The sequence below is a fragment of the Parahoeflea olei genome, from assembly GCF_001703635.1.
GTDB lineage: Bacteria > Pseudomonadota > Alphaproteobacteria > Rhizobiales > Rhizobiaceae > Hoeflea > Hoeflea olei.
Genome location: NZ_LQZT01000042.1, coordinates 295,599 through 351,130, shown reverse-complemented (window position 1 = coordinate 351,130; position 55,532 = coordinate 295,599). Strand labels below are relative to the sequence as shown.

Annotated in this window: 51 protein-coding genes, 1 tRNA gene and 1 pseudogene; 35 read left to right on the top strand and 18 right to left on the bottom strand. The window is 66.1% G+C overall.

All coding sequences use genetic code 11. The annotated features are described in order from the left end of the window. Positions 1-63: 63 nt before the first annotated feature. The 3 genes from AWJ14_RS18450 to AWJ14_RS18440 all read right to left on the bottom strand — a co-directional run bounded on the left by AWJ14_RS18450 (position 64) and on the right by AWJ14_RS18440 (position 2,841). Positions 64-459, bottom strand: a complete 396-nt coding sequence (locus AWJ14_RS18450) for a (R)-mandelonitrile lyase (RefSeq protein WP_066182694.1) — start codon at positions 457-459, stop codon at positions 64-66. Positions 460-697: 238 nt separating this feature from the next. Then, positions 698-2,230 (bottom strand): acyl-CoA carboxylase subunit beta, encoded by a 1,533-nt coding sequence (locus AWJ14_RS18445; RefSeq protein ID WP_066182691.1) that lies wholly within the window; start codon positions 2,228-2,230, stop codon positions 698-700. Beyond that, positions 2,230-2,841, bottom strand: coding sequence for a biotin transporter BioY (locus AWJ14_RS18440; protein WP_245304358.1), 612 nt, complete (start codon positions 2,839-2,841; stop codon positions 2,230-2,232). The genes AWJ14_RS18445 and AWJ14_RS18440 overlap by 1 nt, the downstream gene beginning before the upstream one ends. Positions 2,842-2,980: 139 nt before the next feature. On the opposite strand from AWJ14_RS18440, the gene AWJ14_RS18435 reads away from it, so the two are divergent. From AWJ14_RS18435 to AWJ14_RS18395, 9 genes are all read left to right on the top strand, one after another. Next, positions 2,981-4,432 carry a helix-turn-helix domain-containing protein gene (locus AWJ14_RS18435; RefSeq protein ID WP_066182819.1) on the top strand — a complete coding sequence of 484 codons (1,452 nt, stop codon included), beginning with the start codon at positions 2,981-2,983 and terminating at the stop codon, positions 4,430-4,432. A gap of 102 nt (positions 4,433-4,534) precedes the next feature. Then, positions 4,535-4,978, top strand: a complete 444-nt coding sequence (gene aroQ / locus AWJ14_RS18430; protein WP_066182682.1) for a type II 3-dehydroquinate dehydratase — start codon at positions 4,535-4,537, stop codon at positions 4,976-4,978. A 75-nt stretch (positions 4,979-5,053) separates the two neighbouring features. Continuing rightward, positions 5,054-6,199, top strand: a complete 1,146-nt coding sequence (locus AWJ14_RS18425) for a benzoate/H(+) symporter BenE family transporter (protein WP_066182674.1) — start codon at positions 5,054-5,056, stop codon at positions 6,197-6,199. 106 nt (positions 6,200-6,305) lie between these two features. Continuing rightward, positions 6,306-7,412: a polyphosphate kinase 2 gene (gene ppk2, locus AWJ14_RS18420; RefSeq protein ID WP_245304357.1), complete on the top strand. Its 1,107-nt coding sequence runs from the start codon at positions 6,306-6,308 to the stop codon at positions 7,410-7,412. Between the two features lie 189 nt (positions 7,413-7,601). Then, positions 7,602-8,033 (top strand): YeeE/YedE family protein, encoded by a 432-nt coding sequence (locus AWJ14_RS18415; RefSeq protein ID WP_066182671.1) that lies wholly within the window; start codon positions 7,602-7,604, stop codon positions 8,031-8,033. Continuing rightward, entirely contained in the window at positions 8,030-8,470 is a 441-nt protein-coding gene (locus AWJ14_RS18410) for a DUF6691 family protein (protein WP_066182670.1), read from the top strand. Before AWJ14_RS18415 ends, AWJ14_RS18410 begins: the two co-directional genes overlap by 4 nt. A 74-nt stretch (positions 8,471-8,544) precedes the next feature. After that, positions 8,545-9,429, top strand: a complete 885-nt coding sequence (locus AWJ14_RS18405; protein ID WP_066182664.1) for an MBL fold metallo-hydrolase — start codon at positions 8,545-8,547, stop codon at positions 9,427-9,429. Positions 9,430-9,553: 124 nt separating this feature from the next. Beyond that, the gene (locus tag AWJ14_RS18400; protein WP_066182661.1) at positions 9,554-11,341 is read left to right on the top strand and encodes a SulP family inorganic anion transporter; all 1,788 of its coding nucleotides are present in this window, start codon (positions 9,554-9,556) and stop codon (positions 11,339-11,341) included. Continuing rightward, positions 11,338-11,967, top strand: a complete 630-nt coding sequence (locus AWJ14_RS18395; RefSeq protein ID WP_066182659.1) for a peroxiredoxin — start codon at positions 11,338-11,340, stop codon at positions 11,965-11,967. Before AWJ14_RS18400 ends, AWJ14_RS18395 begins: the two co-directional genes overlap by 4 nt. A 76-nt stretch (positions 11,968-12,043) precedes the next feature. Here AWJ14_RS18395 and AWJ14_RS18390 read toward each other — a convergent pair whose 3' ends face one another. Further along, positions 12,044-13,477 carry a hypothetical protein gene (locus AWJ14_RS18390; protein WP_066182657.1) on the bottom strand — a complete coding sequence of 478 codons (1,434 nt, stop codon included), beginning with the start codon at positions 13,475-13,477 and terminating at the stop codon, positions 12,044-12,046. 457 nt (positions 13,478-13,934) lie between these two features. On the opposite strand from AWJ14_RS18390, the gene AWJ14_RS18385 reads away from it, so the two are divergent. From AWJ14_RS18385 to AWJ14_RS18370, 4 genes are all read left to right on the top strand, one after another. Further along, positions 13,935-14,894, top strand: a complete 960-nt coding sequence (locus AWJ14_RS18385) for an NAD(P)H-dependent flavin oxidoreductase (protein WP_066182654.1) — start codon at positions 13,935-13,937, stop codon at positions 14,892-14,894. Between the two features lie 179 nt (positions 14,895-15,073). Then, positions 15,074-15,149, top strand: a tRNA-Thr gene (locus AWJ14_RS18380). A gap of 337 nt (positions 15,150-15,486) precedes the next feature. After that, positions 15,487-16,599: a cache domain-containing protein gene (locus AWJ14_RS18375; protein WP_066182651.1), complete on the top strand. Its 1,113-nt coding sequence runs from the start codon at positions 15,487-15,489 to the stop codon at positions 16,597-16,599. Continuing rightward, entirely contained in the window at positions 16,599-17,663 is a 1,065-nt protein-coding gene (locus AWJ14_RS18370) for a ligand-gated ion channel (protein WP_066182648.1), read from the top strand. The genes AWJ14_RS18375 and AWJ14_RS18370 overlap by 1 nt, the downstream gene beginning before the upstream one ends. Positions 17,664-17,673: 10 nt before the next feature. Here AWJ14_RS18370 and AWJ14_RS18365 read toward each other — a convergent pair whose 3' ends face one another. Continuing rightward, positions 17,674-18,639: a hypothetical protein gene (locus AWJ14_RS18365; RefSeq protein ID WP_066182645.1), complete on the bottom strand. Its 966-nt coding sequence runs from the start codon at positions 18,637-18,639 to the stop codon at positions 17,674-17,676. A gap of 236 nt (positions 18,640-18,875) precedes the next feature. Here AWJ14_RS18365 and AWJ14_RS18360 point away from each other — a divergent pair, with 236 nt between their 5' ends. Then, positions 18,876-19,220: a DUF423 domain-containing protein gene (locus AWJ14_RS18360; protein WP_066182642.1), complete on the top strand. Its 345-nt coding sequence runs from the start codon at positions 18,876-18,878 to the stop codon at positions 19,218-19,220. A 124-nt stretch (positions 19,221-19,344) separates the two neighbouring features. Here AWJ14_RS18360 and AWJ14_RS18355 read toward each other — a convergent pair whose 3' ends face one another. Continuing rightward, positions 19,345-20,715, bottom strand: a complete 1,371-nt coding sequence (locus tag AWJ14_RS18355) for an aspartate aminotransferase family protein (protein ID WP_066182640.1) — start codon at positions 20,713-20,715, stop codon at positions 19,345-19,347. A gap of 254 nt (positions 20,716-20,969) precedes the next feature. After that, positions 20,970-21,470, bottom strand: a complete 501-nt coding sequence (locus AWJ14_RS18350) for an Lrp/AsnC family transcriptional regulator (RefSeq protein WP_066182637.1) — start codon at positions 21,468-21,470, stop codon at positions 20,970-20,972. A 181-nt stretch (positions 21,471-21,651) separates the two neighbouring features. Between AWJ14_RS18350 and eutB the strand changes: the two genes are divergently transcribed. From eutB to doeB, 4 genes are read left to right on the top strand one after another with little or no spacing between them, the layout of a single operon-like run. Then, entirely contained in the window at positions 21,652-22,650 is a 999-nt protein-coding gene (eutB, locus tag AWJ14_RS18345; protein ID WP_139112693.1) for a hydroxyectoine utilization dehydratase EutB, read from the top strand. A gap of 1 nt (position 22,651) precedes the next feature. After that, complete coding sequence (gene eutC, locus AWJ14_RS18340) at positions 22,652-23,644, top strand: ectoine utilization protein EutC (RefSeq protein WP_066182634.1); 993 nt, start codon at positions 22,652-22,654, stop codon at positions 23,642-23,644. Positions 23,645-23,686: 42 nt separating this feature from the next. Then, entirely contained in the window at positions 23,687-24,874 is a 1,188-nt protein-coding gene (gene doeA, locus AWJ14_RS18335) for an ectoine hydrolase DoeA (RefSeq protein WP_066182631.1), read from the top strand. A gap of 7 nt (positions 24,875-24,881) precedes the next feature. Beyond that, positions 24,882-25,871 (top strand): N(2)-acetyl-L-2,4-diaminobutanoate deacetylase DoeB, encoded by a 990-nt coding sequence (gene doeB / locus AWJ14_RS18330; protein ID WP_066182628.1) that lies wholly within the window; start codon positions 24,882-24,884, stop codon positions 25,869-25,871. Positions 25,872-25,883: 12 nt separating this feature from the next. On the opposite strand, the gene AWJ14_RS18325 is transcribed toward doeB, so the two are convergent. Then, positions 25,884-26,768 carry a DMT family transporter gene (locus AWJ14_RS18325; RefSeq protein ID WP_066182625.1) on the bottom strand — a complete coding sequence of 295 codons (885 nt, stop codon included), beginning with the start codon at positions 26,766-26,768 and terminating at the stop codon, positions 25,884-25,886. 227 nt (positions 26,769-26,995) lie between these two features. On the opposite strand from AWJ14_RS18325, the gene denD reads away from it, so the two are divergent. Further along, positions 26,996-27,979: a D-erythronate dehydrogenase gene (gene denD / locus AWJ14_RS18320; protein ID WP_066182622.1), complete on the top strand. Its 984-nt coding sequence runs from the start codon at positions 26,996-26,998 to the stop codon at positions 27,977-27,979. A gap of 17 nt (positions 27,980-27,996) precedes the next feature. Here the strand turns inward: denD and AWJ14_RS18315 are convergent, their stop codons facing one another. Beyond that, a complete protein-coding gene (locus tag AWJ14_RS18315) occupies positions 27,997-28,380 on the bottom strand; it encodes a RidA family protein (RefSeq protein ID WP_066182619.1) in 384 nt (127 codons plus the stop codon). A gap of 73 nt (positions 28,381-28,453) precedes the next feature. Next, positions 28,454-29,320, bottom strand: a complete 867-nt coding sequence (locus AWJ14_RS18310) for a branched-chain amino acid aminotransferase (RefSeq protein WP_066182809.1) — start codon at positions 29,318-29,320, stop codon at positions 28,454-28,456. Between the two features lie 231 nt (positions 29,321-29,551). Between AWJ14_RS18310 and AWJ14_RS18305 the strand changes: the two genes are divergently transcribed. Continuing rightward, positions 29,552-30,205, top strand: coding sequence for a haloacid dehalogenase type II (locus tag AWJ14_RS18305; protein ID WP_066182616.1), 654 nt, complete (start codon positions 29,552-29,554; stop codon positions 30,203-30,205). A gap of 190 nt (positions 30,206-30,395) precedes the next feature. Then, positions 30,396-31,163: a L,D-transpeptidase gene (locus AWJ14_RS18300; protein WP_083220349.1), complete on the top strand. Its 768-nt coding sequence runs from the start codon at positions 30,396-30,398 to the stop codon at positions 31,161-31,163. Positions 31,164-31,317: 154 nt separating this feature from the next. On the opposite strand, the gene AWJ14_RS18295 is transcribed toward AWJ14_RS18300, so the two are convergent. After that, positions 31,318-32,889, bottom strand: a complete 1,572-nt coding sequence (locus AWJ14_RS18295) for a helicase HerA-like C-terminal domain-containing protein (RefSeq protein WP_066182612.1) — start codon at positions 32,887-32,889, stop codon at positions 31,318-31,320. 315 nt (positions 32,890-33,204) lie between these two features. Between AWJ14_RS18295 and rfbF the strand changes: the two genes are divergently transcribed. From rfbF to AWJ14_RS18280, 3 genes are all read left to right on the top strand, one after another. Then, positions 33,205-33,975: a glucose-1-phosphate cytidylyltransferase gene (rfbF, locus tag AWJ14_RS18290; RefSeq protein WP_066182608.1), complete on the top strand. Its 771-nt coding sequence runs from the start codon at positions 33,205-33,207 to the stop codon at positions 33,973-33,975. Positions 33,976-34,129: 154 nt separating this feature from the next. Then, entirely contained in the window at positions 34,130-34,699 is a 570-nt protein-coding gene (locus tag AWJ14_RS18285) for a dTDP-4-dehydrorhamnose 3,5-epimerase family protein (protein WP_245304356.1), read from the top strand. Continuing rightward, positions 34,699-35,928 (top strand): class I SAM-dependent methyltransferase, encoded by a 1,230-nt coding sequence (locus AWJ14_RS18280; protein WP_066182802.1) that lies wholly within the window; start codon positions 34,699-34,701, stop codon positions 35,926-35,928. Before AWJ14_RS18285 ends, AWJ14_RS18280 begins: the two co-directional genes overlap by 1 nt. 117 nt (positions 35,929-36,045) lie before the next feature. On the opposite strand, the gene AWJ14_RS18275 is transcribed toward AWJ14_RS18280, so the two are convergent. Beyond that, complete coding sequence (locus tag AWJ14_RS18275; RefSeq protein WP_066182604.1) at positions 36,046-37,155, bottom strand: DegT/DnrJ/EryC1/StrS family aminotransferase; 1,110 nt, start codon at positions 37,153-37,155, stop codon at positions 36,046-36,048. 133 nt (positions 37,156-37,288) lie between these two features. Between AWJ14_RS18275 and AWJ14_RS18270 the strand changes: the two genes are divergently transcribed. Then, the gene (locus tag AWJ14_RS18270; RefSeq protein WP_066182600.1) at positions 37,289-38,143 is read left to right on the top strand and encodes a D-amino-acid transaminase; all 855 of its coding nucleotides are present in this window, start codon (positions 37,289-37,291) and stop codon (positions 38,141-38,143) included. Positions 38,144-38,189: 46 nt separating this feature from the next. Here AWJ14_RS18270 and AWJ14_RS18265 read toward each other — a convergent pair whose 3' ends face one another. Continuing rightward, the gene (locus AWJ14_RS18265) at positions 38,190-38,978 is read right to left on the bottom strand and encodes an SDR family oxidoreductase (RefSeq protein WP_066182596.1); all 789 of its coding nucleotides are present in this window, start codon (positions 38,976-38,978) and stop codon (positions 38,190-38,192) included. Between the two features lie 115 nt (positions 38,979-39,093). Between AWJ14_RS18265 and pyrC the strand changes: the two genes are divergently transcribed. The 3 genes from pyrC (at position 39,094) to AWJ14_RS18250 (ending at position 41,889) form a co-directional block, all read left to right on the top strand. After that, positions 39,094-40,131: a dihydroorotase gene (gene pyrC / locus AWJ14_RS18260; protein WP_066182593.1), complete on the top strand. Its 1,038-nt coding sequence runs from the start codon at positions 39,094-39,096 to the stop codon at positions 40,129-40,131. Between the two features lie 96 nt (positions 40,132-40,227). Continuing rightward, positions 40,228-40,923, top strand: a complete 696-nt coding sequence (locus AWJ14_RS18255) for an orotate phosphoribosyltransferase (protein ID WP_066182590.1) — start codon at positions 40,228-40,230, stop codon at positions 40,921-40,923. Positions 40,924-40,965: 42 nt separating this feature from the next. Continuing rightward, the gene (locus AWJ14_RS18250) at positions 40,966-41,889 is read left to right on the top strand and encodes a carbohydrate kinase family protein (protein ID WP_066182586.1); all 924 of its coding nucleotides are present in this window, start codon (positions 40,966-40,968) and stop codon (positions 41,887-41,889) included. Positions 41,890-41,895: 6 nt separating this feature from the next. Here the strand turns inward: AWJ14_RS18250 and pgi are convergent, their stop codons facing one another. The 3 genes from pgi to ppk2 (AWJ14_RS18235) form a co-directional block, all read right to left on the bottom strand. After that, the gene (pgi, locus tag AWJ14_RS18245; RefSeq protein ID WP_083220348.1) at positions 41,896-43,536 is read right to left on the bottom strand and encodes a glucose-6-phosphate isomerase; all 1,641 of its coding nucleotides are present in this window, start codon (positions 43,534-43,536) and stop codon (positions 41,896-41,898) included. Positions 43,537-43,650: 114 nt separating this feature from the next. Beyond that, the gene (locus AWJ14_RS18240; protein ID WP_066182583.1) at positions 43,651-45,339 is read right to left on the bottom strand and encodes a long-chain fatty acid--CoA ligase; all 1,689 of its coding nucleotides are present in this window, start codon (positions 45,337-45,339) and stop codon (positions 43,651-43,653) included. Between the two features lie 221 nt (positions 45,340-45,560). Beyond that, positions 45,561-46,445, bottom strand: a complete 885-nt coding sequence (gene ppk2 / locus AWJ14_RS18235) for a polyphosphate kinase 2 (protein WP_066182580.1) — start codon at positions 46,443-46,445, stop codon at positions 45,561-45,563. A 125-nt stretch (positions 46,446-46,570) separates the two neighbouring features. On the opposite strand from ppk2 (AWJ14_RS18235), the gene AWJ14_RS18230 reads away from it, so the two are divergent. The 7 genes and pseudogenes from AWJ14_RS18230 to phoB all read left to right on the top strand — a co-directional run bounded on the left by AWJ14_RS18230 (position 46,571) and on the right by phoB (position 54,317). Continuing rightward, a complete protein-coding gene (locus tag AWJ14_RS18230; RefSeq protein WP_066182577.1) occupies positions 46,571-47,881 on the top strand; it encodes an ATP-binding protein in 1,311 nt (436 codons plus the stop codon). A gap of 146 nt (positions 47,882-48,027) precedes the next feature. Further along, positions 48,028-49,056 carry a substrate-binding domain-containing protein gene (locus AWJ14_RS18225; protein ID WP_066182574.1) on the top strand — a complete coding sequence of 343 codons (1,029 nt, stop codon included), beginning with the start codon at positions 48,028-48,030 and terminating at the stop codon, positions 49,054-49,056. A gap of 106 nt (positions 49,057-49,162) precedes the next feature. Continuing rightward, positions 49,163-50,623, top strand: coding sequence for a phosphate ABC transporter permease subunit PstC (pstC, locus tag AWJ14_RS18220; RefSeq protein ID WP_066182571.1), 1,461 nt, complete (start codon positions 49,163-49,165; stop codon positions 50,621-50,623). After that, positions 50,620-51,956: pseudogene (gene pstA, locus AWJ14_RS18215) on the top strand (phosphate ABC transporter permease PstA). Before pstC ends, pstA begins: the two are co-directional and overlap by 4 nt. 64 nt (positions 51,957-52,020) lie before the next feature. Beyond that, complete coding sequence (gene pstB, locus AWJ14_RS18210) at positions 52,021-52,836, top strand: phosphate ABC transporter ATP-binding protein PstB (RefSeq protein ID WP_066182568.1); 816 nt, start codon at positions 52,021-52,023, stop codon at positions 52,834-52,836. A gap of 46 nt (positions 52,837-52,882) precedes the next feature. Next, positions 52,883-53,605: a phosphate signaling complex protein PhoU gene (gene phoU, locus AWJ14_RS18205; protein ID WP_066182565.1), complete on the top strand. Its 723-nt coding sequence runs from the start codon at positions 52,883-52,885 to the stop codon at positions 53,603-53,605. A 28-nt stretch (positions 53,606-53,633) separates the two neighbouring features. Next, positions 53,634-54,317, top strand: a complete 684-nt coding sequence (gene phoB / locus AWJ14_RS18200; protein ID WP_066182562.1) for a phosphate regulon transcriptional regulator PhoB — start codon at positions 53,634-53,636, stop codon at positions 54,315-54,317. A gap of 54 nt (positions 54,318-54,371) precedes the next feature. Here the strand turns inward: phoB and AWJ14_RS18195 are convergent, their stop codons facing one another. Both AWJ14_RS18195 and AWJ14_RS18190 read right to left on the bottom strand, forming a co-directional pair. After that, complete coding sequence (locus AWJ14_RS18195) at positions 54,372-54,689, bottom strand: hypothetical protein (RefSeq protein ID WP_066182560.1); 318 nt, start codon at positions 54,687-54,689, stop codon at positions 54,372-54,374. A 98-nt stretch (positions 54,690-54,787) separates the two neighbouring features. Further along, positions 54,788-55,315 carry a GcrA family cell cycle regulator gene (locus AWJ14_RS18190; protein WP_066182557.1) on the bottom strand — a complete coding sequence of 176 codons (528 nt, stop codon included), beginning with the start codon at positions 55,313-55,315 and terminating at the stop codon, positions 54,788-54,790. Between the last annotated feature and the right edge of the window lie 217 nt (positions 55,316-55,532).

The following is a 55,532-nucleotide window of genomic DNA, read 5'->3' as shown; positions in this document are numbered from 1 at the left end:
TGTCGCCGATAACCCCCACCCGGTTCTGTCGCGCTTTCCGCGCCAGTCGCCGCCCTCCTCACCTCAGCCCGCATAGTCACTGTCGCTCACCTTCTCGAGCCAGGTGACCGCCACGCCATCGAGCGCCTCCTGGATGGCGATATGGGTCATGGCCACCTCGGGCGCGGCGCCATGCCAGTGTTTCTCGCCGGGTTCGAACCAGACCACGTCGCCGGGCCGGATCTCCTCCACCGGCCCGCCTTCGCGCTGCGCCCGGCCGAGCCCGGAGGTGACGATGATCGTCTGCCCCAGCGGATGCGTGTGCCAGGCGGTGCGCGCCCCCGGCTCGAACGTCACCGACGCGCCCTGCACCCGGCCCGGCGCCTCGGCCGCGAACAGCTTGTCGAGCCGGACCGTCCCGGTGAACCAGTCTTCCGGCCCCTTGGCCGAAGGCGTCGATCCTGCTCGGGTGATCTTCATGGCGTGGTCCTTCGGCTTGCGAGGGATCGAACCTCCCCCTTGAGGGGAGGTCGGAGAGCCAAGCGCAGCGCCGGCGATCCGGGTGGGGGTATGAGGCCAAGGCGGTCCCGATTGACCCCCACCCGGCTCTGTCGCGCTGCGCGCGCCAATCGCCGACCTCCCCTCAAGGGGGAGGTGGGGTGCCAGCCGGCAGGTCCTCGTGTTTTGTCAGTCACCGCCATCTTCCCCTTGAGGCCCCTCACAACGGAATGTTGTCGTGCTTGCGAAGCGGTTGCGTCACCTTCTTGGTCTTGAGCATCTCGAAGGCGCGGAGCACGCGGCGGCGGGTGGAGTGGGGCAGGATCACCTCGTCGATGAAGCCGCGCTGGGAAGCGACGAAGGGGTTGGCGAAGCGGTCCTCGTATTCCTTGGTGCGGGCGGCGATCTTGTCGGGGTCGCCGAGTTCGGAACGGTAGAGGATTTCGGTCGCGCCCTTGGCCCCCATCACCGCGATCTGCGCGGTTGGCCAGGCATAGTTGACGTCGGCGCGGATATGCTTGGATGACATCACGTCATAGGCCCCGCCATAGGCCTTGCGGGTGATCACCGTGACCTTCGGTACGGTGGCTTCGGCATAGGCGAACAAGAGCTTCGCGCCGTGCTTGATGATGCCGCCATATTCCTGGCTCACGCCCGGCAGGAAGCCCGGCACGTCGACCAGCGTCAGGATCGGGATGTTGAAGGCGTCGCAGAAGCGCACGAAGCGCGCGGCCTTCTTGGACGAATCGATGTCGAGGCAGCCAGCCAGCACCATCGGCTGGTTGGCGACCACGCCGATGGTCGAGCCGTTCATGCGGATGAAGCCGCACAGGATGTTCTTGGCGTGATCGGCCTGGATCTCGAAGAAATCGCCCTCGTCGGCGACGCGGGCAATCACCTCGCGCATGTCGTAGGGCTTGTTCGGATTGTCCGGGATCAGCGTGTCGAGCGCGTCATCGGTGCGGTCGGGCGCGTCCGCGGTCGGCATCACCGGCGGCGCCTCGCGGCTCGACAGCGGCAGGAAGTCGAACATCCGGCGGATCTCGATCAGCGCTTCGATGTCGTTGTCATAGGCGCCGTCGGCAACGGAGGATTTCTTCGTGTGGGTGGAGGCGCCGCCGAGTTCTTCCGCCGTGACGATCTCGTTGGTCACGGTCTTGACCACGTCGGGGCCGGTTACGAACATGTAGGAGGTGTCGCGCACCATGAAGATGAAGTCGGTCATGGCCGGCGAATAGACCGCGCCGCCGGCGCAGGGGCCCATGATCACCGAAATCTGCGGGATCACGCCCGAAGCCTGGACGTTGCGCCAGAACACTTCCGCATAACCGCCGAGCGAGGCCACGCCCTCCTGGATGCGCGCGCCGCCGGAATCGTTCAACCCGATCAGGGGCGCGCCGTTCTGGACGGCCAGATCCATCACCTTGCAGATCTTCTCCGCATGCGTCTCCGACAGCGAGCCGCCGAACACGGTGAAATCCTGGCTGAAGACATAGACCGGACGGCCGTTGATGGTGCCCCAGCCGGTGATCACGCCGTCACCGGGATATTGCTGCTGCTCCATGCCGAAATCGGTGCAGCGATGGGTCTTGTACATGTCGTATTCCTCGAACGAGCCCTCGTCGAGGAGCACGTCGAGACGTTCGCGGGCGGTGAGCTTGCCCTTGGCATGCTGGGCGTCGATGCGCCGCTGGCCGCCGCCAAGCCGCGCCTCGGCACGTTTCTGTTCGAGCTGTTCGAGAATATCGCGCATCAAAGGCCTCCTTTTCGCCCGATCATGGCCCATGCCGCGGGAAACACAAGTGCGGCCAGCGCCGCCTTGGCGAGGTCGCCGGGGAGGAAGGGCGTGAGCCCCCAGGCGAGGATCGGCTGGTCCCAACCGAACAGCGCGCCGAGCCAGAGCAGCCCCGGGACATAAATCAGCGCGCCGGCGACGAGCGCGGCGATGAACGCGCGCCCCGGCGTCCGGTCCATGCCGCGTTCGGCGAGAAAGCCCGCCGCGAAGGCCGCGAGCGCATAGCCGATCAGATAGCCGCCGGTCGGCCCCATCATGTAGGCGAGGCCAAGACCTTTCTCCGGCGTGCCGGCGAACACCGGCAGGCCGAGCGCGCCCTGGATCAGAAACAGCGCCACCGCAGCCGTCCCGAGCCGTGCGCCGAGTGCCAGGCCCAGTCTGATGGCGACGAAGGTCGTCATGGTCAGTGGCACCGGATAGAACGGGATGGCGACCTTGGACGACAGGGCCATCAGCGCAGAGCCGGCAATCACCGTGAGCGCCGAGGCGGCCAGGCGGCGGGAAACGGCAGGTCCCGAACCCGGGGCGGCAGAACCGGCCGGCGCGGCGAGGGCGGCATAAAGGGTCAAGGCGTCTCTCCAGTCTCGCGAGGGGAACACTGAAGCCGGTTGGTAGCGTGAATGCGGGGCCGCCGACAGGGTTGAAAAGGTAAGCATGTTGCACTAGCAATATTTGCAATTCAAATTTTGCAAACTTGCGAAACTCCCGATGCGCGCACGCAAACTCTTCATCGGCGGAAAGGTCCGCGCCATTCGCGCCGAGCACGGGCTGACCCAGGCGGCGTTCGCGACGCGGCTCGGGATTTCCACGAGCTATCTGAACCAGATCGAGAACAACCAGCGCCATGTCAGCGCCTCGGTGCTGCTGGCGCTGGCCGAAGCCTTTTCGGTCGACATCACCACGCTCTCGGACCAGGACACCGACCGGCTGCTCGCCGACGTGTCGGAAGCGCTCGCCGATCCGGTCTCGGGCGGGACGCAGCCGTCGCTCGCCGACATCAAGCTCGTGGTGCAGAACGCGCCGTCCTTCGCCCGCGCCTTCCTGTCGCTGCACCAGGCGATGCGGCGCTCGGGCGACCAGCTGGCCGAGCTCGACCAGACGCTGGAGCGGTCGGGCGCGCTGACCGAGCCCACACCCTATGAGGAGGTGCGGGACTTCTTTCACTATGTCGACAACTACATCCACGAACTCGACATTGCCGGCGAAAGGCTGAGTCAGGAGCTGGCCCGCAGCCGCGGCGTCAGCCTCAAGGCGCTGGCCGATCACATCGAGCGCCGCCACCGGGTGCGCGTCGCCATCGGACCAGGCGCGGGGCAGGGCAGCGGCCCGGGTGAGGCGGCGGACTCCGGCGCAGCCGGCCTGCGCCGTTTCGATCCGGTCAGCCGCGTGCTCTGGCTCAACCCGCGCACGCCGGTCGCCACGCAAGCCTTCCAGATCGCCTGCCAGATCGCGCTGATCGAGCATGAGGCGACAATGACGCGGATCATTTCCGAGGCGAAGTTCCGCTCGGCCGACGCCGCCGGCATCTGTCGCATCGGGCTTGCCAATTATTTCGCGGGCGCGACCATTCTCCCCTATGGCGCTTTTTCCGCGGCTGCGCGCGAGCTGCGCCACGACCTGGTGCTCCTGGCCGACCGGTTTTCGACCAGCCTCGAGCAGGTCGCCCACCGGCTCTCGACGCTGCAGCGGCCGGGGCAGAAGGGCGTGCCCTTCTTCTTCGCCCGCGTCGACAAGGCCGGCAACATCACCAAGCGGCATTCGGCCACCAAGCTGCAATTCGCCCGCTTCGGCTCGGCCTGCCCGCTGTGGAACGCCCATGGCGCCTTCGAAACGCCGAACCGGATCATCCGCCAGCTCGCGGAAACCCCCGACGGGGTGCGTTATCTGTGCCTCGCCACGGCGGTCTCCAAGCCCTCCGGCGGCTGGCACGATCCGGTGCAGACCTATGCGCTGGCGCTCGGCTGCGAGGTCGCCCATGCCGGCGAACTGGTCTATGCCGACGATCTCGATATCGCCCGCGCCGAAGCCTTCGAGCCGATCGGTGTGTCCTGCCGGATCTGCGAGCGCCGCGATTGCCACCAGCGCGCGGTGCCGCCGCTCAAGCGCCGGCTGGTGGTCGACCCGAACACCCGCAAGGCGGTGCCCTATGATGTCGAGTGACGGCCGGCGCCTCGGCGTGGCGGGCGGAGGCTTGCCTCCCGTGCTGGCGGCGATGTAGGACAAATCTCCCGTCCATGCGCGCGCAAGCGAAAGGCCAGACCAGTGACCGCCACGATCTACGTTCTCAACGGACCCAATCTCAATCTTCTGGGCAAACGACAGCCGGAGATCTACGGCCATGAAACCATGGCCGATGTGGAGGCCGCCTGCCGCGCCACTGCCGAAGGCCATGGCCTCCAGATCCGATATCTGCAGTCGAACGCCGAGCACCAGCTGATCGACTGGATCCACGAGGCGCGCGAGGACGCCGCGGCGATCGTCATCAATCCCGGCGCCTATACCCATACCTCCATTGCGATCCTCGATGCGCTCAACGCCTTCGAGCGGCCGGTGATGGAAGTCCACATCTCCAATGTGCACAAGCGCGAGGAGTTTCGGCGGCATTCCTATGTGTCGCTCCGCGCCGATGGCGTCATCGCCGGCTGCGGCACGCAGGGCTATCTGCTGGCGATCGAGCGCGTCGCCCGGCTGATTGCCGCTGCCTGAACGTCCGCTGCGGGGTGCTCCGCAGCACCGCCCGCCTGACGCCGCCCTTTCCCTTCGCTTTCCCGGAGCCTCCGCGTGCCTGTTTCGATGATTTCCGCCGCGCTGGTCGCAGCCCTTGTCGGATACGGCTCGACGATCGCGCTGGTGCTCGCGGCCGCCGCCGCGGTGGGGGCCGATGCCGGCCAGACCGCCTCCTGGGTGGCGGCGATCTGCTTTTCCAAGGCAATCGGGTCGGCACTGCTGAGCACCTGGAAGAAGGTGCCGGTGGTGCTCGCCTGGTCGACACCGGGCGCGGCGCTGATCGCGGCCTCCACCGGCATCGACATCCACCAGGCGGTCGGCGCCTTCGTCTTTGCCGGTGCGCTGATCGCCCTCACCGCGGCGATCCGCCCGCTCAACCGTGCGGTCAATGCGATTCCCACCGGCGTCGCCTCGGGCATGCTCGCGGGCGTGCTGCTGCCCTTCAGCATGGCGGTCGCGCGGCATGCGGCCAGCGAGCCGGCGCTGGTGCTGCCATTGATCGCGGTGTTCCTGATCGTGCGGCTGGTCAACCCGTTGATGGCGGTTCTGGCAACGCTGATCGCCGGGCTCGCGATCGCCTTCGGTTTCGCCGGCGTTCCGTTGCCCTCGCTCGATGTCGACTTGATGTCGCTCACCTTCATCCGGCCGGATTTCGATCCCGCCGTGCTTCTGGGGCTTGGCGTGCCGCTCTATCTCGTCACCATGGCGTCGCAGAACCTGCCCGGCTTTGCCGTGATGCGCGCCAACGGCTATGAGCCGCCGGTCACCGAGGCGCTCGGCGTGACCGGCCTGCTCTCCGCATTCTTCGCCCTGTTCGGGGCTCACACCGTCAACATGGCCGCGATCACCGCCGCCATCTGTCTCGGAGACGATGTCCATCGCGACCGGAACCAGCGGTGGAAGGTGGGGGTGATCTACGCGCTGGTCTGGGTCACGCTCGGGCTCAGCGGTCCGGTGATCGTGCCGGCGATCCTGGCCATGCCGCCGGAAATCATCGCCGTCGTCGCCGGTCTCGCGCTGATCCCGCCGCTGATCGGTGCGCTGGTGTCCGCCTTCGACCTGCCGGCGACGCGGTTTGCCGCAGCCGCCACATTTGCCGTGACCGCGTCCGGCGTGGCCGCCTTCGGCATCGGCGCGGCCTTCTGGGGATTGCTCGCGGGTCTGCTGGTGCATCTTTCGGATCACCTCAAGCCGCGCTGACCGGACCCGCGGCGCGCAGCGGTTCATTTGCGGCGATTTGACACGGGTCAAGGGCCGTGGAACTGGTTCGCTGTCTAATTTCCGCCAGATCAACCGGGAGCAGGGCATGACAGAAACCGAGAAGCAGCCGGATGCCAGCCCCGTCGAGGGGGCCGCGACCGATCCGTTGAGGAAACCTGCGGCGCTGCCGGACGGGAGCGAAAGTCCCGCTGCGGCGGCTGCGGGTCCCGCTGATGCGGCGCCGGCCGTGGCGGTGGAGCCGACCGGAAAATTGCCCGCGGATCAGGATGGAACGGCCGGGTCGGAGATGGCGGCACCGGCGCGCCTGAACGCCGCCGAGATCCGCAAGGACGACGCGGCCATCGCGCAGCTGTTCGAGCAGGGCGTCTATCCCTACAAGACGCGCATGCGCCGCAGCGCCTACGAGCACGAGAAGGCGCTGTTGCAGGTCGAGCTTCTCAAGGCCCAGCGCTGGATCGAGGAGACCGGCCAGAAGGTGATCATGCTGTTCGAGGGGCGCGACGCGGCCGGCAAGGGCGGCACCATCAAGCGCTTCATGGAACATCTCAATCCGCGCATGGCGCGCGTGGTGGCGCTGTCCAAGCCCACCGACCGCGAACGCAGCCAATGGTATTTCCAGCGCTATATCGAGCATCTGCCGGCGGCGGGTGAAATGGTGCTGTTCGACCGGTCCTGGTACAACCGGGCCGGCGTCGAGCGCGTCATGGGATTCTGCACGCCATCGGAATATCTCGAATTCATGCGCGAAGCGCCGGAGATCGAGCGCATGCTCACCCGCTCCGGCATCCTCCTGTTCAAATACTGGTTCTCCGTCACCCAGGGCGAACAGCTCCGCCGCTTCGGGGAGCGCGAGAAGGACCCGCTCAAGCAGTGGAAGCTGTCGCCGATCGACAAGGCCTCGCTCGACAAGTGGGACGACTACACCGAGGCCAAGGAGGCGATGTTCTTCTACACCGATACCGCCGACGCGCCGTGGACCATCGTCAAGTCCGATTGCAAGAAGCGCGCGCGCATCAACTGCATGAAGCATTTTCTCTCGAGCCTGCCCTATCCCAACAAGGATCACACCATCGTCCACCACCCGGACCGGCTGATCGTGGGCACCACCAGCCACGTGATCGGCACGGCCGACCATATTCTCGGCAAGACCTTGCATCCCGACACCCGCAAGCCCAAAAAGCAGGCGACATAGCGGAAGCTGCCCGGCGGATTTCTCCGCCGGGAGCGAAGCGGAGGAGGCGGGCCGTGCGGCGCAGGAGGGCCGCTGGCGCGGCAATACATGATGCGCCTTGAATATGGAGCCTCGCTTATATATATGGGCAGAGGCTGGCAGTGGCGCCTTGCATTGCAGGGCGTGTCGCGGCTGGATGAGGGAGAGCATATGGAAACGAGTTTCACGCCCGTGATGTCGTTTGCGGGCGGTGTCCTGATCGGCCTGGCGGCGGTGCTGCTGATGGCGGTCAACGGACGTATCGCCGGCATGACAGGCATCCTCGCCGGGATCATTCCGCCGCTGTCGAGCGACTGGGCATGGCGCCTTGCCTTCCTTGCGGGAGCTGCGGTGGCGCCGGTCGTGATGATCGCCGCGGGCGGCGTGATCGATTATGCCGTGCCGGTTTCGCTTCCCGTCCTGGCCATTGGCGGGCTGATCGTCGGCATCGGTGTCTATTTCGGCGCCGGCTGCACCTCCGGCCACGGCGTGTGCGGCATCGCCCGGCTGTCGCCCCGCTCGATCGCGGCCACGCTCACCTTCATGCTGACGGCCGGGCTGACGGTCTATGCCGTGCGTCATCTCGCGGGCGGCGCGGCATGAAGAGGATCGTCGTCTCCGGCCTGATCGGCGCGCTGTTCGGGCTCGGCATCGCCATTTCAGGCATGGCCAACCCGGCCAAGGTGCTCAATTTCTTCGACGTCGCGGGCCAGTGGGATCCAAGCCTTCTGCTGGTCATGGGCGGCGCGCTGGCGACCACGGCGTTCGGCTATCGCCTGGTCTTTGCCAGCCGCTCCCGGCCGCTGCTCGACGCGCGTTTTCACCTGCCCTCCAACCGGCAGATCGACGGCCGCCTGATCGGCGGTGCGGCCCTGTTCGGGATCGGCTGGGGCCTGTCCGGCTTCTGCCCCGGGGCGGCAATCCCCGCCATCGGCTTCGGCGGTGTGCCGGTCCTCGTCTTCATCGGTGCGATGATGGCGGGCATCGCGCTCGCCCGGTCGCTCGACGGCCTGAGCCGAAAACAGCTAAAAGCGTTCTGACACCGGCACGCATCCGGAATACTGCCGCGCCTTGCCAAGGCGGCGTCCATGACGAAGCAAGAAGGAGACACAGCATGTCGAACTACCCGGTGGACCTTTCGGTCAAACCCGCTGTGAAGGCGTTCTTCGATCCAGACACCAACACCATCAGCTATGTGGTCCGGGACCCGGCCTCGGATGCCTGCGCGGTCGTCGATTCGGTCATGGACATCGACTACGCCGCCGGCCGCATCACCTATGGCCATGCCGACGAGATCATCGCCTATATCCAGGCCGAGGGCCTGAAGCTCGAATGGATCATCGAGACCCATGTCCATGCCGATCATCTGTCAGCCGCGCCTTACATTCAGGGCAAGCTGGGCGGCAGGATCGGCATCGGCGACAAGATCATGGTGGTGCAGGAGACCTTCGGCAAGGTGTTCAACGAAGGCACCGAGTTCCAGCGCGACGGCTCGCAATTCGATGCCCTGTTCAAGGACGGCGACACCTACATGATCGGCACCATGCAGGCCTTCGCCATCTATACGCCGGGCCATACGCCGGCCTGCATGGTGCATGTGATCGGCGATGCCGCCTTTGTCGGCGACACGCTGTTCATGCCCGACGGTGGTTCCGCGCGCGCCGATTTCCCCGGCGGGGATGCCGGCCAGCTCTATGATTCGATCCAGAAGGTGCTGGCGCTTCCCGACGAGACGCGGCTGTTCATGTGCCACGACTACGGCCCCAATGGCCGCGAGATCCGCTGGGAGACGACGGTCGGCGACGAAAAGGCCCACAACATCCATGTCGGTGGCGGCAAGAGCCGGGAGGAATTCATCCGTTTCCGCACCGAACGCGACGCCCAGCTTGCGATGCCGCGCCTGATCATCCCGTCGCTGCAGGTCAACATGCGCGCGGGCGAGATCCCCACCGACAAGGACGGGCGCGCCATGCTGAAGGTGCCCGTCAACGGTCTCTGACCGGCTTCCAGAAACACATGCCCGCCGGCCGGCCCGCGGATCATGGCTTCCACGTCCTGCCTCGCCGGCGGAGCCATGACCGCCGCACCGCCCCCCGCGCGCCGCGCACAGCAGGACCACACAGATGCCGAACCGTTCAGAGCTTTTTGACCGCCTGGCGCGCGTGATGCCGGTGTTCGACTGGGGCCGCCGCTACGACCGCGCGGCATTCGGCAGCGATCTCGTCGCCGCGGTGATCGTCACCATCATGCTGATCCCGCAATCGCTCGCCTACGCGCTTCTGGCGGGGCTGCCGGCGGAGACCGGCATCTATGCCTCGATCGTGCCGATCGTGCTTTATGCGATCTTCGGCACCAGCCGTGCGCTCGCCGTCGGCCCCGTGGCGGTGGTGTCGCTGATGACGGCGGCGGCGATTGGCAATCTGGCCGAACCGGGCTCGCCCGAACTGCTCGTCGCGGCGATCACGCTTGCCTTCCTGTCGGGCCTGTTCCTGATCGTGCTTGGCGTGCTCAGGCTCGGCTTCCTCGCCAACTTCCTGTCCCATCCGGTGGTGGCGGGTTTCATCACCGCCTCGGGCATCCTGATCGCCATGAGCCAGCTGAGCCATATCCTGGGGATCCGCGCCGGCGGGGCCACGCTGCCCGACCTCGTCTCGTCGCTTTCCACGCACCTGGGCGAGGCGAACCCGGTCACGCTTGCGATCGGCCTGGGCGCCACCGCCTTTCTGGTCTGGGTGCGCAAGGGGCTGATGCCGTTTCTGCTGTCGCTCGGCATGACGCCGCGGCTTGCCGGCGTGCTGGCCAAGGCGGGACCGGTGGGGGCGGTGCTCGTCACCACCTTTGCCGCCTGGGCCTTCGATCTGTCGGGCCGGTTCGGGGTCAAGGTGGTGGGCGAGGTGCCGCAGGGCCTGCCGCCGCTGACCATGCCGTCCTTCTCGCCGAAGCTCTGGAGCGCGCTGGTCGGACCCGCGGTGCTGATCTCCGTCATCGGCTTCGTCGAATCGGTGTCGGTGGCGCAGACGCTGGCCGCGCGCAAGCGCCAGCGGATCGCCCCCGACCGGGAACTGATCGGCCTGGGCGCCGCCAATCTCGGTGCGGCCTTCACCGGCGGCTTTCCGGTCACCGGCGGGTTCTCGCGCTCGGTGGTCAATTTCGACGCCGGCGCGGCAACGCCGGCCGCGGGCGCCTTCACCGCCTTGGGGCTGCTGCTTGCCGCGCTCACGCTCACGCCGCTGATCGAGCACCTGCCAAAGGCGACACTGGCGGCGACCATCGTCGTGGCGGTGCTGTCCCTGGTCGATTTTTCCATCCTCAAGAAGAGCTGGACCTATTCCCGTGCCGATTTCGCCGCCGTCAGCTTGACCATCCTGCTCACCCTGGGCGCGGGCGTCGAAATCGGCGTCACCGCCGGCGTTGTGCTGTCGATCCTGATCCATCTCTACAAGTCGTCGCGTCCGCACATGGCCGTGGTCGGGCGCATGCCCGGCACCGAGCATTTCCGCAATGTCGAGCGTTACAGCGTCGAGACCGATCCGGCGGTGCTGACCGTCCGGGTCGATGAAAGCCTCTATTTCGCCAATGCCCGCTACCTCGAAGACCGCCTCTACGACATGGTCGCCGGGCGTCCCGGCCTCAGGCATGTCGTGCTGATGTGTCCGGCGGTCAACGAGATCGACCTCAGCGCTCTCGAATCGCTGGAGGCGATCAACGAGCGGCTCTCGGCCCTGGGCGTCCGGTTTCACTTGAGCGAGGTGAAGGGTCCCGTTATGGACCGCCTCAAGACCAGCAAGTTTCTGTCGCATCTCAGTGGCAAGGTGTTCCTGAGCCAGCATCAGGCCGCGCTCGAGCTTGCAGGCACCGCATCGTTCACCGGGACACCACCGTCCCACCCGCAGGAAAGGACCGCATCATGACCATCCGCATCGGCGACATAGCGCCCAATTTCAAGGCAGACACCACCGCAGGCCCGATCGACTTTCATGACTGGATCGGCTCGTCCTGGGTGTTCTTCTTCAGCCATCCGGCCGATTTCACCCCGGTCTGCACCACCGAGATGGGCCGCACGGCGCAACTCTCGGACCAGTTCGCCGCCCGCAACGTAAAGCCGCTCGGCCTGTCGACGGATGGCGTCGAGGAGCACATGGCCTGGATCAAGGATGTCAACGACACCCAGAACACCATGCTGACCTTCCCGATCGTGGCCGACAAGGACCTGAAGGTCGCCAATCTCTATGACATGATCCACCCCAATGCCAGCACGACCGCCGCGGTGCGGTCGGTGTTCATCATCGATCCGAACAAGAAGGTCCGCCTCACGCTCACCTACCCGATGAATGTCGGCCGCAATTTCGACGAGATCCTGCGCGTGATCGACGCCCTGCAACTGGCCGACGCCAAGACCGTGGCAACGCCCGCGGACTGGCGTCCCGGCGGCAAGGTGATCATCCCGCCATCGGTCTCGAGCGAAGACGCCAAGGGCCTGTTCCCGCAGGGGTGGGAGGAAATCCGGCCCTATCTGCGCGTGACCAAGATCGACTGACGCGGCTGGAAAGCCCGCTCTCACGTTCCGCCCGGTTCATGCCGGGCGGTTCTGTATGGGGGAGGGCCGCCGGCGGTTAGCCCAGCGGCCGGATCCGCACGGCCAAGAGGTCGATGCCCTTGCCGCCACCCGAGATGTCGGAATTGATGATGAGGTTGCCGCCCTCGTTGGGGGCCAGCGCCCGGTCGTAATCGAGCGTGAACAGCACGTCGGTGGTGTCGTAGCTGACGTCGAAGCGGTGGCGGCCGCATTCGCCCAGCACCGAGAACTGGCATTTCACGTAGATCTGGGTGGTATCGGGCGAGGCGCTGCGCACGGTGAGCGCGAGCATCGACTTGCGCCCGGCCAGCGCCTGCATCACATCCGCGCCGAGCGGGACCAGCACCTCGCCATCGGCGCCGCCATTGCGCGAGACGATGCGCAGCGCGGTACCCTCCGGCTGGTCGACGAGACTGGCTTCGGCGCTGCTGCGCGGCTGCGGCGTGCCATCGCGGCCCGGCGTGAAGACGTTGCTCCAGTCGCCCGAAAACCCGGAGCCGGGATTGAGCTGCCGCGGACCGCCGGCAAAATCGTCGCGGCTGAACGAGGGCGGCGGATTGGGCACCGAGGTGTCGCGTTCGGCCGCGGTCATGAACAGGCCGCTGTCGACCGCCCACCAGATGCCCATGCCCAGGAACGAGACCATCACCGCCGTCGAGAACAGGCCGGCGAAGACGCCACGCGGCTTCTTCCGGTCGCGTCCGCGGCCGGCCTTGGCCGCTTTGGCAGGTTTGGCGGGCTTGGCCGGTTTCGTCGCCCGCACCTGGCCTGCATCGAGCTCCGGGGAGATTTCCGGGCGCCTTTCCGGCTCCCGGCGCTCAGCCGTAAACCCGGGCGCCTTTGCCGGCGGATCGGAGCGGTGCGCGTCCGGGACAAAATCGAGGCTTGCGTCCGGCCCGGCAGCCGCGCGCGGGGAGGCGGGTTGCGCCCCCGGCGCGCCGGAGGGGCCGACGGCGGGGCCGATTTCGGGGGCAGCGGCAGGTCCTGCCGCATGGCTCCAGGATGGCTCTGCCCGCCGATCGCCCATGCCCGGCTCCTGCCGAGTTGTCATCGGACGGCTTGTCGGGGGGCGGCTTGTCATGGGCCGGTCTGCTTCGGGCCAGCCTGTGTCAGGCTGCGGCGCATGGGACCGGGGCGTTTCGGGTTGCGGCGAACGGATCTCCGGGGCCGCAGTGAAGCCCGAAATGGGCGGTTCCGGCCTGGTGATCGCCGGCTCGACCGGCACAGCGGAGACGCCCGGTGCAGCCGTAGACGCCTCGCCGGGCGCAGCCCATTCGGCCTCGATGCTGGCGATCAGCGCTTCCAGACGGTGGCGGTGCTCGTCGATCTGGCCCGGGTCGGTGACGCCCTGGCGCTCGAGGCTGCGGTCGAGCGCGCCGCGCGCCGAATCGTAGATGCGCCTACGCGCCTGCGCGCCGGGAATGCCGGCCTTGTCCAGTGCCCCGCGAATTGCCGCTTCCATGCCGGTCAAATGTCTGTCTCCGTGCCCGCGCGCACCCCGCGCGGCCGTTGCCGGTGCCGCCGGGTCCGGACGGCGGCCTTGCCGCCCGTCCGCCACGATCCGCCGGCTGCGCAGACCGCGAATGTCCTGTGCCTATCCGCTAACCCGGCAAAACTCAAGCATCTACGGCGCCGCGCGCGTGGCTGCGCATCGCCATGCCGGCCGGTGCCACGCCGCTCCCCCCCATGCTGCCAGCCATGTCTGCGCCCATGACGGGGGCCTGTGCCCGCCGCGCAACTTCACGCCCTCGGCCGTTGTCGTCCCGGCGCTTCCCTTCGGGTTCGGACATAGGCCGCGCCGGCCGCGCCGCCGCATGCCGTCCTTTGCTTGCCACGGCGTCCGCGCCGATGGCAGCCTTTTCAGCACCCGCCGGCTCTGCTATGGGGTTTGACGTTTGCGTAAACGTCATTCTGATTTGCGAGGCCCCATGACCCTGCCTGCCATCCTCAAGGACAAGTTCCGTCTGCCCGTCGTGGCCGCGCCGCTGTTCATCATCTCGCATCCGCCGCTGGTGGCGGCCCAGTGCAAGGCCGGGGTGATGGGGTCGTTCCCCGCGCTCAACGCGAGGCCCGAGGCGCAGCTCGACGAGTGGCTCGCCGAAATCACCGAGACGCTCGCCGATCACGACGCGAAGAACCCCGATCGCCCCGCCGCGCCCTTCGCCGTCAACCAGATCGTCCACCGCTCCAACACCCGGCTCGAGCACGACCTGACGATGTGCGTCAAATACAAGGTGCCGGTGGTGATCTCCTCGCTCGGCGCCGTGCCCGAGGTCAATGACGCGATCCATTCCTATGGCGGCATCGTGCTGCACGACATCATCAACAACCGCCATGCCCATTCCGCCATCAACAAGGGCGCCGACGGCCTGATCGCGGTGGCCGCCGGCGCCGGCGGCCATGCCGGTCCGCTCTCGCCCTTTGCGCTGATCCAGGAAATCCGCGAATGGTTCGACGGCCCGCTGCTGCTGTCGGGCTCGATCGCGACCGGCGGAGCCATTCTCGCCGCCCAGGCCATGGGCGCCGACATGGCCTATATCGGTTCGCCCTTCATCGCCACCGACGAGGCCCGTGCGGTCGATGCCTACAAGCAGATGATCGTCGATTCGAGCGCCAAGGACATCGTCTATTCGAACTATTTCACCGGCATCCACGGCAACTACCTCAAGCCCTCGATCGCGGCTGCCGGCATGGACCCGGACAACCTGCCCGTGGCCGACCCAAGCAAGATGAATTTCGACGGCGCTGCCAGCGGCGCCAAGGCCTGGAAGGATATCTGGGGCTGCGGCCAGGGCATCGGGGCGGTCAAGAAGGTCGGCCCGGTGTCCGATCTCATCGACCGGCTGGAGCGCGAATACCGCGACGCCCGCGTCCGGCTGTCGCTGTAGGGCTACGCTGTATCCGGCAATTCCGGGAATCCCGTCCCGGGTGGCATGGGTCGGCACTCGGGTGCGTTGACAAAAAGAACGCCGCGACAGTCTTGCCGGCTTGATCTTGGCGGACAATCACGGTATCTGCCCCCCATTCGCCCACGCGCGCGTTCTCAGGACCCGCGCGTGCCCGGCGCGCCGCTTTAGCTCAGTTGGTAGAGCACATCATTCGTAATGATGGGGTCACGTGTTCGAGTCACGTAAGCGGCACCATTTCTTCTCGTCCAGCTCCCCTTGCGATCGCTCCCCCAGCCCGACACGCGCGGGCTCGATGCCGTGTGCGCAGGTCGTGGACCCGGGATGGCGTGGGTGACTCATTTTTGGGTGCATCGGCGCGCGGATCGCCTCTCTTGTTGATCGGTTCCGGCGGTTGCGCCTATGAGGGATGACTTTCCTGGAGACAGTTGATGGCATCCCCCTGTTGCTGGTCGTGCGCCTGCCGCGTGCAGAGTTCTGCGATGTCCGTGGCCGATCCTGCCCGGGCCTTCGCCTCCGGGCTTGACCGGCGACGCCTTGCAGGCCGGAGCGGTGCCGGCAGGGCGAGGCCAGCGTGAGCCTCGACCGGATCCTCTCCCTGATCTCCGCATCCCTGATCGCCGGCATCCTGCTTGTCGGTGGATTGATGATGCTGGCAAGCGAACGCGCGCTTCTGAGGCAAGCCCAGACCACCCAGATCGAAGACGCCTCCACGGTGCTGTCGACGGTGATGGATCAGGCCGCGACGCTGTCGGCCTCGCATGCCGAAACCATCGCCTCCAATCCCGCGGTTGCGGATCTGCTCGCATCGGGAGACCGCCAGGCCCTTCTCGAACGGATGCTGCCGCTCTACGGCCTTCTTAATGCCTCCGCCGGCATCAATGTGATGCACTTCCACACCGCCGAGATGACCTCGTTCCTGCGGGTGTGGGAACCGGAGAATTTTGGCCAGGACCTGTCGACGTTTCGCCCGATGGTGGTTGCGGTTAACCGCGGCCGGCGAACCCAGAAGGGCCTCGAACTCGGGGTCAAGGGATTGTCGCTGCGCGCGGTGTCGCCGATCGTGACGCCGCAAGGCCTTGCCGGCACGGTGGAGATCGGGGTGGACCTGACCTCGCTGTTGCACCTCGCCAAGGCGGCGACCGGGGCTGATTACGCGCTTTTCCTCGATCCCTCGGTGCGCGTGGGCACAGACGGCAGCAGCCTCGAAGGCAAGGCGGGTCTGGTTCTCGAAACGGCGACGGAGGCCGATTTCTTCACCCGGCTGCAGCAGGCAAGCCCGATCCGGATGTCGCAAGCGCCGCAGCTGAGCCGTTATACCGCCGATGGCGGCAATGTCGCGGTGATGGGCCGACCCTTGCTCGACTATAGCGGCAATCTGATCGGAACGATTGTGATCGCGCGCGACCTGTCGAGCCTTGAAAGCCATCTTTCCCGGGCGCTGGTGACCATTGTGGCTGTCTCCATCTGCGGATTCCTGATCGCCTATCCGGTGTTCATGACCGCGATCCGGGCACTGTTGCTGCGCCCGCTCGCGGAATTGGCGGCCTGTTGCGCCGACGACGCCGACCAGGCTCCCGCGCTGCCGGCCTCAAGCCGGGCGCGGGAATATCTCGAGCTGCGTGCCGGCATCGAGAAACTGCAAACGCAATTGCGGGCCGCGCGCGGCGAAGGGGAGCCCGGGTGATGGGCCGGGTCTGGCTCAGGGCTGTCTGGATCGCATCCCTGCTGCTCGGTCTCTTGTCGGGGGCGCCGGCTGTCGCCGCGGGGGCTGAGCTGCCGCAGTCGATCCCCTTGCCGGTGCGCGTGCATCTGGCCGTGCGCGTCCTCGACGTCTCGGCGGTCGACGAGACCTCCGGCGTCATCTCCGCCGTCGTCGAAATCACCCAGCGCTGGAACGATCCGTCGTTGCGGTTCGACCCGGTGCGGGAAGGCAAGGGCCGCAAGGATTTCGCCGAAGCCGAAGCAGAGCAGAAGCTGCAGGCGATCTGGACCCCTGCCGCGGGCTTCAAGAACCTGATCAACGATGCGCGCGCCGATGCCACCTTCCTGTCGATCTTCGCCAATGGCGACGTCACGCTGATCCGCAGGCTCGACGCCGATTTCCGCACCACCATGGAACTCTCCGCCTTTCCCTTCGACACGCAACGGCTGGTCTTTCCCGTCGCCTCGGAAGCCCACGCCTCCGACGAAGTCATCTTCATCGTCGATGACAGGGACCGCGAACTCTCGTCGCTCGCCCGCAGCCTGACGGAGTCCGACTGGACGCCGCGTCGGCTCGAATTCTCGCTCGAACAGGTCTATGGCTGGAACAGCAAGCCGTTCATGCATGTCAACACCACGGTCGTCCTCAGCCGTGCCTGGCCGCGCTACGTGCTTCGCATCTTCGTTCCCCTGTTTGCGGTGCTGAGCATATCGCTGTTCGTGCTTTGGGCGCCGCGGGGCTTCGTCGGCGACATTCCGGACATCACCTATGCGGCGCTGCTGGCGCTGGCCGCGCTGGGCTTTACCTTCGAGGCGAACTATCCGGGCAGCATGTCGGTGAACTCGCCGGTCGCCTTCATGATCTCGCTGGGCTATCTCTATCTGATCCTCGCCTTGACGGCCGACATGGTGCTGGAGAGCGACCGGTTTCCGGGCAAGGCCGCCTATCCCCATCTGCCGGAGGAAGCCCGCCGCACCATCCGCTATGTCCTGCCGGGCATTTTCCTGGTGGTCAGCGCGGCGACCATCTTTCGGGCGCTGGCGTAACGCTGCGTTATCAGCTTGCGACCCTGTCCGGGGCAATAGCGCCCGCGGCACGGGCCTGCCCGCCGGCATAGCTTTCGGGGTGCAGGCCGCCCCGCGCGCGATCGCAGGCTGCGGCGATCGCCAGAAACTTGCGGGCCTGCCAGGCCGTGTAGTCCCGGATCAGCGCCTGCGAGACGAACAGCTCGCCGCGATTGCCGGACTGGCTCCAGACCAGCAGGCCTTCCGCTCTGGCTCTTGAAAACACCCGCTGCACATGACCGCGCGACAGCGTGTGCCGACGGGAAATCTCGCTGGCGTGCAGCGCCCCCAGGCAGAACGGCCTGTCCTCGCTCGCCGCGCCGGACGGAAGCCGGCAGATCAGGTCGTGCAGAATGTTGCTTCCGGTTTCGGTGCGGACAAACAGGTCGACGCTGGCCGGCGGGTGCACCCAGCCGGGGTCGGACAGGAGGCTGCGCGCCGCAAGCGGCTGCACCATGCCGGTGCGCTGCGGGTCGGCGGCAAGCCATGAGGCGCTGTCACCGCCATCGAGCCGGTCGAGTGCCGACAGATGCGCCGCAAGCCACTGGCCGATCAGCGCCTCGGCCTCGCCGCTCAGGAAGAGCGGCCTCACGCGCCCGTCGCCGTTCCTGCGCTCAGTCACCAGCCCGTAGGCCCGCATTTCCGCCAGATGCGCGATCAGGGTGTTCCGGCTGTACAGGGGACGCTCCGCGAAGAAGCCGACGAGAGAGGTCGCCGTCAGCGGTGGCCGTGCCGGGGCGAGCTTGTGTTCGAAATGCAGCGCGATGATCGTCTGGGTGATCAGCCATTTCTGCATGCTGGCCACGTAACGGACGATCCTGGGCGCCCTGTCATGCATGGCGAGCAGCTTTTCGGCGGCTTCGCGCAGGACGTCGACGAATGCAGGCCCGTCGCACGCCACCAGGCGGTGCGCGCTCGCGCCGGCTTTTGCGGTCTCGGTCTTGTCTGCCGCCATCATGTCGCAAGGTTCCGCCATCCGCTCGTGCGGAGAGGCATGCTGGGGTCTCCACAGTCGAAGGAGCCGTTACCAGACTTCGTCCCCGCCACTCAAGGGGCTTGCCCCGGGCAGGGCTTGGGCTCGATGGCCCGCGTCCCCCAGCTTCCTTCCGGCTCAGGTTCCGGGATGAAAATGCTCGCCTGTCCGGGCATGCGCTGATAGGACTGCGCCCGCATCGAACCGGGAGACTGCGTGCCATGACTCTATCGATCCTTGTTGGTGGCCTGATCGGGGCTGCGGGCGTGGGCCTCTCGGCCTATGGCGCCCATGCGGGCGGCGACACTGTCACGCTCGCGGCCCAGTTCCTGCTGTTCCATGCGCCGCTGTTTGTGGCGCTGGGGCTTGCGGGCACGGCCGGCCGCATGCGCGGCACGGGAGCGGTGCTGGTGGGCCTCGGGCTGATGCTGTTCTGCGGGGACCTGCTCATGCGGCATTTCGCCGACACGCGGCTGTTTCCGATGGCAGCGCCAAGCGGCGGCGTCACCATGATCCTGGGCTGGCTCGTCATCGCGGCCTCCGCCTTCGGCGCCAGAACCCGCTGAGCGGCGCCGTACGGGGCTGGGCTACACCATCCCTTCCCTGACGGATGGCATGAAAAAGGCCGGGACATTTCCATCCCGGCCTCTGTCGTTTTCATCATCCAGCGGTTCCCGCCGAAGCAGGCACTCAGCCGAGCACTTCCTTGACCGAATCCGCCATGGCCGAAACCACCGTGTTGGCTTCTTCGCGGGTGAGGCACAGCGGCGGGGCGAAGCCGATGATATCGCCCTGTGGCATGGCGCGGGCGATCACGCCGCGCTTTAGGAGCGCTGCCGCCAGCGACGGGCCGATCTTCTTGGTCGGGTCGAAGAAGACGCGGTCGTCGCGGTCCTCGACCAGTTCGACCGCGCAGAGCATGCCTTCGCCGCGCACGTCACCGACATGGGCATGACCGCCGACGGCGTCGCGCATCGCCGCATTGAAATAGGCGCCGGTCTCGCCGGCATTGGCGACCAGGTTCAGGCTGTCGATCAGCTTGAGATTGGCCACGCCCGCCGCGGCCCCGATCGGGTGGGCGGAATAGGTCCAGCCATGGCCGATCGCGCCATACTCGTCCGTGCCCTGTTCGAGCACCTTCCAGACCTTGTCCGACAGGATCGAGCCTGACAGCGGCGCATAGGCCGAGGTCAGCCCCTTGGCGATGGTGATGATGTCGGGCTCGATGCCGTAATGGGTCGAGCCCATCATCGTCCCCAGACGCCCGAAGCCGGTGACCACCTCGTCGGCGATCAGCAGGATATCGTGCTTCCTGAGCACGTTCTGGATCGCCGCCCAGTAGCCCTGAGGCGGCGGCACGATGCCGCCGGTGCCGAGCACCGGCTCGCCGATGAAGGCGGCAATGGTGTCCGCACCCTCGCGCTCGATCAGCGCCTCGAGTTCGCTCGCGCAATGGGCGACGAACGCCTCCTCCGACATCGAAAGGTCGGGACGGCGGAAGTAGTAGGGCGCCTCGGTGTGCACGACCTGGCTCAGCGGCAGGTCGAACTTCTTGTGAAACAGCTCAAGCCCTGTGAGCGAACCTGTCATCAGCCCTGAGCCGTGATAGCCGCGCCAGCGCGAGATGATCTTCTTCTTTTCCGGTCGGCCGAGAATGTTGTTGTAGTACCAGACGAGCTTGACGTTGGTCTCGTTGGCGTCCGAGCCCGACAGACCGAAATAAACCCGGCTCATGTTTTCGGGCGCGCGGTCGATCACCATCTTGGCGAGCGTGACCGAGGCTTCGGTGCCGTGGCCGACATAGGAATGGTAATAGGCGAGCTCCTTGGCCTGCGCGGCGATCGCGTCGGCCACTTCCTGGCGGCCATAGCCGATATTGACGCAGTAGAGCCCGGCAAAGGCGTCGAGCAGCCGGTTGCCCTCGCGGTCGGTGATGTGCACGCCCTCGCCGCCGGTGACGATCCGGTTCTTGAGCTCGCCGCGGGCGAACTGGGCGAGATGGGTCGAGGGATGGAAGAAGTGGTCGTGATCCCACTGGTCCAGCTGGTCGTTGCGCAACATATGAGTTTCCTTGTTCGGCGGCTCATCCCCGGGACGCGGCAGACGGAACCGGGGTCGTGCGGTACGCGCTCTCCGAGCGCTCGGCCAACGTGCCAAGGCCCGGGGCGAGCCGGCATCCGGCCGTGACGGACCGGGGCCTCGAGCAGCGCCGCGGGGCGGTCATCAGCGGCGATGCTAGCGGCTCGCAGCCAGAGGATTCCTCTGATCTGTCGACACCTGCCAGACGCTTCCTCCAAATTCGCGGCGCCCCGGCGTCAGTCCGCCCCCGGGGCCAGGCCCATCAGCGTGGCGAGCGGCGGGCTTGCGGAGTGCTTTACCGGCTTGGTGACGATATAGGTAAAGTAGCGCGCCAGCCCGGCGCCGCGGCCCAGCAGGTCGTCGATCAGTCGCTGATAGCTGTCGATGTCGCGGGTGACGACCTGAAGGAGATAGTCAAAGCCGCCGCCGAGCGCCCAGCAGGAGAGAATTTCGTCATAAGCTTCAACGGCTTGCTCGAATGCTTGGAAGGTCGCCGCGCGGTGGTTTTCGAGCTCCGCCATCACGAATACGGTGACCTGCGGGGTGACGGAGCGGAGCTCGATCTCGGCCCTGTAGCCGGAAATGACGCCGGCCTTTTCCAGCCGGCTGAGCCGTTCCCAGCAGGGCGTGGCGCTCAGATTGACCCGCTTGGCGAGCTCGGATTTGGAGATCCGGCCCTCCCGCGACAGGATTGCCAAGATCTTGATATCGCGGTCATCGAGCTTGAGCGGCGCCATGACACCGACTTTTGGGCCAGTGCCGCGGGCTTGTCAATTTCCGGGATTGCGGTCAACAATGCGACATGATCCCTTGGCCCCGAAAATCCCCATACCGGTGTCGTGCCGATCGCAAATCCCTTGTGGAATCAAGGGGTCGAGCCCGTGACGCGGTGGCTTTCGGCATGGCCGGTGACCCGGGATGATGGCCGCCGAACCCCATGTCGACCTGGCGGAAATCGAGCAGGCCCGCGCCGCCATCGCCGACGCCGTACGGCTGACTCCGGTCATGGTCTCGCCGTCGCTGTCCGATCGTCTCGGCATGCCGGTGCATCTCAAGCTTGAGCACGGCCAGATCACCGGCAGCTTCAAACTGCGCGGCGCGACCAATGCGGTGGCCGGTCTCTCGGCGGACGAGAGGCGCTGCGGCGTGGTGGCGGTTTCCACCGGCAATCACGGAAAGGGGCTTGCCCATGCCGCCCGCGCGGCGGGCGTCAGATGCATCATCGCCCTGTCGCGGCTTGTGCCGCAGGCCAAGATCGACGGCATCGCCGCAGAGGGTGCGGAGGTGCGGATCATCGGCCGCTCGCAGGACGAGGCGCAGCTCGAAGCCGCGCGCCTGGTCCGGGAGGAGGGGATGACGATGGTGCCGCCCTTCGACCATCGCGCCGTCATCGCCGGCCAGGGCACGCTGGGGCTTGAGATTCTGGAGCAGGTTCCCGATCTCGCCACCGTCCTGGTGCCGCTGTCGGGCGGCGGCCTGATCTCGGGCGTCGCCGCGGCGCTCAGGGCCCGGCGCCCCGGCGTTCGGATCGTCGGACTGTCCATGGAGCGCGGCGCGGCGATGCACCGGTGCCTTGCCGCCGGCAAGCCGGTGCAGGTGGAAGAACTGGAAACGCTGGCCGATTCGCTTGGCGGCGGCATCGGCCTCGACAACCGCCTGACTTTCGCGATGACCAGGGATCTGGTCGATGACGTCATTCTGGTGAGCGAGGCCGAAATCGCGCGAGCCATCCGCCATCTCTACCGGCAGGAGCGGCAGATCGTCGAAGGAGCGGGCGCTGTCGGCGTCGCGGCGCTGCTCGCGGGCAAGGTCGCGAGCGACGGCCCGGTAGTGGCCATTCTGAGCGGCGGCAATATCGACATGGACCAGCACCTGCGCCTCGTCTCGGGGGACGACCTGACCGGGGAGGCCGCCTGAGATGGCCCGGATCAGGATTCTTACAGAGACGGATTTGCGTGAGGTCGTCACGCTCGATCTCGACGCCATCACCTGCATCGAGCAGGCCTTTGCCGCGCTCGCCACCGGCGATGTGGTGATGCCGCCGGTGCTGTCGATGGCGATCGCGCCGTTCAACGGCGAGGTCGACGTCAAGACCGCCTTCGTGCCGGGCATCGACAGTTTCGCCATCAAGGTTTCGCCGGGCTTCTTCGACAATCCGAAGATCGGACTGCCGAGCACCTCGGGACTGATGGCGGTGTTTTCGGCCAGGACAGGCATGCTCGAAGCCCTGCTGCTCGACAATGGCTATCTCACCGATATCCGCACCGCCGCCGCCGGAGCGGTCGCCGCCAGGCATCTCGCGCGCGCGGATTCAACCCGGGCCTGCATTCTCGGCGCCGGCTGCCAGGCGAAGCTCCATCTCAAGGCGCTGAGCCTAGTGCGGCCGATCGAGACGGCCACCATCTGGGCGCGTGATCCGGGCAGGGCGATGGCGGCCGCCGCGGAGTTGAGCCGGGATCTCGGCATCGAGGTGCGCGCCGCGGGCGATCCCGCAACCGCCGTGTCCGAGGCAGACATCGTCGTCACCACCACGCCCGCGACAGCTCCGGTGTTGCAGGCCGACTGGCTGCGGCCCGGCCAGCACATCACCGCCATGGGCTCCGATCAGGCGCACAAGAACGAGCTCGACCCGGCCTGCTTTGCCCGGGCCGATCCCTATGTGCCCGACCGGCTCACGCAGGCGCAGCTGCTGGGCGAGTTGCGGACCGCGATCGAAGCGGGCGTCGTCGACGCCGAAAAGGAATTTGCCGAACTTGGCGCCATCGTGTCGGGCAGGGCTTCGGGCCGCGCGTCGGAGCGCGCGATCACCCTTGCCGACCTGACCGGCACGGGGGTGCAGGACACCGCAATCGCCACCTTTGCCGCCGGTCGGGCGCATGCCGCGGGAGCGGGCGTCGACCTTTCCACCTGAGACCATCACGGTCGGTCCGACCGCACCAGAAAGGAATGCCCGATGTCCGCGCCCGTACTCCCTTTCAGCCGCGAGGAATATGCCGATCGCCTCGCAAAGACGCGCCGGGCCATGGAGCGCGCCGGGGTCGATGTCATCATCGTCTCCGATCCCTCCAACATGGCCTGGCTCACCGGCTATGACGGCTGGTCGTTCTATGTGCATCAATGCGTGGTGGTGGGGCCGGATGGTGATCCGGTCTGGTTCGGCCGCGGCCAGGACGCCAATGGCGCGCGCCGCACCGCCTATCTCGGCGAAGACGACATCATCGGCTATCCCGACCACTATGTGCAGTCGACCGAACGCCATCCCATGGACTTTCTCGCCGACCGGCTCGCCGCGCGCGGCTGGGACGCGAAGCGCATCGGCGTGGAGATGGACAATTACTGGTTCTCCGCCGCCGCCTTCGCCTCGCTCGTCAAGCACCTGCCGAACGCGCGGTTTTCCGATGTCACGGCGCTCGTCAACTGGCAGCGGGCCGTCAAGTCGCCCCGGGAACTCGATTACATGCGCAAGGCAGCAAGGCTGGTCGAGCGCATGCACCGGACCATCGTCGAAAAATGTGAGGTCGGCTACCGCAAATGCGATCTCGTCGCCGACATCTACGAGGCGGCACTGCGCTACGATGACGGGCTTGGCTTTGGCGGTGACTATCCGGCGATCGTGCCGCTTCTGCCCTCGGGCGCGGATGCCTCTGCGCCGCACCTGACGTGGGACGACCAGCCGATGAAGGAAGGCGAGGGCACCTTTTTCGAGATCGCCGGGGTCTACAGGCGCTACCACTGCCCGCTGTCGCGCACGCTGTTCCTCGGAAAGCCGACAGAGACTTTCCTCGATGCCGAAAAGGCCGTGCTCGAAGGCATGGAGGCGGGGCTTGAGGCGGCAAAAGCCGGGAATGTGTGCGAGGACATAGCCAACGCCTTCTTCAAGGTTCTCAGCAAATACGGGATCACCAAGGACAACCGCACCGGCTATCCGATCGGCATCTCCTATCCGCCCGACTGGGGCGAGCGCACGATGTCGCTCCGGCCCGGCGACAGGACCGTGCTCGAGGAGAACATGACCTTCCACTTCATGACCGGGCTGTGGATGGACGACTGGGGCTTCGAGATCACCGAGAGCATCGTCATCGGTGCGTCCGGGCCGGAATGCCTCGCCAATGTGCCGCGCCGGCTGTTCGTGAAGGATTGAACCCGCCATGCCCGCCAATCCGATTGTCCCCACGATCCCGCTGCATGAAGACGGCGCCCATCACGGATTTCTGAGACTGCCCTACAGCCGTGACGATTCCGCCTGGGGATCGGTGATGATCCCGATCACGGTGATCAGGAACGGCGTGGGGCCGACCGCGCTGCTGACCGGCGCCAATCACGGCGACGAATACGAAGGGCCGATCGCGCTGATGGAACTCGCGGTGACGCTTGCGCCCGAGGAGATCGAGGGCCGCGTCATCATCGTGCCGGCCATGAACTATCCGGCGTTTCGGGCCGGCACCCGCACCTCGCCGATCGACCGGGGCAACATGAACCGCTCGTTTCCCGGTTCGCCGAGCGGCACGGTCACGGAAAAGATCGCCGATTATTTCCAGACGGTGCTGCTGCCGGAGGCGTCGATCGTGCTCGACTTCCATTCGGGCGGCCGGACGCTCGATTTCATCCCCTTCGCCTCGGCCCATGTGCTCGAGAACAAGGAGCAGCAGGCGGCCTGCGTGGCCGCGGTCGAGGCTTTCAACGCGCCCTATTCGATGATCATGCTCGAGATCGACAATGTCGGCATGTACGACACCAGCGTCGAGGACCAGGGCAAGGTGTTCGTCACCACGGAGTTGGGCGGTGGCGGCACCTCGACGGCACGCTCCAACGCCATCGCCAAAAAGGGCGTGCGCAATGTGCTGAAGCATGCCGGTATCCTCAAGGGCGAACTCGAACTCGAGCCTTCGGTGATGCTCGACATGCCGGACGACGACTGCTTCGTCTTCAGCCAGCATGACGGGCTGTTCGAAGCCATGAAAAATCTCGGCGATCCGGTTGAAAAGGACGAGGTGATCGCCCGCGTCTGGCCCGCCGACCGCACCGGCGTGCCGCCGATCGCCTATGTGGCGAACCGCTCCGGCCTGATGGTGTCGCGTCACAGCCCGGGGCTGGTCAAGTCGGGCGACTGCATGGCGGTGGTGGCGGTCAAGATCTGATCCGCACCGGGCTCAGCTGGCGGTGGCGCTGCGGGCGCGGTTCTCGCCGCGGATATTGATCCAGTTGGCGAGAATGATGAGGCCGCCGCCGAGAAGGATGAGCAGATCGGCCTTTTCGCCGAACAGCACCATGCCCACCACCGCGATCACGGGAAGCCGGGTGAAATCGATCGGCATGACGAAGCTTGCCGGCGCCAGCGACAGCGCCGTGGTCAGGCAGTAATGCGCCATCAGGCCGGAGACGCCGATCACGAGCAGCCACGGCGCCGTCGAGAGCGTCGGCCACACGATCGTGCTCTGCAGCGCCAGGCAGACCAGGCCGAACCCCATCTGCAGCCCGGTCAACCAGAACAGGATCGAGACGATGCTCTCGTGACGCGTGAGCGCCTTGGTCATGATGATGGTCCCGGCGAAGAACACCGCCGACAGCGCTGCCGTCATCAAGCCGGGTTCGAGCGCGCCGAAATCCGGGCGCGCGACGACCAAGATGCCGGCGAATCCGAGCGCTGCCGCAACCACCCTGTAGGCCGTCACCCGTTCGCCCAGAAACAGCAGGCTGAGCACGATCACCCAGACCGGGCTCGTGAATTCGAGCGCGAACACCTGCGCGAGCGGGATCGAGGCCAATGCGAAGAACCACAGGTTCTGCCCGGTGAAGTGAAACAGGTTGCGGAAGAAATGCAGCCGGAGCCGTTCGGTACGGATTTCCCACATCCGCCGGTTCGCCGCCGCCAGCGCCAGCACGATGACGAAGCCCGTGAGCGAGCGGAAGGTCATGATCTCGAAAGTCGAGTGCACGCCCGACACGTATCGGCCGGCCACCGCCATGGTCGAAAACGAGGTGATCGATCCGATCATCCAGAGTACGGCAAGTCCGGGCCGGTGGATCTGAGGCATGGTATGGGTCTTTCGGGGAACCGGCACGCCGGAGCGGTGCGGAAAATTGAGAGCCGGCGGAGCAGTCTGAAGACATCCTCGGGTCTCCCGCGACGCCTCCGTCACTCAAGCGGATTCGGGCAGGCAATGCAATTGCCGCCCGCTCCGCGAGACGCGCCGGGGCAGAGGCTGCCGATTGTGCCATGCGCGCCGCCGGGCTATCGTCGCCCGGGACGGAGGAGGAAATCATGCATGTCCTGATCATCGGTGCTGCGGGCATGGTCGGCCGCAAGCTCACGGCCGCGATCGTGCGCGACGGCGCGCTGGGCGCAAAGCCGGTCGACCGGCTCACCCTTGCCGACGCCATTGCCCCGGAAGTCCCCGCGGGCTTTGACGGCGCGGTCGCCGCAGTGGTCGCGGATATTTCCGATCCCGCCACCGCGCCGCGTCTTCTTGCCGGACGGCCCGACGTGATCATCCATCTCGCCGCCGTCGTGTCCGGCGAGGCCGAGCAGGATTTCGACAAGGGCTACCGCATCAATCTCGACGGCAGCCGCTACCTGTTCGACGCTGTCCGGGCGCTTTCCGGCAGCGAGGGCTATTGCCCGCGGCTGGTCTTTGCCTCCTCCATCGCCGTTTTCGGGGTGCCGCTGCCCGACGAGATCGACGACGAGCACCTGACCGCGCCGCTGACCAGTTACGGCACGCAGAAGGCGATTGCCGAACTGCTCTTGCAGGATTACAGCCGCCGCGGCTTTTTCGACGGGCTGGCGATCCGCCTGCCCACCATCTGCATCCGCCCGGGTCTGCCCAACAAGGCGGCCTCGGGCTTTTTCTCTGGCATCCTGCGCGAGCCGCTGGCGGGCAAGCCCGCGCGGCTGCCGGTGCCCGACACCGTGCGCCACTGGCATGCGAGCCCGCGCGCGGCGGTGGGCTTCCTGACCCATGCGGCGACCATGGATACCGCCCCGGTCGGGCCGCGCCGCGTGCTCACCTTGCCGGGGCTGTCGGCCACCGTCGCCGAACAGATCGAGGCCCTGCGCCGCGTCGCCGGGGACAAGGCGGTGGCGCTGATCCGCCCGGAGCCCGATCCCGCCGTGATGGCGATCGTGCAATCCTGGCCGCGCAGCTTTCGCGCCGAGCGCGCCAAGGCGCTCGGCTTTCGCGCCGAAAGCTCGTTTGATGAAATCATCCGCATCCATATCGAGGACGAGATGGGCGGGGCGCTCTGAATGCGTGACCGCGCAGGCTATTCGACCTGCGCGGTGACCTCGATCTCGATCAGCATTTCCGGCCGGATCAATTGGCAGATGATCATGGTTGCCGCCGGGTCGATGCCGCCCAGATGCTCGGCGAGCACAGGGGTGAGCGCGTCGAAATGGTCGGTGCTGGTCACGTAGTAGCGCACCCGGACGATATCGCTCAGCTTGGCATCGAGTGCCTCCAGCGAGGCGCGGATGGTGGCAAAGCAGTTGCGCGCCTGGGTGGCCACGTCGGCGGGCATTTCCATCGCCGCGTAGTCATAGCCCGTGGTGCCCGAGACATGCACGAAGGGGCCTTGCCGTACTGCCCGCGAATAGGCCGCGGCCTTTTCGAAGGGGGATCCGGTCGAATGCTTGCGCCGTTCGCTCATGCTGCTTTCTCTCTCTGTTGTGGCCGTCCGACCCGCGATGCGGGCGGCTTGTCTTGGTTCGGGGGCGCCGGCCTCAGCCGTGCGCCCAGTCCATGTACAGTTGGCGGGCGGTGCGGGCCATCGGCCCGGCCTGCAGCTCGCGGTCCTCGATGCGGATCACCGGCACCACCTTGGAATGGTTGCCGGTCGAGAAGATCTCGTCGGCGTCCATGAAATCGGCGACGGAGAGCGATTTCTCCACCACTTCGGTGCCGGCCTCGCGCAGGAGCCTGATCGTGCGCGCCCGGGTGATGCCCGACAGGAAGGTGCCGTTCGGCGCGGGCGTGAACACCACGCCGTCCTTGGCCATGAAGATGTTGGAGGTGCCGGTTTCAGCGACATTGCCGAGCATGTCGAGCACCAGTGCGTTGTCGAAGCCGCGCGACTTGGCCTCCATCACCGCCCGGCCGTTGTTCGGGTAGAGGCAGCCCGCCTTGGCATTGGTCGGCGCGGTCTCGTAGGTCGGCCGCCGGAACGGCGAGACCGTGACCGAGAAACCGGACGAGGCGATCATCGGGCTTTCGAACAGGCACAGGCAGAAGCGCGTCGAATCCGGATCGGCCGGCACCGACATGTAGCCGCCGTGCTCGGCCCAGTACATCGGCTTGATGTAGACCGCGGTCTTGCCGTCGAATTTCTTGAGCCCCTCATGCGCGAGTGCCTCGATGGTTTCGGCCTCCACCGTCGCGCGCATGCCGAGCGCATTGGCCGAGCGGTTGACGCGCTGGCAGTGCAGGTCGAGATCGGGTGCCACGCCGTCGAACCAGCGGGCGCCGTCGAACACGGTCGAGCCCAGCCACATCGCGTGGCTCACCGGGCCGATCAGCGGCGGGTTGCCTTCAAGCCACTCCCCGTCGACATAGGTCCAGGTCTTGGTACGCGCTTGGGTGTTCACCGCCATGGTCATCTCCTGCTGATCTCATCGTAAAGACGGACAATCCGACGTCGCCGCCGCTGTCGTCAAGTGATGGTTGTTTCAGCCAAGCGTCAAAATATCGCAATTGCAGGATCGTTGCGCGGTTCGGGCCTGTCGGGACACAAACGGACGCATCCGGCGGGCCGTCTTTCGGAAGGGCAGCTTGACTGTTGCACTGCAACATGAGCATCGTGCCGCCGGAAGGGAGACTTCGCGATGGCCTATGCCGCCTATGTATTCGATGCCTACGGAACGCTTTTCGACGTGCACGCCGCCGTGCGCCGCCATGCGGCCGCGATCGGCCCCGACGGCCAGCAACTGTCGGAGATCTGGCGGGCCAAACAGCTCGAATATTCCTGGACGCGATCCCTGATGCGGGAATGGCGCGATTTCTGGGCCTTGACCGAAGAGGCGCTCGATTACGCCTTCGAGCGGGTGCCGAGCGCCGACAAGGCGCTTCGCGCGGACCTGCTGGAGGCCTATTTCGAGCTCGATTGCTACCGCGAGGTGCCGGCCGTGCTCAAGGCGCTCAAGGCGACGGGGGCGCGGGTGGCGATCCTGTCGAACGGATCGGTGCCGATGCTGAATTCGGCGGTGCGCAATGCGGCGCTCGACACCGTGATCGACGATGTCTTCTCCGTCGACGAACTCAGGACCTTCAAGACCGATCCGGCGGTCTACGACATGGTGACCACCGCCTACCGGCTCTATCCCGGCGCGGTATCGTTCCAGTCCTCCAACCGCTGGGACGTGGCGGGTGCCGCGAAATTCGGCTTCCGCACGGTCTGGGTCAACCGCGCACGGATGCCCGACGAATACCGCGACCTGTCGCCGTCGCTGATCCTGCCCGATCTCAACGGCGTCGAATAGGCCCGCCGCTGCCGCCGCGATCGAGGTCGTGTCAACGGGATTTCCCGCTGCTGTGGCAAGTTCACCACAAGCCTGGCATGGGATGGTCATAATCGGAACCCAATGCTGGACCATGCGTTGACCCCCGCCGGAGGACTCCCGGCGGGGTGTCGGCGATGCCCCCATCTTCGATTCAAGGACCTTCCGCGACATGACCGGACCCAGACAAAAAGACGCGAACTTTACCGGAGTTCCTGCCATCTCTCCTGCCGCGCGCCCGTTGTCGCGGCGCGGCTTTCTGGCCTTCGGCGCTGCGGCCACGGCGACGCTGGCCGGGTGCGCCGGCCCCTCGACGCGGCAATTCATGGTCGACACCGCGCCGGTCTATCGCACGCCGGACAACCGCCAGGCGGGCCTTGTCCGCGGTTCCCCCTATTACGATGCCATGTACGGGCCCAAGTTCGACGAGCAGTTTCCCTTGCCGGCGATCCCCTATACCGAGATCGACCCGGCCTATCTGCGCCAGGAAGTGGCCGATCCGACCGGCGAGCGGCCCGGCACCATCGTTGTCAGCACGGCCGACCGCTTCCTCTATCTCGTCCGCGAAAACGGCCGGGCGATGCGCTATGGCGTCGGCATCGGCCGCCAGGGCTTTTCCTGGTCGGGCCGCGCCATCGTGCAGTGGAAGCAGAAATGGCCGACCTGGACCCCGCCCCAGGAGATGATCGCCCGCCAGCCAGAACTCGAGCGCTGGTCGGCCGCAAATGGCGGCATGCCGCCCGGCCTCGACAACCCGCTCGGCGCCCGCGCCCTCTACATCTTCCAGAACGGCGAGGACACGCTCTACCGTCTGCACGGCAGTCCGGAATACAAGTCCATCGGTAAGGCCGTCTCCTCCGGCTGCGTGCGCCTCCTCAACCAGGACATCTGCGACCTCTACGACCGCGTCCCCGCGCGGACGCCGATCGTCGTGACGTAAGGCTTACACGCGGCAACCGGATATCAGGCTGCCGGGGCAGAACCGTTCAGGGTCGGCGGTGTTGGGCTTCGTGACCTGCTTCGGCCCGGTCGGCTGCCCCGGGGCCTTTGCCATTTGTGCGGCGGAAGCCCCTTGAGGCGGCCGCGCGGGCCGCTCAGAGGCCTTTCTTCAGGGAGCCGAGAATGCCGCGCACCAGTGCCCGGCCGAGCGAGGTGGCCGCCGAGCGTGCCACCGACTTGATCACCGCCTCGGTCACCGTCTGGCGCTGATAGCCGGGCCGCGACCGGCTCGAGTTCTTGCGACGGGGCCGGTCTTCGACCTCCTCGGCATCGTCGGCATAGCCGGGCAGGGTCCAGCGGCGGCCCTCGCGCGGCTTTTCCTGCTCCTCCGCCTCCCGCTGCTGCTCCTCCGCCTTGGCGGCTTCGGCGGCGCGGCGCTGGAGCATCTCGAAGGCGCTGTCGCGGTCGAGATCGGTGTCGTACTGACCCGCCACGGGGCTGACCGCCATCACCTTCTGCCGTTCGGGGTCGGTGATCGGGCCGAGCCGGGAAGACGGTGGGCGCACCAGCGTGCGTTCCACCATCGAGGGCACGCCCTTGGCGCCGAGCGTGGAGACCAGCGCCTCGCCCACGCCCAACTGGGTGATCGCCTCGAAACAGTCGAAGGCGGGATTGGGCCGGAAGGTTTCCGCCGCCACCTTCACCGCCTTCTGCTCGCGCGGCGTATAGGCCCTGAGCGCATGCTGGATCCGGTTGCCGAGCTGCGACAGCACCGTTTCTGGCACGTCGAGCGGGTTCTGCGTCACGAAATAGACGCCCACGCCCTTCGACCGGATCAGCCGCACCACCTGCTCCACGCGGTCGATCAGCACCTTCGGCGCCTCGTCGAACAAGAGATGCGCCTCGTCGAAGAAGAACACCAGCCGCGGTCGGTCCGGATCGCCGACCTCCGGCAGTTCCTCGAACAGTTCTGACAGCAGCCACAGCAGGAAGGTGGCGTAGAGCCTCGGATTCATCATCAGCCGGTCGGCGGCGAGCACCGAGATCGCGCCGCGCCCGTCATTGGTGGTGCGCATGATGTCGGCGATCCGGAGCGCCGGTTCGCCGAAGAAATGCTCGGCGCCCTGCTGTTCGAGCACCAGCAGCCCGCGCTGGATCGAGGCCAGCGACTGCTTGGTGATGTTGCCATACATGGCCGAGAGCTTTTCGGTCTCGCCGGCCATGTAGGTCAGCAGCGCCCGCAAATCCTTCATGTCGAGAAGCGGCAACCCGTTCTCGTCGGCGAGCTTGAAGGCGATGTTGAGCACGCCTTCTTGCGCCTCGCTCATGTCCATCAGCCGCGCCAGCAGCAGCGGCCCCATCTCGGAGATGGTGGTGCGGACCCGGTGGCCCTTTTCGCCGAACAGGTCCCAGAAGATCACCGGGAACTCCTGATATTCATAGGGATCGAGCCCGATGGCCTGCGCGCGCTTTTCGAGGAAGTCCTTGGGCTCGCCGATGGCCGCGATGCCGGAGAGGTCGCCCTTCACGTCGGCGCAGAACACCGGCACGCCGGCATTGGAGAAGCTCTCGGCCAGGATCTGCAGCGTCACGGTCTTGCCGGTGCCGGTGGCCCCGGTGATCAGCCCGTGCCGGTTGGCATATTTCAGGTCGAGATATTCGCCCTTGTTGATCGTGTCGTCGGGATTGCGGCTGGTGCCGATGAAAAGCTTGCCTTCTTCGAGCATGTCGTCCTCATATCGCGCCGGTTGCGGCGCCTGTTCCCGTGCGCCATGCGCAGGCTTCCTGGCGCAGTTATAGCAAGCTCGGCCGCGGGAACAATGCTTGAAGCCGGCAAGGAAGGCCGGCACGGCCCCGGCAGGGGCTGCGACAGCCTCGGGAAAGCTTGTGCGGCTAGATTCATCCCGAAACATCGGGGGATTCTTGGGCATCATGAAGCACGGGGCAGATACCAAGCCTGCGGGCGCTGGCCGTCTTTCAGGCCTGCCTGCACCTGTGCCGCGCGCATGCGCCCGGTTCGCAGCGACGCCGGGGAGCCAGGCATGAAGGTCGTCATCCTTGCCGGCGGCCTGGGCTCGCGCCTTGCCGAAGAAACCCACCTGAAGCCCAAGCCCATGGTGGAAATCGGCGGACGGCCGATCCTGTGGCACATCATGAAGCTCTATCACAGCCACGGGCTCAGCGACTTCATCATCTGCTGCGGCTTCCGCGGCTACGTGATCAAGGAATATTTCGCCAACTACGCCCTGCACATGTCGGACATGACCTTCGACACCGCGGCCAACACCATCCATTTCCATCGCCAGAACGCCGAGGACTGGCGGGTCACGCTGGTCGATACCGGCGAGAGCACGATGACCGGCGGCCGGCTGAAGCGCGTCGCCCCCTATCTCGAGGGCGAGGAAAGCTTCTGCTTCACCTATGGCGACGGCGTGTCCGACGTCGACATCTCCGCCTCGATCGCGTTTCACAAGTCGCACGGCCGGCTCGCCACCGTCACGGCGGTGCGTCCGCCGGCCCGCTTCGGTGCGCTCAAGCTCGATGGCGACCGGGTCCAGGGCTTTGTCGAAAAGCCCGAAGGCGAAGGCGGTTTCATCAATGGTGGCTTCTTCGTCCTGTCGCATCCGGTGCTTGATGCCATTGCAGGCGACCGAACCAGCTTCGAAGGCGAGCCGCTGGCGGAGCTTGCCGCTCAGGACCAGCTGCGCGCCTTCTTCCACCGCGGCTTCTGGCAGCCGATGGACACCTTGCGCGACAAGAACGTGCTCGAGACGCTCTGGACCGAGGGAGCGGCTCCATGGAAGAAGTGGTGAGCCCCGACCGGGCGGCGTCCGCGACACGGACGGGGCTCGAAGCCCGCACGGGCGCGAGCCTCGAGGTCCGCAGCTCGACGCCCCGCCGTCCGCCACTCAAGTTCGACGCAACAGATATGTGCGCTGTCACTTACGCAAAGGTGCTGTGCGGGTCATGAGCGCTTCGCCGTTTGCAGTCACAGGTTTGATGCCGCAGGCGGCGGCAGGGCCGGTGCTTGTCCGCCGGAGCCCGCACCGAGATGCGCGTGGCGCCTTTGCGCGGATCTTCTGCGCCGAAGCGCTGGCCGGCATCGGCTGGCCCGGCCCCGTCGCCCAGATCAATCACAGCCTGACGGCGCGCCGCGGCAGCGTGCGGGGCCTGCATTACCAGAAGCCGCCCCATGCCGAAGCCAAGCTGGTGGTGTGCATCCGCGGCGCGGTGCTCGATGTCGCCGTCGATATCCGCCCCGGCAGTCCGACCCGTCATCGCCATGTGGCGGCGGAGCTTTCGGCTGAAGCCGGGACCGCGCTTTACGTGCCCGAGGGCTTCGCGCACGGTTTCCAGACGCTGACCGATGACGTCGAGCTGATCTATGTCCATTCGGCACCCTATACGCCCGCGGCGGAAGCCGGCTTGCGCCACGACGATCCCGCGCTCGGCATTGCCTGGCCGCTTGCGGTGGCGGACCTGTCCGAGCGCGATGCCTCGTTTCCGTTGATCGAACAGGGAGGGCTCCAGGCATGATGCGCTGCAGGCATTGCGGTGGGACGGATTTCATTCCGTTCCTGGACCTGGGCGAGGCGCCGCCCTCCAATTCCTACCTCGATGCGGCCGATCTCGCGCGGCCGGAAAAGCGCTACCCGCTGGTGATCCGCACCTGCACGGCGTGCTGGCTGACCCAGACCAAGGATTTCGCGGACCGGGAAGAATTCTTCTCCGGCGACTACGCCTATTTCTCCTCGTTCTCGCGCACCTGGCTCGACCATGCCCGCAGCTATGTCGCCGACATGCGCGACCGCTTCGGCCTGTCCGACAAGAGCCTTGTCGCGGAAGTCGCCGCCAATGACGGCTACCTGCTGCAATATGTGAAGGAACTCGGCATTCCCTGCTACGGCATCGAGCCGACCCACAGCACCGCCGAGGCCGCGCGCGGCAAGGGCATCGACATCGTCGGGGAATTCTTCGGCCGCGACCTGGGAGAGCGGCTCGCCCGGGAGGGACGGCAGGCCGACCTGATCGCCGCCAACAACGTGCTCGCCCACGTGCCCGACATCAATGATTTCGTGTCTGGCTTCGCGCGTCTGCTCAAGCCTGCCGGCGTGGCGACGTTCGAGTTCCCGCATCTCCTCGAGATGGTGCGCGGCAACCAGTTCGATACCGCCTATCACGAGCATTACTCCTACCTGTCGCTGGTCTCGGTCGCGCGCATTTTCGCGGCCAACGGGCTGACGGTGTTCGATGTCTCCACCACGCCGCACCATGGCGGCAGCCTCAGGGTCTATGCCTGCCGGAGCGATCATGTGGCTCATCCGGTCACGCCGGCGGTCGCGGCGCTGCTCGAGGCCGAGCGCGACGCCGGCCTGAGGACCGAAGACTTCTATGCGGGCTTCCAGGCGACCGCCGAAGCCGCGCGCGATGCTTTCCTCGCCTTCCTCCAGGAGGCGCGAGACAAGGGGCAGAAGGTTGCCGCCTACGGCGCCGCGGCCAAGGGCAACACGCTTTTGAATTTCGCGGGCGTGGATGCGCGCGACATCGCTTTCGTCGTCGACAGGAACCCGGCCAAGCAGGGGCGCTTCATGCCCGGCTCGCACATCCCGATCGTCGGCGAGGACCAATTGAGCTCCGAGCGACCGGACAGAGTGGTGATACTGCCATGGAATATCGAGACCGAAATCAGGAACCAGCTTTCCTTTATCAAAGACTGGGGTGGACGGTTCGTGACCGCGATCCCGGAGCTTGCGATCCGGGACTGACGGGCGGGGGGGCGGCCGTACCGTGCAATGCCGAAGCGCCCGGCGCCGTCTCGCCTGTGGCAGGTGGCGGCCTGCCGCAACTGGCCAAGCCCGCCGCCTGAGGCGGGCAGGGCAGGCTCAGCCCTTGAACAGGCCCTTCACCACCGCGGCCACGCGCACCTGCGCGGCCTCGTCCATGTCGTGATAGCTCGGCAGGTTGATGGCGCGTCCGGCGATGTCGCGCGCACGCGTGTTTTCGGGCCGGGCCTCGAACATCGGCAGCTCCGACAAGGGCCAGAAGAACACCCGCGCATCGATGCCGGCCTGCTCGAACGCGACCATCAGCCTTTCCCGTGTGATCCCGGTTTCCGGGGCAAAGACCGCCGTCGGCATCCATGCGCCGTTGACCGTGCCCTCCGGTTCGGCATTGAGCGTCACACCCTCGAGACCCGAGAGCAGGTCGCGGTAGCGCGCCAGGATGCGGCGCTTGCCGGCGACGAGCTCGTCGATGCGTTCGAGTTGGGCGCAACCGATGGCGGCGGCGACATTGCCCATCTTGAACTTGTAGCCGGTCACGGTCGGAAAGAACTGGCGCGGCTCCGCGGGGTCCCGCCCGTGATTGGCCAGGATGCTGACGCGCTCGAACAGCGCGCGGTCGCTGGTCACGAACATGCCGCCTTCGCCGGTGGTTACGGTCTTGGTGCCGTGAAACGAAAAGGTGCCGAAAGCCCCCATCGAGCCGGCGGGCCTGCCCCGCCATTCCGAACCGAGGGCTTCTGCGGCGTCCTCGATCACCGCCACGCCGTGGCGCGCGCCGATGTCGAGAAGCCGGTCCATGTCGCACATCGAGCCATAGAGATGCACGGCCAGGATCGCCTTGGTGCGCGGCGTGATCGCGGCCTCGACCTGTGCGGGATCGAGGCACCATGAGTCTTCGAGAATGTCCACCAGCACCGGCGTCGCGCCCAGATGCAGCACCGGTGCCACCGAGGCGATCCAGTTGGTGTCGGCCAGGATCACCTCGTCGCCGGGGCCGATCCCGAGCCCCGCCAGCCCCAGATGCATCGCCCCGGTGCAGCTCGAGGTCGCAATCGCGTGCGCTGTGCCGAGATGGGATGCGAATGCGCGTTCGAACCGGAAGATATAGTCATAGCACCGCGCGCCCCAGCCGGTGCGCGCCGCCTCGGTCGCGTAGGCGACCTCGAGCTCGGTGATCGAAGGTTTGGTATAGGCGATGCGGTCGGTCATGGCGGGTTCCGTGAATCAGGGCCATGTCTAGCCGCCCGAGCCTGCGCCAGGATTGCGTCCTGCGGCAAGAATCCCGTTGGCGGCGCCGTCCGTTTCTGGCAAGACGAAACCCGACGCGAACAAGGGAGTTGCCATGCGCACGGTTTATGTCAACGGGGACTATCTGCCCGAGAATGAAGCCAAGGTCTCGGTGTTCGACCGCGGCTTCCTGTTTGCCGACGGGATTTACGAGGTCGCATCGGTGCTCGGCGGCAAGCTGATCGATTATCCGGCGCACATGGTGCGGCTGCACCGCTCCGCCAACGAACTCGGCATGCGCTTTACCGTAAGTGATGACGAACTTCTCGCGATCCACCGCGAACTCGTCAGCCGCAACGGGCTGGAGGAGGGCGCCGTGTATCTGCAGATGACGCGCGGCGCCACCGATCGCGATTTCACCTTCGATACCGAAAAGCTGACCCCCACGCTGGTCCTGTTCACCCAGGCCCGGGCGCTGATCGACAGCCCGGTCGCCACCCGCGGCATGAAGGTCATCACCATACCCGACCTACGCTGGGGCCGTTGCGACATCAAGACCGTGCAACTGCTCTATCCGTCGCTCGGCAAGATGGAAGCCAAGAAGCAGGGCGCCGACGACGCCTGGATGGTGCGCGACGGCGTCGTCACCGAGGGTACGTCCAACAATGCCTTCATCGTCACCAGGGACGGTGCGATCGTCACCCGCCCGCTGTCGAATTCGATCCTGCCGGGCATCACCCGGGCGACGCTGATGGCCTATTCCGAAAAGAACGGGATACGCATCGAGGAACGCGAGTTCACGGTCGAGGAAGCCAAGCAGGCCGCCGAGGCCTTCATCACCTCTGCCACCGTTTTCGTCGGCCCGGTGGTCGCGATCGATGGCGTCGAGCTGTCGGACGGCAAGCCCGGCCCGGTCGCACTCGGCCTGAGGCAGACCTATATCGAGGAAAGCCTCAAGCGCGCGATCTGATCCACACCGGACCCGCCGGCCGGTGGCACGGCCGGCGGGACGCGGATCAGACCGATTTGATCGCGCCGCCGTCGCAGCGGATCATCGAGCCGTTGATGTAGCTTGCGCGCGCGCTCACCAGGAACGCGGCAACGGCGGCGAATTCCTCCACCTGGCCATAGCGCCCCACCGGAATCTGCGCCCGCGCGGCTTCGGCCACCTGGTCGAGATCCTTGCCCGAGCGCTTGGCATTGGCGGCATCGAGTTCCTTGAGACGGTCGGTCTCGATCCGGCCCGGCAGCAGCATGTTGAAGGTCACGCCGTCGCCGGCGGTCTCGTTGGCCATGGATTTGGACCAGCCCACCAGCGAGGCGCGGAGCGCGTTCGACAGCCCGAGATTGGGGATCGGCTGGATCACGCCGGAAGAGGCGATGGTCAGCACCCGGCCCCAGCCCTGCGCGCGCATGCCGGGCAGTAACCGCTGCGTCACGTCCATCACGCTCAGAACCATGATCTCGAACTGGCGGTGCACCACCGACAGGTCGGCTTCGCTCATCGCGCCGGGAGGCGGGCCGCCGGTGTTGTTGACGAGGATGTCGAGCCCGCCGAAGCTCTTCTCGACCGCCTCCTCAAGCCGCGCCGGCGTGGCCTTGTCGCTGAGATCGAGCGCGAGCGCATGTGCCTTGCCCGCCCCGCGGGCGGTGATGGCGTCGGCGGCTGCCTGCAGGTGCTCGCCGCTGCGGCCGGTGATCATCACATCGGCGCCTTCCGCCGCGATCGCCTCGGCCACGCCGAGCCCCAGTCCCCGCGACGACGCCAGCACCAGCGCCCGTTTTCCGGTCAATCCAAAATCCATGATCTCTTTCCCTCTCCGTCGATTGCCTGCTAAAGGCTGGCCCATAGGTCGCCGCTCGGGCGACAAAGGTCAACCCGCGCCGCATGCAGGTGCCCAGAGATCGAGGATTTCCGCCATGGTCGAACTCACCATCCCCAGGCCAGACGATTGGCATTTGCACCTGCGCGACGGCGCCATGATGGAAGGCGTGCTGCCCCATACGGCCCGCGATTTCGCCCGTGCGATCATCATGCCCAATCTGGTGCCGCCGGTGGTCACGAGCGCGGATGCGCAGGCCTATCGCGACCGCATTCTGGCCGCCCTGCCGGATGGCATGCGCTTCACGCCACTGATGACGCTCTATCTCACCGAAGGGACCGATCCGGAAGACGTCGCCGCCGCCCATTCCTCGGGGCTGGTGACCGCGGTCAAGCTCTATCCGGCGGGCGCCACCACCAATTCGCATTCCGGCGTGCGCAGCCTCGATGTGGTGATGCCGGTGCTCGAAAAGATGGCCGCGATCGGCATGCCGCTCCTGATCCACGGCGAGGTGACCGATCCGGCGGTCGATATCTTCGACCGCGAGGCCGTGTTCATCGACACCGTGCTCGATCCGCTGCGCAAGCGCCTGCCGGAGCTCAGGATCACGCTCGAGCACGTCACCACCTCCAACGGCGTCGATTACGTTTCGGACGCCCAGGCCAATCTCGCAGCGTCGATCACGACTCATCACCTGATGATCAACCGCAACGCCATCCTCGTGGGCGGCATCAAGCCGCATTACTACTGCCTGCCGGTCGCCAAGCGCGAAAGCCATCGGCTGGCGCTGCGCAAGGCGGCCACTTCAGGTGACGCGCGGTTTTTCCTGGGCACAGATTCCGCGCCCCATGTCGATCCGCTCAAGGAATGCGGCTGCGGCTGCGCCGGCATCTTCACGGCGATCAACACGTTGTCCTGCCTCGCGCATGTGTTCGAGGAGGAGGGCGCGCTCGACAGGCTGGCGGCATTCGCCAGCCTGAACGGGCCGACCTGGTACGGGCTTGCGCCCAACAGCGAGACGGTGACGCTCGTCAAGCGCGCTGAGCCGGTCTCCTGGCCCGCCAAGATCTTCACCGGCGATGGCCCGGTCACCGTGTTCGATCCGCTTTTGCCCATCCACTGGGAAGTTGCCTGAGAGCCTTTCAAGCGCACGGGGAAGCTGGTATTCGGAACGCCGAGAAACGGGCGGGCTGAAGACCGCCCGTGCCCAGAAAAGCCTGGAGCGCTGCCGATGTTTGCCAACACCTTTCCCGACAAGGCGAAGATCGCCGAGATCGTCGCCGGCCAGCTTCTGGAAATCAAGGCGGTGCATTTCAACGCCGCCGAGCCCTACAAGCTGGCCTCAGGCATGGCGAGCCCGGTCTATATTGATTGCCGCAAGCTGATTTCCTATCCGCGCATCCGCTCGGCGGTGATGGATTTCGCCGCAGCCACCATCCTGTCGGAAGCCGGCTTCGAGCAGTTCGATTGCGTCGCCGGCGGCGAGACCGCGGGCATTCCCTTCGCGGCCTTCCTGGCCGAGCGGTTGGGCCTGCCGATGATCTATGTGCGCAAGAAGCCCAAGGGCCATGGCCGCAATGCCCAGATCGAGGGCGACCTGCCGGAGGGCTCGCGGGTTCTGGTGATCGAGGACCTGACCACCGCCGGTGGCTCCATGTTCACCTTCATCGATGCGATCCGCGCCGCCGGATGCACGGTCGATCACGGCATCGCGCTGTTCTACTACGGCATTTTCGCCGAAGCCGAGAGCCGGTTCGCACAGGGCGGCATCACGCTGCATCACTTGGCGACATGGCGCGACGTGCTGGCGGCAGCCATCCGCCGCAAGGCTTTCGATCCCGAGACGCTCGCCTCCGTCGAGGCGTTCCTGGATGCGCCGCTCGAATGGTCGGGCCGCCATGGCGGGGTTTCCGAACTGCCGGGCTAGGATGGCGGGGCCGCCCGGCCCCTGGGAGAGGAGGAGACGGCGATGATCATCTGTTGCGGCGAAGCCCTGATCGACATGCTGCCGCGCGAGACCGTTGAGGGCGAGGATGCGTTTGCACCCTATGCCGGCGGCGCCCTGTTCAACACGGCGATCGCGCTCGGCCGTCTCGGCCTGCCGACGGGCTTCTTCAGCGGGCTGTCGAGCGACATGTTCGGCGACATCCTGCGCAAGGTGCTCGAAGACAGCGGCGTCGACCACAGCCTCTGCGCGACGCTCGATTTGCACACCACGCTCGCCTTCGTGCGGCTCGTGAACGGGCAGGCGAGCTATGCCTTTTTCGACGAGAACACCGCCGGGCGGATGCTGACCGAGGCGCATCTGCCGGCCCTGGGCGACGAGATCGAGACGCTGCATTTCGGCGCGATCAGCCTGATCCCTGATCCGTGCGGCGCGACTTACGAAAGCCTGATGCGGCGCGAGCATGCGAGGCGCGTGATTTCGCTCGATCCCAATATCCGCCCCGGCTTCATCACCGATCCTGCGCGCCACCGCGCCCGCATCGACCGCATGATTGCCATGAGTGATATCCTGAAGATGTCGGATGAGGATCTCGACTGGTTCGGCATGACCGATATGGAGACGGCGGCCCGGACATGGCTCGATCAGGGTCCGTCGCTGGTGGTTTTCACCCGCGGCCCCGAGGGCGCTGTCGGGTTTACGAAGCGCGGCCGGGTCGAGGTCGGGGGCGTCAAGGTGACGGTCGCCGACACCGTGGGCGCCGGCGACACTTTCAACGCCGGGATGCTCGCGGCGCTGAAGCGCAATGGCGTGCTCGGCAAGCAGGCGATCAGGTCGCTCTCGGACGAGCAGCTCCGCGCGGCACTCGCTCTCGGCGCACAAGCCGCAGCGGTCACCGTCTCGCGGCCCGGCGCCAATCCGCCCTGGGCGCACGAAATCGGTTTCTGAGCCGGCTCAGGCTTTGCGCATGCCGCGGATCGTGGCTGCCAGCGCCAGCGTCGAGGCATCGTGGCCTTCGCCATCGCTTTCGCCCTTGACCACCGGCAATAGTGCGGTCGCCAGTTCCTTGCCGAGCTCCACACCCCATTGGTCGAAGGCGTTGATGCCGTAGACCTGCGCTTCGACGAACACCCGGTGTTCGTAGAGCGCGATCAGGCGGCCAAGCGAAAAGGGCGTGAGCCGGTCATGCACCAGCGTGATCGAGGGGCGGTTGCCCGGAAAGGTCTTGTGCGGCGCGAGCCGCTCGGCCTCCGCTTCGGACGCGCCACCGGCGAGCAACTGCGCGCGCGCCTCGTCCGTGCTGCGGCCGCGCATCAGCGCTTCCGACTGCGCCAGGCAATTGGCGATCAGCAGCTCGTGCTGGTGCGCGAGGTTGGGCTCATGGCCGTTGGCGGCAATGATGAACTCCACCGGGATCACATCCGTGCCCTGGTGCAGAAGCTGGAAGAAGGCGTGCTGCCCGTTGGTGCCGGGCTCCCCCCAGACGATCGGGCCGGAGGCGGTCGCAAGCGGCTCGCCGTCGATGCCGACCGACTTGCCGTTCGATTCCATGTCGAGCTGCTGCAGATAGGCGGGAAACCGCGACAGCCGCTGCTCGTAGGGAATGATCGCCCGGCTCGGATAGCCGCAGGCAAGCCGGTGCCAGACGCCGATGAGCCCCAGCATCATCGGCAGGTTCTCGCGCACCGGGGCCGTCCGGAAATGCGTGTCCATGGCGCGCGCGCCCGCGAGGAAATCGGCAAAATGCGTCCGTCCGATGGCGATCATGATCGGCAGGCCGATCGCCGACCACAGCGAATAGCGCCCGCCGACCCAGTCCCAGAAACCGAACACGCGGCTCTCGTCGAGACCGAATTTTGCCACCTTGTCGAGCGCGGTCGAGACGGCGGCGAAATGCTTGGCGACCGCGGCTTCGCCGAGTTTCGAGACGATGAAGTCGCGCGCGGTGGCGGCGTTCGTCATGGTCTCGATGGTGGTGAAGGTTTTGGAGGCGACGATGACCAGCGTGGTTTCCGGGTCGAGTCCGGCAAGCGTGTCGGCGACATGGGCGCCATCGACATTGGAGACGAAGTGGAGCGACGGCCCGCTGTGATAGGGCGCGAGCGCAAGCGTGGCCATCACCGGACCGAGGTCCGAGCCGCCGATGCCGATATTGACGACGTCGGTGAACGCCTTGCCGGTCGCACCGCGGATCGAGCCGTCACGGATGCCGTCCGAGAACCGGCCCATGGCCTCGAGCACGGCGTGCACGTCCGGCACCACGTTCTCGCCATCGACCCGTATGTCGGCGTCGGCAGCGGCGCGCAGCGCGGTGTGCAGCACCGCCCGGCGTTCCGTCGCGTTGATGGCCTCGCCCGAAAACATCTGCGCGCGCCGGTCCTCGACGCCGGTCTCGGCGGCAAGCGCGGCAAGCAGGTCGAGCGTCTCGTCCGTGACGGCACATTTGGAAAAATCCATCCGCAAGTCGTCGAGCGCCAGCGTGTAGCGGCGGGCGCGCTCCGGATCGGTGCGGAATGCGTCGCGCAGGCTTGCGGCGGCGCCGTTCGCGCGGTGGGATTTCAGGCGTGACAGAGCCTTGTCGGTGATCTTTGGCACAGGCGGCCCTCCGTGTTGGCGTGCCCACCTATGCGGCGGGGCCCGCGGAAAATCAAGTTTCCGCGGGCCCCGGTGGAGAAAGACATTCGGCGCGGCCGTCGGCGCGCCCCGTCGTTACAGGTCGCGCAGCTCCCGGCGCAGGATCTTGCCGACATTGGTCTTTGGCAGGTCATCCTTGAAGACGATCACCTTCGGCCGCTTGTAGTTGGTGAGCTCCTTGGCGCAGTGGGCCTTGAGCTCGGCTTCCGTAAGGTTCGGATCCTTGCGGACGACGAACAGCTTGACCGCTTCGCCCGAATGCTCGTCTGGAATGGCGATGGCTGCGGCCTCGGCGACGCCCGGATGGGTCACCGCCACTTCCTCGATCTCGTTCGGGTAGACGTTGAAGCCGGAGACGAGGATCATGTCCTTCTTGCGGTCGACAATCTTGGTAAAGCCCTTGTCGTCCATGTATCCCATGTCGCCGGAGCGGAAGAAGCCATCCCCGGTCATCACCTTGGCCGTCTCGTCCGGGCGGTTCCAGTAGCCGGTCATCACCTGCGGCCCCTTGATGCAGATCTCGCCGACCTCGCCGAGCGGCATGCGGTTGCCGTCTTCGTCGCGGATCTCGATCAGCGTCGAGGGCAGGGGCAGGCCGATGGTGCCGGTGAACTCGGTGGCGTCGAACCGGTTGGCGGTCGCCACCGGCGAGGTTTCCGACAGGCCGTAGCCCTCGGAAATCACGCAGCCCGTCAGCTTTTTCCAGCGCTCGGCCACCGGGCGCTGCACCGCCATGCCGCCGCCCAGCGTCAGCATCAGCGGCTTGAAGTCGAGTTCCTGGAAATCCTTGTTGTTCAACAGCGCGTTGAACAGCGTGTTGAGCCCCGGGAAGACGTTGAAGCTGACCTTCTTGAGTTCCTTGACGAAGGAGGGAATGTCGCGCGGATTGGGGATGAGGATATTGTGCGCGCCCTGCTGCATGCCCATCAGTGCGTTCACCGTGAGCGCGAAGATGTGATAGAGCGGCAGCGCGCAGACATAGACCAGCCGATCGGGCTTGGGCTTGTTGATGAAGACGGCCTGGAGCCAGAGGTCGTTCTGGGCCGTGTTCGACAGCACATTGGAATGGGTGAGCGTCGCGCCCTTGGACACACCCGTGGTGCCACCGGTATATTGCAGGAAGGCGACGTCGGACGCCGTGGTGCCCGCGGGCTTGAGGCTTTTGCCCTGGCCGGCGGAGAGTGCCGCCTTGAAGCTGACATGGCCGGGCAGCGACCAGGCGGGCACCATCTTCTTGACCTTGCGGACCACGAAATTGACGATATGGCCCTTGAGCCCAAGCATGTCGCCCATGGTCGCCACGCAGACATGCTTTACGTCGGTCCGGGCAATGACCTGGTCGAGCGTGAAGGCGAAGTTCTCCAGGATGATGATTGCCTTGGCGCCCGAATCCTTGAGCTGGTGCTCGAGTTCGCGCGGCGTGTAGAGCGGGTTCACATTGACGACCGCATAGCCCGCGCGCAGAACGGCTGCGATCGCCACCGGCATCTGCAGCACATTGGGCATCATCAGCGCCACGCGGTCGCCCTTTTCGAGGCCGAGCGACTGAAGCCAGGCGCCAAGCGCGGTCGAGACCTTCTCCATCTCGCCATAGCTGATGGTCTTGCCCATGCAGGTGAAGGCCGGACGTTCGGCATAGCGCTTGAACGAATCCTCGATCAGGGATGCGACCGACGTGTGCGTCAGCGGCGCGATGTCGGCGGGCGTATTCGGCGGATAGGATTGAAGCCAGATGCGGTCATCTGCGGTGGTGGCATGGGTCATGACTGTCTCTCCCTCTTGTACCGGACGGCTTTGCGACCTTGCGTCGCGGCCCGGGCTCCTCTTCCCGGTATCTCTTGAAGTAAAAGATTTAGAGTGCTGTCGGGGCGGTTGCAATGGCTTCCCTTGACGTAAACGTCATCATTCCGCGGAAAAACCGCTTTCGCGGCCGATCTTTCGGGCCGGGGCGGGCAGGAGGGGCAGCGCTTGCCACGGGGCGCGGCTCAGCCGTTCAGCACCTTCGGCCCGGTGCCGACGATGGCCTCGTCGATCTCGCCGATCGCCGCCTTGTCCTTGTTGGCGTAGGGCAGGCCGTTGAGCAGGGTGCGGATCACGTTGAGCCGTGCGCGGCGCTTGTCATTGGCACGCACCACGGTCCAGGGCGCATGGGCGGAATGGGTTTCCTTCAGCATCATGTCGCGCTTTTCGGTGTAGTCGTCCCATTTGTCGAGGCTTGCGATGTCCATCGGCGAGAGCTTCCAGGCCTTGAGCTTGCTGTGGCGGCGGTCGTGGAAGCGCTTGAGCTGCATTTCCCGGCCGATATTGAGCCAGAACTTGAACAGGTGAATGCCTTCCTTCACCGGCATGCGTTCGAAATAGGGGGTTTCCTCAAGGAAATGCATGTGCTGTTCGGGCGTGCAGAAGCCCATCACCGGCTCCACGCCCGCGCGGTTGTACCAGGAGCGGTCGAACAGGATGAATTCGCCGGATGTCGGAAAGTGATCGACATAGCGCTGGTAATACCACTGCCCGCGTTCGGTCTCGGTCGGCTTGGGCAGCGCGACGATGCGCGCCGAACGCGGATTCATGTAGGCGCGGGTGGCGGCGATCGAGCCGCCCTTTCCGGCCGCGTCACGGCCTTCGAACACGGCGATGACGCGCTCGCCGGTCTCGCCCAGCCAGGACTGGACCTTGACCAGCTCGATCTGCAGCGCCTCGAGCGCGTCCTCGTATTCGTCGCGGTCGAGCTTCTTGTCATAGGGATAGTCGTCGGAGCCGAACGCCTCGTCCTTCACCCAGTCGGGCAGTTTGGGGTCATCGATGTCGAAAACGCGCTTCTTGCCGTCGATGTTGAGTGTCACGGCGCTGCTGCTTGGCTGCTTTCCCACGGGCGTTGTCCTCCGATCGCTGGGCCATCAATCCTGAAAGGGGCATATCGTCATTGTGATTTCAAGCAGTGCGGCTAAACAAGGGGGCACGTCAACGTTTCGCGCGGCAGGGGAGCCACCGCCAGATGACCGATACCAGGCAGGATCCGACCGGTGAACCGCAGGCGAAACCGCGTCTGGCGGCGCGTGCGCGCGGCCTGGTGCGCCCGCTCGGGGTCGGGCTGGTGGTCGCGGTCGCCGCGGTTCTGGCAGGGCTTGAGGCCTGGGAGGCGATCGCCGTCTATCTGGTTTTCGCCATCGGGCTCCTGGTCTGGCCGACGGGCCGCGAGGCCAGCCGCGCCCGGGCGCGTGCCCGCAGCACCAGCGTCGCTGCCCACCACTCCGGCTTTGCGCTGATCGAGGCGCTCGACCTTCCCACCATCGTGTTCGACCGGGAAACCCAGGTGGTGCACCAGAACCTGTCGGCGCGGACGCTGATCGGCGACTTCCCGCAACGGGCGGCGCTGTCGGCGCGCATCCGCTCGCCGGTGATCCTTGATCTCGTCGCCCGGGTGGTGGCGCGCGGCATACCGGAAAGCATCGAGCACAGCGAGCGCGTTCCCTCCGAACGCTGGCACGAGGTCCGCGTGGCTCCCGTCAATCCCGCGGCCGAGCCCGCCCGGCGGCTCTATGTGATGACCTTCCGGGACATGACCGAAGCGCGGCGGATGGACCGGATGCGCACCGATTTCGTCGCCAATGCCAGCCACGAGCTGCGCACGCCGCTGGCCTCGCTGATGGGGTTCATCGAGACCATGCAGGGCCCGGCACGGGGCGATGAAAAGGCCCGCGACCAGTTCTTCGGCATCATGCTCGAACAGGCGCAGCGGATGGCGCGGCTGATTGATGACCTGTTGTCGCTGTCGCGGCTGGAAATGCGCGCCCATGTCGCCCCCGAAGGTTCGGTCGACCTGGGCAAGACCGTCACCCATGTGGTCGATACGCTCAAGCCGATGGCCGACGATCTGGGCATTGTGATCGAGCTCAGCCTGCCGGAGGCGCCGGCGGTCGTGACCGGCGACGTGGATGAACTGATCCAGGTGTTTTCGAACCTGGTCGAGAACGCCTGCAAATACGGCCAGTCCGGCAAGCGGGTGGAGATCCTGGTCACCCGGCCGGAGGGCGAGGGCCCGCTCGTCACCGTCAGGGACTTCGGGCCGGGCATCCCCAAGGAGCATGTGCCGCGCCTGACCGAACGGTTCTACCGCGTCGATGTCGAGACCAGCCGCACCAAGAAGGGCACCGGGCTGGGGCTGGCCATCGTCAAGCACATTCTCACCCGCCACCGTGCGCGGCTGATCATCAAGTCCGTTCCCGGAGAGGGATCGTCCTTCACTGTCAAATTCAGCCCGGCCGAAACCGCACGAACAGATGCGATCAAGGAAATATACAAGTAATATCAATGGCATGATATGTCATAAAACAGTGATGATACTGTCATAAAACGGAATCTCGAAGGGCCTAGAAAGGGGCAGCCTTAGATGGCTGACACGAAGGCCCTGTCACAGGGCCTTGCCACCCTGACCCATGACGGGAGATATCCATGACCGCACTCAAATTCGCTGCAGCCGCACTGGTGGCTTCCACCACCTTCGCCGGCGCTGCCGTTGCCCGCGACCAGATCCAGATCGCCGGTTCCTCCACGGTTCTGCCCTATGCCTCGATCGTTGCCGAAGCCTTCGGCGAAAACTTCAGCTACCCCACCCCGGTCGTCGAATCGGGCGGTTCGGGCGCCGGCCGCAAGAAGCTGTGCGAGGGCGTGGGTGAAAACACCATCGACATCGCCAACTCGTCGTCGCGCATCAAGCAGTCCGATATCGACCTGTGCGCGCAGAACGGCGTGACCGAAATCCAGGAAGTGCGGATCGGTTATGACGGCATCGTGTTTGCCTCCGACATCAACGGCGCCGAATTCGCCTTCACCCCGGCCGACTGGTACAACGCGCTGGCCGCCAAGGTGGTCAAGGACGGTCAGTTGGTCGACAACACCGCCAAGACCTGGGCCGACGTCAACCCGGATCTCCCCGCCCAGGACATCCTCGCCTTCATCCCCGGCACCAAGCACGGCACCCGTGAAGTCTTCGACGTGAAGGTTCTCGAAGCCGGCTGCGAAGCCACCGGCGCTGCCGAAGCCTTCAAGGCTGCAGGCGACGAGAAGGCCAAGGGCTGCACCGCGCTGCGCACCGACGGCGTGTCGGTCGACATCGACGGCGACTACACCGAAACGCTGGCCCGCATCGACGCCAACAAGAACGCCATCGGCGTGTTCGGCCTCTCGTTCTACGAAAACAACACCGACAAGCTGCGCGTGGGCACCATGTCGGGCGTGACGCCCTCGACCGAAACCATCGCCTCGGGCGAGTATCCGGTCTCGCGTCCGCTCTACTTCTACGTCAAGAACGCGCATCTCGACGTGATCCCGGGCCTGCAGGAATACATCGAGTTCTTCGTGTCCGACGAAATCGCCGGTCCCGACGGTCCGCTGGCCGCCTATGGCCTGGTCTCCGATCCGGAACTCGCCAAGACCCAGGAAATGGTCAAGAACCGGACCCCGATGGGCCCGCTGAACTGATCCTCACCGCGATCGAGGGGCGGCGCCAGGCGCCGCCCCAGTCTTTCCATGGCAGGGTCGCCCGTTTTCGACGGCATGCCCTTCACCTCAGCCAGGCGACTATGACATGACACTGGGCATTCTCGTACTCATCGTGCTCGGGTTGGCCGCGATCGGCTATTTCATGGGCCGGCAGCGCGCCCTGAAGACATCGGAGCGGGACGGCCGGAAACTGCATTCGCTGGTTGGTTACTACGGCCAGTCGGTAGCCCTGTTCACCGCCGTGCCGGCGCTGTTCCTGCTGGCGGCCTGGCTGTTCCTGCAGCCGGTGGTGATCGAAAACAGCATCTCGGACATGATCCCGGAGGCGTCGGTGCCTGCGGGCGGGGCAAAGAGCCTGGTGATGGTCGATGTGCGCCGCATCGCCGACGGTCTCGGGCTTCTCGCGGCACAGGGCGGCGTCAGCGAAGCCGACCTGAGCGACATGCGCGCGGACCTGACCAATGTGCGCACGCGGCTCGCCACTGTCGGCGTGGCGCTCGGGTCCGATGTCTCGCCGGTGGTTTTCAAGGCGGCCAAGGCCTATCGCGACATCGACACGGCCGCGACGCTCGCCCGCGACATCGCGGTGCTGGTTGTGGCACTCGGCTTCGCGCTCTGGTCCTGGGCGCGCATCAGCCCGAGCCTGCGTGCCCGCAATGTCAGCGAGACCTTCGTCACCGCCCTGCTGATGGGCTCGTCGCTGGTCGCGATCCTCACCACGGTCGGCATCGTCGGCTCGCTGCTGTTTGAATCGATCTCCTTCTTCAAGATGTACCCGGCGAGCAAGTTCTTCTTGTCCACCACCTGGAACCCGCAGTTCCGCGGCGGATCCGATCTCGGCTTCCTGCCGCTGTTGTGGGGCACGCTCTATGTCTCCTTTGTCGCGCTTCTCGTGGCGGTGCCGATCGGCCTGATGATCGCCATCTACCTCGCCGAATATGCCGGCGGCACGCTGCGCAGCTTCGCCAAGCCGGCGATCGAGGTGCTCGCGGGCATCCCCACCATCGTCTACGGTCTGTTCGCCCTGATCACGGTGGGGCCGTTCCTGCGCGACTGGATCGCGCAGCCGCTCGGGCTCGGCAGCTCTTCCTCCTCGGTGATGACGGCCGGCCTGGTGATGGGGATCATGCTGATCCCGTTCATTTCCTCGCTGTCGGACGACATCATCAACGCGGTTCCGCAATCCATGCGCGACGGCTCCTACGGGCTTGGCGCCACCCAGTCGGAAACCATCAAGCAGGTGATCCTGCCCGCCGCGCTGCCCGGCATCGTCGGCGCCTTCCTGCTGGCCGCCAGCCGCGCCATCGGCGAAACCATGATCGTGGTGATGGGGGCCGGCGCAGCGGCCAGGCTCGATCTCAATCCGTTCGAGGCCATGACCACCGTCACCGTCAAGATCGTGAGCCAGCTCACCGGCGACACCGAATTCGCAAGCCCCGAGACCCTCGTGGCCTTCGCGCTCGGGCTGACGCTGTTCGTCTTTACCCTCGCGCTCAACATTGTCGCGCTCTACATCGTGCGCAAATACCGGGAGCAGTACGAATGACCGACGTCACCGCCAACGCGGCCGGCCTGGAAGCCAGATCGCTTCTCAGGGTCGGCGCGCGCACCCGCAAGCGCCAGGCAGCCGAACGCCGGTTCCGCATGCTGGGCCTCGCCGCCGTCGTGTTCGGAATTCTCGCGCTGGTCGGGCTCATGACCTCGATCCTGTCGAACGGCCTGTCGTCCTTCAGCCAGACCTATATCTCGCTCGACATCGCGCTCGATGCCGCCAAGCTCGACAAGAACGGCAACCGCGCTCCGCAGGACATCGAGAAGATCACCACCTTCACGCTGCAGCCGCTGATCAAGGCGGCGATGACGGAGAAGCTTGCCTCGGCCGGGATTTCGATCGACGGCGTGAGCGCAGGCGACGCCTTCAAGCTGATCTCGCAGGAAGCGCCGGGCGAGTTGCGCCGCTACGTGCTCGCGAACCCCGACAGGATCGGTTCCACGGTCTCCTGGCCTCCGGGCGCATCGACGGCTACTACAAGGGCCGCGTCACCATGGCTTCGGCCGAGCTCGACAGCAATGTCACGCCGGGCCAGCTCAGGCTTGCCGACGCGCTCAAGAGGGCGGGCATCCTGCGCCAGCAGTTCAACTGGAATTTCTTCACCGCGCCCGACGCCTCCGACACGCGGCCGGAAGCCGCAGGCCTCGGCGTCGCCATCCTCGGTTCGGCCTACATGATGGTGATCGTGCTGGTGCTGTCGCTGCCGATCGGCGTCGCCGCCTCGATCTATCTCGAGGAATTCGCGCCGCAGAACCGCTGGACCGACCTGATCGAGGTCAATATCGCCAATCTCGCCGCGGTCCCCTCGATCGTGTTCGGTATCCTGGGCCTGGCGATCTTCATCAATTTCGTCGGCCTGCCGCAGTCGGCGCCGGTGGTCGGCGGGCTCGTGCTCACGCTGATGACGCTGCCCACCATCATCATCGCCACGCGCGCGGCACTCAAGGCGGTGCCGCCCTCGATCAACGACGCCGCGCTCGGCATCGGCGCCTCGAAGATGCAGGCGATCTTCCACCACATCCTGCCGCTCGCCGCGCCGGGCATCCTCACCGGCACCATCATCGGCCTGGCCCAGGCGCTCGGCGAAACCGCGCCGCTCTTGCTGATCGGCATGGTGGCCTTCGTGCGGGAATACCCGGGCGCGCCGCCCGAAGGCTTCTTCGATCCGGCTTCGGCGCTGCCGGTGCAGGTCTACAACTGGACCCAGCGCGGCGACCCGGCCTTTGTCGAGCGTGCGTCGGGCGCCATCATCGTTCTTCTGATTTTCCTTGTCATTATGAACGCCATCGCCATCCTGTTGCGCCGTCGCTTCGAGCGTCGCTGGTAGCCGCAGGACAAGGACACAACCACCCAGACCCTGACTGTGCTAGATTGACGAAGGGAAGACGGAGATGAACATCATGTCGGAATCGGCCACCGAAAAAGCTCTGAGCGCCTCGATGGAGCGGCCCGAAATCAAGATGCGCGGCACCAATGTGAGCGTGTTCTACGGCGCCAAGCAGGCTCTTTACGACGTCAATCTCGATGTCCGCGAGAACAGCGTCACCGCGCTCATCGGCCCTTCCGGCTGCGGCAAGTCGACCTTCCTGCGCTGCTTGAACCGCATGAACGACACCATCGACATCTGCCGCGTCACCGGTGAGATCACGCTCGACGACGAGAACATCTATGCGCCCGCGATCGACGTGGTCGAGCTGCGCGCACGCGTCGGCATGGTGTTCCAGAAGCCCAATCCGTTCCCCAAGTCGATCTACGAGAACATCGTCTACGGTCCGCGCATCCACGGCCAGGTCTCCACCCGCGCCGAAATGGACGAGATCGTCGAACGCAGCCTGATGAAGGCGGGTCTGTTCAACGAGGTCAAGGACCGCTTGCACGAGCCCGGAACCGGCCTCTCGGGCGGCCAGCAGCAGCGCCTCTGCATCGCCCGCGCCATCGCGGTGAGCCCCGAGGTGATCCTGATGGACGAGCCCTGCTCGGCGCTCGATCCGATCGCCACCGCCAAGGTGGAGGAGCTGATCGACGAGTTGCGCGTCAATTACACGATCGTCATCGTCACCCATTCCATGCAGCAGGCGGCGCGCGTGTCGCAGCGCACGGCGATGTTCCATCTGGGCAATCTGGTCGAGGAAGGTCCCACCGAAAAGATGTTCACCAATCCCGACACCAAGCTGACCCAGGACTACATCACCGGCCGCTTCGGCTAATGCGACCGCCCCTCGCATCCCCAATTCAGGTTTGAAGGATCTTAAAATGCCCGAAGCCCATACCGTCACCTCCTATGATGACGAACTCCGCTTCCTCGTCCGGCGCCTGTCGGAAATGGGCGGCATCGCCGAACGCATGGTTGCGGATGCGGTCGCGGCGCTCGTCAACGCCGACACCGCCTCCGCCCAGCGCGTCATCTCCGAGGACCTGCTGCTCGACAATGGCGAGCGTGAAGTCTACGACAAGGCCGTGATCATCATCGCCAAGCGCCAGCCGATGGCCTCCGACCTGCGCGAGATCATCGGCTCGATCCGGATTGCCTCCGATCTCGAGCGCGTGGGCGATCTCGGCAAGAACATCGCCAAGCGGGTGATCGCGGTCCATACCATGGCGCAGCCGCGCAAACTGGTGCGCGGGCTCGAGCATCTGGCCGAACTGGCCCTGACCCAGCTCAAGGAAGTGCTCGACGCCTTCGCCACGCGCTCACCGACGCTGGCCAATTCGATCCGCGAACGGGACGAGGAGATCGACGCGATCTACACCTCGCTGTTCCGCGAATTGCTGACCTACATGATGGAAGACCCGCGCAACATCACCGCCTGCACGCATCTGCTGTTCTGCGCCAAGAACATCGAGCGCATCGGCGACCATGCCACCAACATCGCGGAGACGGTCTATTACGTCGCCACCGGCGAGCAGCTCGCGGCCGAGCGGCCGAAGGACGACGAGACGGCCAGCATGATCGCGCCCCCTCCCGGGGCGGCGTAAGGAGCGCATGAGGTAGCAAGCCATGGCAATGAGCCCCCGTATAACCGTTGTGGAGGACGAGGAAGCACTGTCCGTTCTCCTGCGCTACAATCTCGAGGCCGAAGGCTATGAGGTCGATACCGTGTTGCGCGGTGACGAGGCCGAAATCCGCCTGCAGGAGCGGGTTCCCGATCTCCTGATCCTCGACTGGATGCTTCCCGGCATTTCCGGCATCGAACTGTGCCGTCGGCTGCGCGCCCGGCCCGAGACCGAGCGGCTGCCGATCATCATGCTGACGGCCCGCGGCGAGGAGAGCGAACGGGTCCGGGGGCTTGCCACCGGGGCTGACGATTACGTGGTCAAGCCGTTCTCCACGCCCGAGCTGCTTGCCCGCGTGCGCGCCATGCTGCGCCGGGCCCGGCCGGAGGTGATTTCGAGTATTCTCAAGGTCGGCGATGTCGAGCTCGACCGCGAGACCCACCGGGTGCGCCGGCGCGGCCGCGACGTCAAGCTCGGCCCCACCGAGTTCCGTCTGCTCGAATATCTGATGAGTTCGCCAAGCCGCGTCTATTCGCGCGCGCAGCTGCTCGATGGCGTCTGGGGGCATGACGTCTATGTCGACGAGCGCACCGTCGACGTCCATGTCGGGCGACTGCGCAAGGCTGTCAATCTGTCCGGCATGCGCGACATCATCCGCACCGTGCGCGGCGCCGGCTATTCGATCGAGAGCTGACTGCCGCCTTCAAGCCACGCCGCGGCTGCGTGAGCCCCGCAGGGGCTGTCTCCATCACTGCACGGTGACGGAAAGGACCTCGGAGGGAAGTTCGCTGCCGAGTTCGACAGCTCCGGTCTGCTTGTCCATGATGCAGATATAGCTTGCCGTGGCGTCCGCGCCCTTGACCCGTCCGGTCAGCACCGCCAGGCCGAAGCTCTCGGACCCGAAGGGATCGACCACGGCTTCCGCGGTCTCGAGCATCGGCGCGGCGGCTTCGAGACAGGCGACGCGAACCTTCTCCGCAAATTCCGCCCAGGCGTCGTCCGAAGATGCAGCTGCGGGCGCCGAGATGGCAATCAGGGTGGCAACGGCAATCGGGATCTGGCGCATCGGAACCGGCTTTCGGCAAGGGGGGCGGCACAGGCAGGCGCCACGGCGGTCAAAAGCGTCGAAGCGCTGCCGGCCCGTGCGCGCCGTGAGGGCCAGGGTCAGCGGGCGCGCTTGCGCTCGTTGGTGGGCTGGAACGCCAGCTTGGCGTGATAGCCGCAATAGGGCGAGGCTTCGCCGGAATCGTTGCCGCAGAAATGGAAGCCTTCCTGCAGCGGGTCGCCGATCGGCCATTTGCAGGTCCGCTCCGACAGTTCCACCAGCGTCAGCCGGCGCGAGATCGGCACCACCACGTCCTCGATCGGGCGGGTATCGACATCCTCGACCGCGACCACGTCGAGATCCTGCTTGAGCTGCGCGCTGCCGCTCGACCGGCTCACGGTGCGGGTCGTCGTCTGCGTCGCCGTGCGACCGGCATAGGCGGGGGCGCGCGGTGCGGTGGTGGTGCGCTTGGTGCGAACGGAGGCCTGTCCGCCGCTCTTGGCGCGGCCGGGGAGGTTGAGCCTGTGCACCTTGCAGATCACCGCGTTGCGGCTCACGCCGCCAAGCTGTGCCGCGATCTGGCTTGCACTGAGCCCGTCCGCCCAGAGTTTCTTGAGCCTTTCGACCCTTTCGTCAGTCCAGTTCATGCCATAGTCTCCCTGTGTCCCGCATTCCGGGACGGCAGAATCCCTCACCATGCCCCGGACGACCGGAACTCAAACGCTCGGTTACTGTGAGGTGAATAGTGTCCGCCGCGAACGTCTATTTCATGTCCCTAACCTAGTGTCCGCCTGACTCCGTGACAAGAGTCAGCCGAATCAAGGTGATTCCTTTTTGCGGTTTTCCCCAACTTACGGATGCCGG

What these genes read in the sequence shown, in the direction of transcription:
- AWJ14_RS18295 (WP_066182612.1), bottom strand. Translation starts at nt 32,889, where the DNA reads ATGCTCGAAGAAGGCAAGCTTTTCATCGGCACCAGCCGCAATCCCGAC.
- AWJ14_RS18310 (WP_066182809.1), bottom strand. Translation starts at nt 29,320, where the DNA reads ATGGCGGTGAACACCCAAGCGCGTACCAAGACCTGGACCTATGTCGAC.
- AWJ14_RS18395 (WP_066182659.1), top strand. Translation starts at nt 11,338, where the DNA reads ATGACCATCCGCATCGGCGACATAGCGCCCAATTTCAAGGCAGACACC.
- AWJ14_RS18415 (WP_066182671.1), top strand. Translation starts at nt 7,602, where the DNA reads ATGGAAACGAGTTTCACGCCCGTGATGTCGTTTGCGGGCGGTGTCCTG.
- AWJ14_RS18240 (WP_066182583.1), bottom strand. Translation starts at nt 45,339, where the DNA reads ATGACCCATGCCACCACCGCAGATGACCGCATCTGGCTTCAATCCTAT.
- AWJ14_RS18230 (WP_066182577.1), top strand. Translation starts at nt 46,571, where the DNA reads ATGACCGATACCAGGCAGGATCCGACCGGTGAACCGCAGGCGAAACCG.
- AWJ14_RS18450 (WP_066182694.1), bottom strand. Translation starts at nt 459, where the DNA reads ATGAAGATCACCCGAGCAGGATCGACGCCTTCGGCCAAGGGGCCGGAA.
- doeA (WP_066182631.1), top strand. Translation starts at nt 23,687, where the DNA reads ATGTCCGCGCCCGTACTCCCTTTCAGCCGCGAGGAATATGCCGATCGC.
- AWJ14_RS18410 (WP_066182670.1), top strand. Translation starts at nt 8,030, where the DNA reads ATGAAGAGGATCGTCGTCTCCGGCCTGATCGGCGCGCTGTTCGGGCTC.
- doeB (WP_066182628.1), top strand. Translation starts at nt 24,882, where the DNA reads ATGCCCGCCAATCCGATTGTCCCCACGATCCCGCTGCATGAAGACGGC.
- AWJ14_RS18275 (WP_066182604.1), bottom strand. Translation starts at nt 37,155, where the DNA reads ATGACCGACCGCATCGCCTATACCAAACCTTCGATCACCGAGCTCGAG.
- AWJ14_RS18350 (WP_066182637.1), bottom strand. Translation starts at nt 21,470, where the DNA reads ATGGCGCCGCTCAAGCTCGATGACCGCGATATCAAGATCTTGGCAATC.
- pyrC (WP_066182593.1), top strand. Translation starts at nt 39,094, where the DNA reads ATGGTCGAACTCACCATCCCCAGGCCAGACGATTGGCATTTGCACCTG.
- AWJ14_RS18195 (WP_066182560.1), bottom strand. Translation starts at nt 54,689, where the DNA reads ATGCGCCAGATCCCGATTGCCGTTGCCACCCTGATTGCCATCTCGGCG.
- ppk2 (WP_245304357.1), top strand. Translation starts at nt 6,306, where the DNA reads ATGACAGAAACCGAGAAGCAGCCGGATGCCAGCCCCGTCGAGGGGGCC.
- AWJ14_RS18445 (WP_066182691.1), bottom strand. Translation starts at nt 2,230, where the DNA reads ATGCGCGATATTCTCGAACAGCTCGAACAGAAACGTGCCGAGGCGCGG.
- AWJ14_RS18190 (WP_066182557.1), bottom strand. Translation starts at nt 55,315, where the DNA reads ATGAACTGGACTGACGAAAGGGTCGAAAGGCTCAAGAAACTCTGGGCG.
- eutB (WP_139112693.1), top strand. Translation starts at nt 21,652, where the DNA reads ATGATGGCCGCCGAACCCCATGTCGACCTGGCGGAAATCGAGCAGGCC.
- AWJ14_RS18400 (WP_066182661.1), top strand. Translation starts at nt 9,554, where the DNA reads ATGCCGAACCGTTCAGAGCTTTTTGACCGCCTGGCGCGCGTGATGCCG.
- denD (WP_066182622.1), top strand. Translation starts at nt 26,996, where the DNA reads ATGCATGTCCTGATCATCGGTGCTGCGGGCATGGTCGGCCGCAAGCTC.
- pstB (WP_066182568.1), top strand. Translation starts at nt 52,021, where the DNA reads ATGAACATCATGTCGGAATCGGCCACCGAAAAAGCTCTGAGCGCCTCG.
- AWJ14_RS18385 (WP_066182654.1), top strand. Translation starts at nt 13,935, where the DNA reads ATGACCCTGCCTGCCATCCTCAAGGACAAGTTCCGTCTGCCCGTCGTG.
- AWJ14_RS18435 (WP_066182819.1), top strand. Translation starts at nt 2,981, where the DNA reads ATGCGCGCACGCAAACTCTTCATCGGCGGAAAGGTCCGCGCCATTCGC.
- AWJ14_RS18300 (WP_083220349.1), top strand. Translation starts at nt 30,396, where the DNA reads ATGACCGGACCCAGACAAAAAGACGCGAACTTTACCGGAGTTCCTGCC.
- AWJ14_RS18315 (WP_066182619.1), bottom strand. Translation starts at nt 28,380, where the DNA reads ATGAGCGAACGGCGCAAGCATTCGACCGGATCCCCCTTCGAAAAGGCC.
- AWJ14_RS18250 (WP_066182586.1), top strand. Translation starts at nt 40,966, where the DNA reads ATGATCATCTGTTGCGGCGAAGCCCTGATCGACATGCTGCCGCGCGAG.
- AWJ14_RS18360 (WP_066182642.1), top strand. Translation starts at nt 18,876, where the DNA reads ATGACTCTATCGATCCTTGTTGGTGGCCTGATCGGGGCTGCGGGCGTG.
- eutC (WP_066182634.1), top strand. Translation starts at nt 22,652, where the DNA reads ATGGCCCGGATCAGGATTCTTACAGAGACGGATTTGCGTGAGGTCGTC.
- AWJ14_RS18285 (WP_245304356.1), top strand. Translation starts at nt 34,130, where the DNA reads ATGAGCGCTTCGCCGTTTGCAGTCACAGGTTTGATGCCGCAGGCGGCG.
- pstC (WP_066182571.1), top strand. Translation starts at nt 49,163, where the DNA reads ATGACACTGGGCATTCTCGTACTCATCGTGCTCGGGTTGGCCGCGATC.
- phoB (WP_066182562.1), top strand. Translation starts at nt 53,634, where the DNA reads ATGAGCCCCCGTATAACCGTTGTGGAGGACGAGGAAGCACTGTCCGTT.
- AWJ14_RS18370 (WP_066182648.1), top strand. Translation starts at nt 16,599, where the DNA reads ATGGGCCGGGTCTGGCTCAGGGCTGTCTGGATCGCATCCCTGCTGCTC.
- AWJ14_RS18280 (WP_066182802.1), top strand. Translation starts at nt 34,699, where the DNA reads ATGCGCTGCAGGCATTGCGGTGGGACGGATTTCATTCCGTTCCTGGAC.
- AWJ14_RS18325 (WP_066182625.1), bottom strand. Translation starts at nt 26,768, where the DNA reads ATGCCTCAGATCCACCGGCCCGGACTTGCCGTACTCTGGATGATCGGA.
- AWJ14_RS18270 (WP_066182600.1), top strand. Translation starts at nt 37,289, where the DNA reads ATGCGCACGGTTTATGTCAACGGGGACTATCTGCCCGAGAATGAAGCC.
- AWJ14_RS18225 (WP_066182574.1), top strand. Translation starts at nt 48,028, where the DNA reads ATGACCGCACTCAAATTCGCTGCAGCCGCACTGGTGGCTTCCACCACC.
- AWJ14_RS18265 (WP_066182596.1), bottom strand. Translation starts at nt 38,978, where the DNA reads ATGGATTTTGGATTGACCGGAAAACGGGCGCTGGTGCTGGCGTCGTCG.
- rfbF (WP_066182608.1), top strand. Translation starts at nt 33,205, where the DNA reads ATGAAGGTCGTCATCCTTGCCGGCGGCCTGGGCTCGCGCCTTGCCGAA.
- AWJ14_RS18355 (WP_066182640.1), bottom strand. Translation starts at nt 20,715, where the DNA reads ATGTTGCGCAACGACCAGCTGGACCAGTGGGATCACGACCACTTCTTC.
- phoU (WP_066182565.1), top strand. Translation starts at nt 52,883, where the DNA reads ATGCCCGAAGCCCATACCGTCACCTCCTATGATGACGAACTCCGCTTC.
- AWJ14_RS18255 (WP_066182590.1), top strand. Translation starts at nt 40,228, where the DNA reads ATGTTTGCCAACACCTTTCCCGACAAGGCGAAGATCGCCGAGATCGTC.
- AWJ14_RS18305 (WP_066182616.1), top strand. Translation starts at nt 29,552, where the DNA reads ATGGCCTATGCCGCCTATGTATTCGATGCCTACGGAACGCTTTTCGAC.
- AWJ14_RS18365 (WP_066182645.1), bottom strand. Translation starts at nt 18,639, where the DNA reads ATGATGGCGGCAGACAAGACCGAGACCGCAAAAGCCGGCGCGAGCGCG.
- AWJ14_RS18405 (WP_066182664.1), top strand. Translation starts at nt 8,545, where the DNA reads ATGTCGAACTACCCGGTGGACCTTTCGGTCAAACCCGCTGTGAAGGCG.